Genomic DNA, 57111 nt, shown 5'->3' on the forward strand with positions numbered 1-57111 from the left:
CGGGCATCCCGATGCTGGAACCGGTGTCGCGGGCCTGTGTCGGCGCCGCCAGGGTGCTGTACGCCGGGATCCTCGACGAGATCGCCGACGCGGGCTACGACGTGCTGACCCGCCGGGTCGCGGTGCCGAACCGGCGCCGGGCCGCCGTCGCGCTCCCCCGGCTCGGCCGGGCGCTCGCCGCCCGCGGGACCCAGCTGGCCCGCGACCGCGTCCGCCCCTCCCGGGGCTGACCGGCCCGGCCCCGCACGCCACACCGCGCCCACACCGCGCCCACGCCGCGCCACGCCTCGCGACTCCGCACACGGCGCCCGCGCCACGCGACTCCGCACACGGCGCCCACGCCCCGCACGAGCGGGCTGCTCGTACGAAAGGTTCGTACGAAGGGCCCGCTCGTGTGGCCCAGGGTCGGGCACCCCGACCCCGGGCCGGGCGGCGTGGGCGGCGGGCCGGGCATCACGGCGACGAGCCGGGCATCACTGCGACAGGCAGGGCGGCGTGGGCACCGCGCCCGCGCCCCCGCACGAACGGGCCGCTCGTACGAAAGGTTCGTACGGAAGGCCCGCTCGTGCAGCCCGGGCGGGGCACGACGGGCCCGGGCGGGGCACGACGGGGACGCGGGGCGTGACGGAGCCGGGCGAGGGCGCGACGGACGCGGGCCGGGGGTGATGGATCCGGGCGGAGCCGGGGGGTGTCTCTATGGGTTCGTCAAGCGGCGGCGAGTTCTGGATCGGGGTTGTTGACCGTGGGCGGGTTGTAGGGGCGGCGGTCGCGGAGCATGGCGTAGATGACGTCGGTGCGGCGTCGGGCGAGGCAGATCAGGGCGGCGTTGTGTCGTTTGCCGGCGGCTCGTTTGCGGTCGTAGTAGGCGCGGCTGGCGGGGTCGGCCAGGGCGGCGAATGCGGACAGGAACAGCGCGGATTTCAGGGCGTGGTTGCCGCGCTGGGATCGGGTTTCGCCTTTGATCGAGGTGCCGGAGCGGCGGGTGACTGGGGCGAGGCCGGCGTAAGCGGCGAGGTGCCCGGCGGTGGGGAACCCGGAGCCGTCGCCGACGATGGTGAGGATCTTGATGGCGGTCCTGACCCCGAGTCCGGGCATCGAGGTCAGGACCGGTCCAAGAGGGTGGGCCTCCAGGCGGGCTTCGAGCTCGTCGGCGAGCTGGTCGCGTTCGGTGTGGACCTGGCGCAGCTGCCCGGCGACGCCGGTGATGACACGGGCGAACGCGGCCGTGCCGGGAACGGTCAGGCTCTGGGCGTCGAGCGAGGTCAGGATCTGGGCGGGAAGGGTGCGGGCCAGTCGAGGCGACCGGGCCCGCATCGTCTCGGCGATCCCGTCAGCGCCGAGCTCTCGCAGGGCTTGCGGGGTGGGCGCGGCCGCGAGCAGGTCGAGCACGCCACCGCGGTCCAGGCGTGGCCCGAGCAGGCGTTCCAGGGCGGGATGAACATGCAGCAGGGCGTCGCGCAGCCGGTTCGTCAGCCGGGTGCTCTGCCCAGCCAGGTCATCGTCGTAACCGGCGAGCACAGTGAGTTCGGCGAGGGTCTCGTCGTCGGTGCCGACCCGGCGCAGGGTGTGCGGCATCGTCCGGGCGGCCTCGGCGATCACGTGGGCGTCGCGGGCGTCGGTCTTGGCCTGCCCGGGATGCAGGTCGGCGATGCGGCGCATCGCCAGCCCGGGCAGGTAGGCCACCGTGATCCCCAGATCACGAGCGACGGCGATGGCCAGCGCTCCGATCGAGGCGGGCTGGTCGATGACCATCAGCACCGCGCCGTGCTCGGCCAGCCCGGACAGCACGGTGCGCAGCGCCGATTCGTCGTTGGGCAGGGCCTTGTCGTGCACCCGCTTCCCGTTGGTGTCGACCGCGCAGGCGTGGTGTTCGGACTTGCCCACGTCCGGGCCGCAGAACACCGCGAACCCGGTCGGGTGCTGGTCAGGATCGGGCAACCGCCGCTCCCTTCTCGTCGCGGCAGGCCGACCACGAGCACCCGCGCCGGCAGCCACGTTACGAGCAGACCACACGGGTCAGGTCTCTATCAGCGGTCGTTGGCGCCCTCCGGCCACGGCGACAACACCCCCCAGATCATCGGGCGACAGGGGCAGTCAGTCATACCGCGGCCGGCGGCCTGCAAGCCCTCAGCGGGCTTGATCAAGAAGGTAACGGGGCGCGGGTCGGTGGGTCAGAAGGCCATGGCCTGGGCGCGGCGCTTGATCTCCTTGTGCCGGCCCGCCCGCAGCGCGGCGATCGGGGCGCCGGGCAGCGACTCCTCCTCGGTGAACAGCCAGGTCAGGATGGCGTCGTCGTCGTAGCCCCCGTCGCGGAGGACGACGATGGTGCCGGGCAGTCCGCGCACGACGCCGCCCTGGTCGAGCAGGGCGGTCGGGACGACCACGTCGTGCCCGTTCTTGAACGACAGGAGCTGCCCGTCGCGGACGAGCTGGTGCACCCGGGAGACGGGGATCGACAGGCGGTCGGCCACCTCGGCGACGCTCAGCGTCTCGTCGGTGACAGCGGCGGGGAGGGACTCGTTCACAGCCGGACACTGTCCCACACCGCGCCGGTCGGTGCCGACGCCCGCCGGACCGCGCCGCCCGGCGGGCTCCGACGCCGACCACCTGCGCGGGCACCGGGATCCGCACCGGTAATCTGGCCCGCGATGAGCTCACCGTCCGGTCCGGCCGATCCCGGCGCCCCGGGTGGGGCCGGGCGGCTCGCCGCCGACGGCCCCGCCGAGGTGCTGCTCGACGGCCGCTACCGGGTCGGCCCGGTGCTGGCCCGCGGCGGCATGTCGACGGTGCACCACGGCACCGACACCCGTCTCGAGCGCGCCGTCGCGATCAAGGTGATGGACCCGAGGATGGCCGGGGACCAGGCGTTCCGGACCCGGTTCGACCGCGAGGCGCGGCTGGCGGCCCGGATCGACCACCCGTCGGTCGTCGCGGTCTACGACCGGGGCACCGTCCCGGCGGGCCGGCTGGGCGAGGCCAGTCTGTTCGTGGTCATGGAGCTGGTCGACGGCGGCACCCTGCGTGACGTGCTGCGCGCCCGTGGCGCCCTCGGGCTGCCCGCGGCGGTGCGGGTGCTGGAGCCGGTCCTCGCCGGTCTGGCCCGCGCGCACCGGCTCGGCATGGTGCACCGCGACGTGAAGCCGGAGAACGTCCTGATCTCCTCCGGCGGCGAGGTGAAGGTGGCCGACTTCGGTCTGCTCACCGCGGCCGCCGAGGCCGGCGTCAGCCACGCCGGGATGATCCTGGGGACGATGGCCTACCTCTCCCCCGAGCAGGTCGTGTCCGGGCGGGCCGACGGCCGCAGCGACGTCTACGCCGCCGGGGTCGTGCTCTACGAGATGCTGACCGGGCAGCCGCCCTACACCGCCGACAACCCGCTCTCGGTGGCCTACCGGCACGTGAACGAGGACGTGCCGCCGCCCTCGGCCCTGGTCCCCGGTCTGCCGCCTGCCGTGGACGCGCTCGTCGCCCGGGCGACCTCGCGGGACCCGGAGCTGCGCCCGGTCGACGCCGAGCACTTCCGGCGCGAGCTGCTGGACATGGCCGACCGGCTGGGACTGCCCCGGACGGCGACACCGCGCCCGCCGGGCCCCCCGCCGCCCGACGACGGCGCCACCCTCCCCGCGGGCCCGCTGCGCCACCGGCCGCTCGACGCCGCCGTCCCCGGCCCCGGCGGGACCCGGGTGCAGGCCCGCGGTCGTGGCGCGCACGGCACCGCCGTCACCCCGGCCGGCCAGCCGGAACCGATGACCCGTGAGGAGCTCGCCGGGCGCCGCCGACGTGGCCGCCGGGTGTTCGCGCTCTGGATGGTGCTGCTCCTGCTGCTGGCCGCGCTGGCCGGGACGGGCGCCTGGTGGCTCGGCTCGGGCCGCTGGACCACGATGCCCGCGGTCACCGGCCTGGACCGCGAGCAGGCGACCGTGCTGGTCGCCGACTCCGATCTCACGCCCACGGTCACCGAACGCGCCGACGACGACGTGGCGCCCGACCTCGTCGCGCAGGTGGACCCGGCACCGCAGACCCGGGTGCTGCGCGGGACCACGGTCACCCTGGTGGTGTCCACCGGACGTCCCGCGGTGCCCGACGTGCCCGCCGGCAGCGCCGTGGACACCGCGGAGGACGCGGTGCGCCGCGCCGGGCTGACCCCGGTGCAGTCCACGACCGCGTCGGAGTACAGCACCGAGGTGCCTGCCGGTGCGGTCGTCAGGACCGACCCGCCCGCCGGGACGCGGCTGGCGGGCGGTGCCCCGGTCACCCTGGTGACCAGCCGCGGCACCGAGCCCGCCCCGCCACCGCCCCCACCGCCTGCGGAGTCTTCGGCCCCCGTGTCGGTGCCGTTCGTGATCGGCATGCGCGCGGACGAGGCGTCGGAGCTGCTGCGGCAGGAGGGTTTCGACGTCGACGTGGAGCGCAGCTTCCCGTTCGGCCGTCGCGACGGGCACGTCGTCGGCCAGGACCCGGGCGCGGGCGGCGACGCCGAGCCGGGCGACACGATCACCCTCACCGTCCTCTGAGCCCCGCATCCGCTCCCCGGGGACGCCCGGGGAGGACGGGACGGTACCGGCGTCCGGGCGCCTACAGCCCGAAGCGCAGGCGCTCGTCCTCACCGACGACCGGCAGCTGCGCCCCGGCGACGGTCACCGCGAGGGCACCGGCGCGCACGGCGTAGCGGGCCGCGTCGGCCAGGTCGTCCCCGGCGGCGAGACGCACGGCGACGGCGGCCAGGAACGCGTCGCCCGACCCGGTGGTGTCCACCGGGTCGACCCGCATCGCCTCGACCGTGGTGACGGTGTCGGGTCCGGGGTCGTGGACCTCGCAGCCCGCGGCCCCACGGGTCACGACCGACCGGGCCACCGGGTGGTCCCCCAGCAGCGCGGCCTCGTGCTCGTTGACCACGAGCACGTCGGTCGCGTCGAGCAGCTCCGGCGGCACCGCGGCGGAGGGCGAGAGGTTGAGCAGCACGGTGGTCCCCGCCGCACGGGCGGCCCGGGCGGCGGCGAGCACCGTCGGCGTCGGGATCTCCAGCGACAGGGTGAGCACCGCGACGTCGTCGAAGGAGGGCAGGTCGGCGGCGGCCAGTCCGGCGTTCGCGCCGGGCGAGACGACGATGGTGTTGTCGCCCGTGGCGTCGACGGTGATGACCGCGGTGCCGGTGGCCGTGCCGGGGCGCACCACCACCGCGGCGACGTCGGCCCCGGCCGCGGCGACGGCGTCGCGCACCGTGCGGCCGTGGTCGTCGTCGCCGATCGCGCCGACCATCGCAACCGCGACGCCGGCGCGCGCGCCGAGCCGGGCGGCGGCGACGGCCTGGTTGGCCCCCTTGCCGCCGGGACCGGTGGTGAGGTCGGCCCCGGCGACGGTCTCCCCCGGCCCGGGGAAGCGCTCGGTGCGCACCACCAGGTCGGCGTTGAGCGAGCCGACCACCAGCACGCGGCTCATCGGGCGTCCGCCAGGTCCGACGCGCCGGCCGTCTCGGCGGCGGCGGGGCGCGGGATGAGCAGCGACAGCGCGAGCGCGGGCGCGGTGCAGGCGGCACCGGTGAGCATCCCCGCGGTGTAACCGCCGACCCCGGCCTGCTCCGCCCCGCCGACGGCGACCTGCACCGCGGGCAGCACCACGAAGCTGATCCCGGCGCCGAGGTTGAACGCGCCCGCGTTGAGCCCCGGCAGTGTCCCGGGCCGGTCGGCGGGCGAGAGCAGCACGCCCAGCCCGTTCAGCATGATGTTGGCGATGCCGGCGTAGGTGATGCCGAGCAGCAGCGTCGCGACCACCAGCACGGTGAACGAGTGCACCCCCACCAGCGCCAGGACGACGGTGGCGACGACGCTGCCGCCCAGCCCGACCCGCAGCACCGTGCGGTAGCCGAGCACCGGGGCCAGGCGCCCGGCGAACGGCCCGACCAGCCAGCCGATCAGCGCGTACGGGGCGAGCAGCGCCAGCGCGGTGACGTCGGCCGCCAGCCCGAACCCGGCCGTCGCGTTCTGCGCGATCGAGGCGACCAGGCCGTTCACCACGGCGAACACCCCGGTCATGGTCAGCAGCGTGGTGCCCAGCGTCGCCCAGGTGGCGCGCCGGCGCAGGTCGGCGGGGGCGACCAGGGGCTCGGCGGTGCGGCCCTGCAGCCACCAGAACGCGACCGCGGCGACCGCGGCGAGCAGCACGTAGGCGCCCACCAGCGCCCAGCGCGCGTCGGCCAGCGCACCGGCCTCGTCGAAGGCCAGCAGCAGCGCCCCGACGGCGACGACCAGCGGCACCACCCCGCGCCAGTCCATCCGGGTGCCCGCCGAGGGCCGGGACTCCACGCCCCACACCGCGACGAGCACCAGCGCGACCACCGTGACCCCGGCGATGACCCAGAAGATGGACCGGAAGCCGTGGTGGGTGGCCAGCCACCCACCGAGCAGCGCGTCGAGGCCCGCGACGCCGCCGTTGACCGCGGTGATCAGGCCGAGCACGACGCCGTAGCGGCGCGGGTCGGCGATCTCGCTGCGCAGCACCAGCAGGCAGATCGGCACGACCGGGCCGGTGACGCCCTGCAGCATCCGGCCCGCGAGCAGCATCCCGACGTCCACCGCGAGCGCGGCGACGACGCTGCCGACCAGCATGACGGCCAGCATCGCCAGCAGCACCCGCCGGCGGCCCACGATGTCGGACAGACGCGGCAGGAACAGCGAGAACATCGCCGCGAGGGTGAAGAACATCGTCTGGGACAGACCGACGGTCGCGTCGTCGGTGCCCAGCTCGCGCGCCATCGTGACCAGGGCGGGGCTCAGCATCGAGGCGTTGAGCTGGAACGCCACGCAGGCGGCCAGCACGGCCACGACGAGCGTGAGGACCGGGCGGCGGTCGGGGTGGTCATGCGGTGCGCCCCGCCGCCGCGGCGAGGGTGGCCCCGGCGGGGTCGCCGATGGTCCGCAGCGCCTGCACGACGAGCTCCCAGAAGCGGCCGTGGTCGAGCTCCAGCGCGGCGTGGGTGCGGCAGCCCTCCGGTGCCGGGCCGCGCCGGTCGGCGACCGTCATGCCGGTGGTGTGCCGGCCCGCGGTCTCGACGACGATCGGCATCGGGAACGCCCGCACGATCGTCGGGTCGATGACGTGGGCGACGGCGCACGGGTCGTGCACCGGCGGGGCGTCGAAGCCCTGCACGTCACGGTAGGTGGCGGCGAAGAAGTCCAGCAGCTCGTCGACGAAGCGCGCCGGACCGGTCCCGACGGCGCGGATCGCGCGGCGCACCTCGGGACCGGCCAGCGCCTGGTGGGTCAGGTCGAGCCCGACCATGACCACCTCCCAGCCCGCCTCGAACACGATCGCGGCGGCCTCGGGGTCGATGGCGATGTTGAACTCGGCCACCGGGGTCCGGTTGCCGACGGCGACGCCACCGCCCATGAGCACCACCCGCTTGACCCGCGCGACGATCTCCGGGGCGCGCCGGGCGGCGAGGGCGATGTTGGTGAGCCCGCCGGTGGGGACCAGGGTGACGGTGCCCGGCTCGTGGGCGAGCACGGTCTCCACGATGAGGTCGACGGCGTGCGTGTCGACGGCGGCGAACGTCGGCTCGGGCAGCTCGGGGCCGTCCAGCCCGGTCTCGCCGTGGATGTCGGCGGCGACGGCGATCTCGCGCAGCAGCGGGCGGTCGGCCCCGGCCGCGAACGGCACTCCGGTGATCCCGGCCAGGGTCGCCACCGAGAGCGCGTTGCGGGTGACCTTGTCCAGCGTCTGGTTCCCGACGACCGTGGTGACGGCGAGCAGCTCGATCCGCGGGTCGCCGTGGGCGAGCAGCAGCGCGATGGCGTCGTCGTGCCCCGGATCGCAGTCCAGGACGATCTTCTCGGTCATCTCCGGTGTCCCACTTCGTCGTCGCGGTGGCCCGGGTGCTCCGGGACGTGTCGACTGTGACCTGTCAAGCGTATGACGTCAAGCGCTTGATGTGTGGCGCGTCCGGGTACGCTCTGCCGATGGCAGGACCGGTGGGCCGGCGGGTGACCGCGGCGATGGTGGCCCGGCGGGCAGGGACGAGCGTGTCCACCGTGTCGCTGGTGGTGAACGGCAAGTCGCGCGGGCGGGTGTCCGCGGTGATCACCGAGCGGGTCCGGGCGGCGGTGGACGAGCTGGGCTACGTGGTCGACCACGCGGCGAGCTCGCTCGCCCGCGGCACCACCGATCTCGTCGTCCTGCTCGCCCCCGACCTCCCCAACCCCTACTTCGGGCGGGTCACCACCGGGATCCGGGAGGCGCTGGGCAGCAGGCACCAGCTGATGCTGTCGGTGATCGAGGGCGGCGAGCAACCCGGCGCCGACGACGTCCGCCGGGTCGCGGCCTTCCGCCCGGCCGGGCTGCTGGTGCACGCACCGTCCCCGACGTTCCTCGACGACCTGGAGGCGGGCGGCCCGCCGCTGGTCCTGATGGACGCCCCGGGGTTCGAGGGGCGCGCGGCCACCGTGACGTTCGACCTGGAGCCGGGCGTGCGCGCGCTCGTCGCGCACCTCGCCGCGGCGGGTCACACGGTGCTCGCCTACCTGGAGGGGTCGACCCCCTCGGCCACCTTCACCGTGCGCCGCGAGCTGCTGGGCCGGGTCGCCGCCGAGCACGGCCTGCGGGTCCTCGACGACGGCACCCGGGCCGGGCTGACCCTCGACGCCGCCGCCGACGTCGGCGCCGAGGCGCTGCCCCGCTGGCGGGCGGCCGGGGCGACCGCGGTCGTCGCGGCGGCGGACACGATGGCCTACGGCGTCCTGACCGCCGCGCACCGGCTCGGGCTGGCCGTGCCGGACGACATCGCCGTCGCCGGGTTCGACGACCTGCCCTACTCGCAGGTCACGGCGCCGCCGCTGACCAGCGTCGCGCTGCCCGCCGAGGAGCTGGGCCGGGCCGCGGCGCAGCGGCTGACCGGGGTGCTCGCCGGGGACGGCGACGGCGCCGGGACCCCCCGGCTGCCGTCGCGCCTCGCGGTCCGGGCCAGCACCGGCGGCTGAGCCGGCCGGGCCGCTCAGCCGAGCGACCAGGTCCAGATCTCCCCGCTCGACCCCGACACCGCGTGCCGCCCGTCCGGGGTGACGGCGACGTCGAAGCCGGCACCCCGGTTCTGCATCCGCTCGACCACCCCGCCGGTCGTGGTGTCCCACACCCACAGCCCGCCCTGGTTGCCGGTGGCGACCACCCGGGACCCGTCCGGGGTGAAGGTGACGGCCTGCAGGTAGTTGACCGGCCCGGTGAGCACGCGCACCGGTGCGCCGTCGGAGGTCCGCCACAGGTGGACCCGTTCGCCGTCGGTGGCGGCGGCGACCAGCTCGCCGTCCGGGGCGAACGCGACGCCGTTGACCGCCGACCCGTCACCGGTGTCCAGGGTCGCGCCCGGGGTGCCGTCGGCGCCGACGAGCACGACGGCGCCGTCGGTCCCGACCGCGACCGTCCCGCCGTCCGGGGACCAGGCCAGCGCGCGGGCGGTGTCCGGGACGGCGACGACCGGGCCGGGGTCCCCGCCGGGCAGCGCGTGGAAGCGGACCGTGTCGTCGTCGGCGCCGGTCACCAGGGTCGCACCGTCCGGGGCGAACGCGACCGCCTCGACGTCGCCGTCGTGGCCGGGGAGCTCCACCGGGGCTCCGCCACCCAGGTCGTGGAGCCGCACCGCGCCGCGGTCGGATCCCGACGCCACCGTGCGCCCGTCCGGGCTCAGGGCGACGTCGTTGACCGCGGTGCCGGGCTCCCCGGGGAGCTCGCAGACCGCGGCCCCGGCGGCGCGGTCCCACAGCGTGACCCGGCCGGAGCGGTCTCCGGCGACGAGCAGGTTCCCGTCGGCGGACAGCGCGAGTGCCAGCACCGTGCGGGCATCCCGGCCCAGGGTGAGCCGCTGCCCGACCGCGCCCGGCGCCGCCGCCGTCGGCGGGACCGGGGCGGGAGCATCGGCCGGCGCCGCGCACCGGGGCGCCGAGGACGCCCCGCCCGACGCCGCCGTCGTCGTACCGCTACCGCAGCCTGCCACCGGCAGTACCGCCAGCAGCAGCGCCGGCAGCATCGCGCCGGCTCCTCCCAGCCGTCGTCGTCGCACGGGACTCCCCCTCCGTCGGAACCGGTCGAGAGGGATTCAACCGGACGAGGAGGGGGATACCGACCGTAGGACTACCGGCTCAGCCGCGCAGCATCTCCGCGACGAGGAACGCCAGCTCCAGGCTCTGCTGGGTGTTGAGCCGCGGGTCGCAGGCGGTCTCGTACCGGCCGGCCAGGTCGGTGTCGGAGATCCGCTGCGCGCCGCCGAGGCACTCGGTGACGTCCTCGCCGGTGACCTCGACGTGGATGCCGCCGGGATGGGTGCCCAACGAGCGGTGCACCTCGAAGAAGCCCTGCACCTCGTCGACGATCCGGTCGAAGTGACGGGTCTTGTAGCCGGTCGAGGCCTCGTGGGTGTTGCCGTGCATCGGGTCGCACTGCCAGATGACCTTGTGCCCGGAGGCGGTCACCTTCTCGACGATCGCCGGGAGCACGTCGCGGACCTTGTCGTTGCCCATCCGGGAGATCAGCGACAGCCGGCCGGGGCGGTTGTGCGGGTCGAGCCGCTCGACGTACTCGACGGCCTGGTCGGGCGTCGTCGTCGGGCCGATCTTCATCCCGATCGGGTTGGCCAGCAGCTCCGCGAACGCGACGTGCGCGCCGTCGAGCTGCCGGGTGCGCTCACCGATCCAGAGGAAGTGCGTGGACAGGTCGTAGAGCTTCGGCGACTCGCCGCCGGTGGGGTCGCGCTCCAGGTCCAGGCGCAGCATGGCGCGCTCGTAGTCGAGCAGCAGCGCCTCGTGGCTGGCGTAGAACTCGACCTGGTGCAGGTTGTGGTCGCGCACCCCGCAGGCGTCCATGAAGCGGACCGCGCGGTCGATCTCGGCGGCCACGGCCTCGTAGCGCACGCCCGCCGCGGAGGTGCGGACGAAGTCCTTGTTCCAGTCGTGCACCTTGGACAGGTCGGCCAGCCCGGTCGCGGTCAGGCCGCGGACCAGGTTCATCGCCGCCGAGGCGTTCGCGTAGGCACGCACCATCCGCGACGGGTCCGGGATCCGGCCCGCGGGGTCCGGGGCGAGCCCGTTGACGATGTCGCCCCGGTAGGACGGCAGCCCGGCCGCGTCGACCGGGGAGCTGCGCGGCTTGGCGTACTGCCCGGCGATGCGCCCGACCTTCACCACCGGCATCGAGGCGCCGTAGGTCAGCACGACGGCCATCTGCAGCAGGGTGCGGATCGTCGCCCGGATGTGCGGCTCGGTGTTGTCGACGAAGGTCTCGGCGCAGTCGCCGCCCTGCAGCAGGAACGCCTCGCCGTTCGCGACGTCGGCGAGGCGGGACTGCAGCCGGTCCACCTCCGGCGGCAGCACCACCGGCGGGACGGATTCCAGCACCTTCCGCACGCCGCCCACCTGGGACGGGTCGGGCCACTCGGGCTGCTGGGCGGCGGGGCGGGAGAGCGCGTCGTCCAGCGCGGAGCGCAGGTCCGCGGGCAGCGGCGGCAGCTCCGGGAGGACGTCGATCGGCGCGTCGACGGACCAGTTCACGCGACCCAGACTAGGCCGCGGTCCTCGGTCACCGGGGCGCGGCCCCCGTGGCGAGGGTCTCGGCGATGACTTCCCAGCGACGCAGGTTGTGCCGGGCGTCGGCGAGCGCGTCGTGCGCCTCGGCGGGCGGTGGCGGGAGCGCCGGGCGGCCCGCGTCCTCCCACCGCTGGCGCAGCTCGCGGGTGAAGCGCGGGATCGGCCGGGGCAGCGCGGGCATCGCGCCCCACAGCTGGCACAGCGCCACGTGGTCGTAGGCGGCGATCCAGGCCCACAGCTCGACGTCGCCGGGTGCACCGGTGCAGAAGTCGAGGATCTCCTCCCGCATCCGGGCGCGTGACATCCAGGCGCGGTCGCTGGGCGGGGGCAGCTTGGGCAGCACGTTGGCCCGCACCCACTTGCCGGCCCGGTCCGGGTCGAACTCGGTGGACACGGCGTAGAACTCGCGTCCGTCCTCGCCGACGATGCCGATCGACACCAGGTCGATCGTCGTGCCGTCCTCGATGAACTCGGTGTCGTAGAAGAAGCGCATTGCCGTCCTGGATTCGGGTTCGGTCGCGGATCTGTGCCACCCGGCGACGAGCGTACGTGCCGCCCTCGACGTGACCGGCACGGCTCCGGGTCAGCAGCCCTCGGGGTCCCGTATCGCGCGCAGCCGGACGGCCAGTGCAGGGACCTCTCGGGACACGGCGGACCAGAGGATCTCGAGATCGATCTCGAAGTACTCGTGCACGACGCGGTTCCGCATCCCGGCCAGAGCCCGCCACGGCACCTCCGGATTCGCCAGGGTCGTCTGCTCGCTGACCCGCGCCGCGGCCTCGCCGAGAACCTGCACCAGGTGTGTGAGAACGATCTGCAGATCCTCGTCGGCGTCGAACCGTTCCCGACCACGGGCGACCCGTACAGCTATCTTCTCCGTCGCCTCCACCATGTCGGCGATCCGCTCGCGGTCACGCCGAGGCACGCGGGCCCCCACCGTCGCAGGCTACGACACCCCGTGTCGTCACACCGGCACCGCCTCCGCGAGCACACGATCGCGGAGGCGCTGCTTGATCCCGTTGACGGTCACGACCTGGGTGAGGACCCCCAACGTGTCCTCGACGCCGAGTGCGAACGCCGTGAGGTCCAGGTATCCCCGCCCGGGCTCCACGTCGACCAGCAGGTCGAGATCACTGTTCGGGGTGGACTCGCCGCGGGCGACGGAGCCGAAGACGCGGATGTCACGCACTCCGCTCGCACGACCGAGCTCCCGGATGTGCTCACCGTGCTCCCGTACCTCGGAGAGGGTCAGCCCCTGGCGCATCCGAGTGGTCATGACGTCTCCCTGTCCCTGTCGGCTCGGTCATCGTACCGAGCGCGCCCCGGTCGGCCCGCTGCCGACGGAGCGGCTGAGCCGATCGATGAGGAGCCACGACGTCATGCGACCCCGGCGATCCGGTCGTGCCATCTCGGCGGCCGGTCCCCGACGGTGAACGGTCGCTCACTCGTCGACAGATGTCGGCAGTCGTTCGGCGGCCGAGCGGAAGAACCGCCGTCTGCTCCAGTCCTCACGATCACCGATCACGTAGAACCGCTCCTGCGCCCGGGACACCGCGACGTTCAACAGGTTCGGTCTCCCGGCCGCCCACGCCCGCGCGCCGGCAGATCCGCCCAGCACGAGGATGACGACCGGCGCTTCTTTGCCCTGGACGGTGTGCACCGTCCCCACCTGGCTCTCGACATCCTCCACGCGTCCCGCCAGCCGCCGCCGCGCCCCGGCGACCACAGCGCGGAACGGCGCGATGACGAGCATCTCCGCAGGGCTGCATCCGGCGTCGAGCATCTCGTCGACGAGAGTGGACAACCGATCCAGCTCCGGACGGACGACATTATCGGTGACCGGGCCGCAGACATCGATCCACTGGCTCGGTCGCCACGGCCGCGGCTCTCGTTCCCGGGTCGCGAAGATCATCGGCGAGGAGGGGTAGGCGACGGCGTTGGCGATGTCGAACATGGGACGGTCGCTCCGCCGGTGCACCCGCAGTGGAGCTCCCACCCAGATCTTCTCCTCGTCGGAGGCGGCCACGGTGGTCCCGAAGCGGGTGAGGCGGTCGGCCGCGAGCTGCGCCGACCGCCGCTCGGGGAGCCACTGATGGTCGACCCCGTGCCGGTCCGCGATTGCGATCTGAGCAGGCTCGGGGAGGGGAACGATCGGTTCGAGCTGCTTCGGGTCACCGACCAGCACCGCCCGCCTCGCTCGCCACAGCCCCCCGACGACGGACTGTGCCGTGGCCTGACCCGCTTCGTCCACCAGCAGCCAGCCGAGGTCCTCCCGGCCGAGGTGGGCGAAAAGGCGTGGTAACGAGGCGAAGGTCGTCGACACCACCGGCACGACGAGGAAGAACGACTGCCAGGCAGCACGCGCGACCGGCCGGTCAGGCGACAGGTTGCCCCCCATCATCTTGTTGGCTGCGATGAGCGAGGGGCGGATGCGACGGGCCGACGCGAGGACGAACGCATGGTGCAACCGCAGGGCCGACTCGCACAGCTCGGCGCGGGCGTTCTCGATCTCGACATCTGCCCAGGGGGCGCCACGCTGGAACTCCTCATCGTCGGGACGTCCCGCGGGCACGTTCTGCGGCCAACGCCCTCGGGCCTCGACGACGGCAGCGGCGTCCTGCGCCGCCTCCCGGTCTGCGGCCGCCACGGCCTGGCGGGCGGTGTCCAGCTCCGCGCGGGCACGGTCGGCGGCGGTGCTCGCCTGTTCGTGGTGCCGCCCAGCCCCCTTCACCAGCTCCAGTACCTCGACGCGCCGAGCGAGGAGTTCAGCATTGGTCCGACGCCACGCGCGATGATCGGCTCCGAATGTCCGCAGCCGATCCCACCAGCCGGGGCTGCAGGCCAGATGGGATGCGATTTCGGCCTCCAGCCGGGCATGACGGAGGTCGACATCGTTCTTCTCCCAGGTGGCCTCCTGCTGCCTCCGGTCGGCGGCGGAGGAGGCCACCTGCGCTTGCACCTCATCTTCGACCAGCCCAACCCGTCGCGCCGGATAGGCAGCGTCGCGACGGAGCGCGTCGGCTGCTAGCTGACGCGCCGCGCTGAGCCGCTCGACACGGGCACGCAGCTCCCGGAACTCCTCGACGGCAGCCCTCCACTCCGCCACGTGCACCGCCGGGTCATCGGCTGCAGCGCGGAGTCGGGCGAGCAGACCCGGTACCGCGTCGGTCTCGTCCGACCACCACACGAGATCGCTGAAGCGGTGGCGGTTCCCTCGATTGCCCAGGGCCGCCGCTACGAGGGCCCAGGCGGGGCGGTCCAGGAGCCGAGAAGCGAGTTCCGGAAAGTGACCGATGGCCCGGAGCCGGTCGATCTCGTCATCCGGTGCGACCGGAAGCTCGTGGGTGACGTTCTCCGCCGCAGCGTTCGAGTTCGTGGCCACCACGATCTCGTCGCCGCTCAGGTCCGGATTCAGCGTCGGCACCGGGATCCGTCGACCGTTCTCGACGTAGGAGACCTCACCGGTGAACGCCGCCTCCGGTGAGGGCAGAGCGGCGATGACCTCGGCACGACGGACCAGGACCGCGGCAGCGACGTCACGGAGCAGCGTGGTCTTGCCCGTTCCGGGTGGTCCGTTGACGGTCGTCAGCCCCGCGTCGTCGGACAGCTCGTCCGCGATCCGATTGACCGCGAGTTGCTGGCCGACCGTCAACGGGTTCTGCCGGCCCACCGGCCAGCGCCCGGGTGGGCGCCTCGACGGTTCGACCGCTTCGAGCACCGCAGCACCATCGCTTGCAGTGTCGATACGCCTGTCGGCCTCGATGCCGCCGTCCGGAATGAGGTACCGGCGAAGCGCCTCTCCGGCATCACCGCGCCGCAGTGCCACCGCGACCCGGGAGAGGTCGGTTCGGATGAAGCTGTTCAACATCGGTGCGACATCGTCGTCGGGCCTGCGGCGCACCGGTACCGAATGGATCGCCACGCGCACCCCGGAGGGTTTCAGGCTGTCGTCGACGTGCAGAGCCCGCGCGAGCTCTGCCACGAACGTCGTCAGATAGGTAGCGGTCATCGTCGTGGCCGGGGGCCTGGGTGCGGTGTTCGACGGAGCCCCCGTGTCAGGGGGTTGCCCGCCCGAGCCGGCCGTTCGCATCGTCAGGAGCTTCTCGGCGAACGTGCCGGCAACCGCGCCCGCATAACCACCGACCAACGGTCCGGCCACCCCGGTGACCGCCACGGATGCGGCTCCCGTGACGATCCCGCCGACGACCTTCGCCCCTTCGTTGAACGCGTCGGTCGCCGCACCGCCGACATGCCGCCCAGCTGCACGCGCCACCCGGGCGGCGGGCGGGTCTGCCGCCTTCGGGGTGTCGGAGGGCGCGCCGGTCAACCTGTTGAGGGCGGTCGCGAAGGCGCCGTCCTCGTGCTCGAAGCCCTCGAGCCACTTCTTCGCGCGTGGTCCCGGTACCCGTAGCCGTCCGACGGCCCACGCGCACGACGACAGCACGGCCGAGTTCTCGACGAGGAACCCGTCGGCGCCGATCGCGAAAGCGAACAAGGCGCCCTGTCCGTCCGATCGATTCTCCGCGCCCGGCCGGTCGCCGCCCAGAACTCGACCGATCTCGCGCTCGACGCACAGCCCCGCATGGACGACGTAGCGCCACTCCCGGCCTGGGCCGGGATCACGCCGCGCTGCGTCGTGGCCGTTCTGCCAGGGCAGGGGTCCGGATCCCGCGATGTCGAAGGTCGTCGGCGGCTCTGCCCTCCCGACCCTTGCCGGTTTCGGGGCCTTCTGGAGGGCGAACAACTCCACCGAACGCCAGAACTCCACGACGTCCGCCGCCTGCTCGTCCGGCACGTATCCCCCACGAGTCGTCGAACCCCGATCCTAGAACAGGTCGATCACCTGCCGGAACGGTTCGACCACTCTCGGCGATGAGAGCAGCGTCCAACTACTAGCTCGCGCGGGAGTCGGGCACGTTCGCGTCCGGTCGCGCCCGCCCCTGCTGCGACGGTGCGGGCGGGGGTGCACCGGCGGCGGCCTTCTCCTTGACCGAGGCCGCGTAGAGGTCGACGTAGGTCTGGCCGGACAGCTCCATCAGCGAGTACATGATCTCGTCGGTCATCGAGCGCTCGATGAACCGGTCACCGGCCATGCCCTCGTAGCGGGAGAAGTCCAGCGGCTCGCCGATCACGATCCGCACCTTGCGCGGGCGCCACATCTTCGAGCCGATCGGGTTGACCCTGTCGGTCCCCACCATCGCGACCGGGATCACCGGCACGCCGGCCTCCAGGGCCATCCGGGCGACGCCGGTCTTGCCCTTGTAGAGCCGCCCGTCGGGCGAGCGGGTGCCCTCCGGGTAGATCCCCAGCAGCTTGCCCTCGTTCAGCAGCCGGACCGCGGTGTCCATCGCGGCGCGCGCCGCGGACCCGCCGGAGCGGTCCACCGGGACCTGTCCGACACCGGTGAAGAACTGCTTCTTGAACCAGCCGCGGATCCCGGGCTCGGTGAAGTACTCGCGCTTGGCGAGGAAGGTCACCCGACGCGGCAGCATCAGCGGGAGGAAGAAGGAGTCGGCCACCGCGAGGTGGTTGCTGGCGAGGATGGCGCCGGCGGTGGCGGGAACGTTCTCCGCACCGCGCACCTCCGGCCGGCAGAACAGCCTCATCAACGGGCCGAGCAGCACGAACTTGGACCACCAGTACAGCACCCTGCGCTGCCTCCCTACCGACTTCGGCGACAGCCTACGGAGCGTCGACACCTCCTCACAACGGGGCGGTGGTCACCGCACCCGGGGCGGGTCCCGCACCGCGCCGTGGGCGGTGTCGGGCGGACCACGGGCCGTGACAGGATGGACCCGCCGCGAGCGGGGAGGGACGGACCGGTATGAGCTCCGCAGACCCCGCGCGTGGGGGCGAGGACCGTCCCGACGACGACTTCGACGCGATCGTCGCCGCCTGGCGTGACGAGGGGTCGGTCCCGGACTGGCCCGCCGAGCACGTCGAGCGCACGGACCGGGCCGACCCCGGGGACGCCGCGGGCGCGGCGGGCGCCGCCGCGGACCGCCCCGTGCACCGGCCGGGTCCCGCTGCCCCGCAGCCGGGCACCGGCGCCGACCCGGACGACCACTACCACCCGCCGGAGCCACCGCCGCTGCCCCGGCCGGGGCCGCCGGCCGTCGTGGGTGGCGGGCTGATCGCGGTGGGCCTGCTGCTGTGCATCGCGCCGGGGCTGGTCGGCGTCGGCGGGACCTGGCCGCTGCCGCTGGGGCTGGTGCTCATCGCGTCCGGGCTGGGCTGGCTGCTGCTGCGGCTGTGGAGCTCCGACACCGACGAGGGGCCCGACCCCTGGGACGACGGCTCGCGGCTGTAGCGCTCAGCGGCCGTCGTCGGTCCGCAGACTCTCCCGGGCCAGCGTCGCCGCGCCCACGACGGCGGCGGCCGCGCCGAGCTGCGCGGTCCGGATCCGGGCCAGCGGCCGGTTGCCCGCCCCGGTGAGGATGCGGGCGTAGTGCTCGCGGGCGGCGTCGAGGAACAGCGGCGCCGACGCCGACACCCCGCCCGCGATGACCACGAGGTCCGGGTCGAACACGTCCGCGACCAGTGAGAGCCCCTCCCCCAGCCAGCGTCCCATCTCGTCGACGGCGGCCCGGGCGACCGGGTCGCCCTCGCGGGCGGCGGCGGCGACCCGCTTGCCGGTGACCCGTCCCGGGTCGCGGGCGGCCTCCCGGGCCAGCCCGGACGGCCCGGGCACGTCACCGCCCGAGAGCATCTCCAGGGCGGTGGCGCCGAGTGCGGTCCCGCTGCAGTAGCGCTCCCAGCAGCCGCGCTTGCCGCACGGGCAGGCCCGCCCGTCCGGCACCACCCGCAGGTGCCCCAGCTCGGGTGCGACACCGTGTGCGCCCCGGTAGAGCAGGCCGTCGACGAGCAGGGCGCCGCCGATGCCGGTGCCCAGCGCGATCACCAGCGCCACCGAGGCCCCGGCCGCGGCACCGTAGCGGCGCTCGGCGAGCGCGGCGGAGTTCGCGTCGTGCTCCACGACGACCGGGATCCCGCCGAGCCGGGCACCGATCCGCGCGGCGACCGGCGCGTCGCGCCAGGACAGGTGCGGGGCGTAGCGGACCAGGCCGCGCGGGGCGTCGACGAACCCGGCGAGCGCGAGCCCGACCGCGGCGACGGGGTGCCGGCGTCGCAGCTCGTCGACGGCGCCGGCGATGGCCGCCTCCAGCGCGTCGTCGGTGCGCGGGGTCGGCGCGGAGGCGGTGTCGAGGATCTCCCCCTCGGCGTCGACGACGCCCGCGCGCACGCTGGTGCCCCCGACGTCCACCCCGATGGTGCGGACGTCGGACATCCGCGGGCTCACGTCCGGTGCACCACGATCCGCTGCACGGAGCGACCGCCGCCGTGCGGGCGGCGGGGCTCCTGGCGGGCGGGCGGGGCGGCCTCCTCCAGCACCGCGACGAGCACGGCGAGCAGCCCGGTGGCGTGGTCGGCGAGCCGGGTGACCAGCTCCGACCGCTCTCCCCGCACGACGGCGATCAGCGCGCACACCGGGCAGGCGGTGCAGGAGCCCGCGTCACCGGGGCCGGGGTCGCTCCCGGCTGCCTGCAGGGAGTCCGACATGGTCTCGGTGGCCGCACGCAGCCGGTCGAGCAGCGCCACCGCGGTGACCCGCAGGTCCTCCGGGATGCCCCCGTGGCTGCCGCAGTGGGTGCCGCAGTGGGTGCCGCCCCGCGTGTCACGGCCGCTCACGAGGTCATCCAGGTGCCCGGGTCGGGCACGAAGGAGATCACCAGGCGGGCGTCGGCGCCGCGCCCCTCCAGCCGGGCTCCGGTGGCCTCGCACCGGCGCAGCACCGACGGCAGCGACACCACGCGCCGGGAGAACCCGATGCCGACGACCATGTCGTCACCGACCCGGGCGAGGTCCAGCGGGGCGTCCTGGGCGCCGGGCAACGCCACGTCGAGCTCGAAGGCGGTGTCGGCGGAGACGCCGTGGCCCGCCGTGCGGCGCAGCTCCATCAGCGGTCGCGGCGGCGCGTCGTCGGCCGTGCCGGCGGGGTCGTCGTCGCCGTAGACCGACAGCGCCAGCTCGCGCAGGGGGCCCACACCGGTCGGCTCGGCCGCGGTGTAGCGGACCGCGGTCACCGGGACGTCCGCGCCGAGCTCGCCCAGCTCGGCCAGCACGGACTGCTGCTCGGTCGCCCGCTCGCGCAGCCAGCGCGCGGCGGGACCGCGCAGCGACGGCGGCGGACCGGGCATCACCCGGTTGGCCAGCAGCCCGTCGACCCGCAGCTCGTGCAGGGCGAGCGCGGTCAGGGTCCGGCGGGTCTCGGCCGCGACGACCCGCTCCGGGGTCAGCACCAGCCGGATCGAGGTGCGGGAGCGGTCGGCGAGCAGGCCGCGCAGGCCGCGCAGCTGCTCGGCCAGGACGCCGAGCGCGTCGACGGTGCGTTCCCAGCCCGCGCCGTCGGCCTTCGCGCCGGCGAGTCCGGCGACCAGGCCGCGCACGGCACGCCGGTGCGCGGGGAACAGCCGCTCCAGGTAGCCCGACAGCGCCTCGGGCAGGGTGAGCAGCCGCAGCGTCTCCGCGGTCGGCCCGCAGTCGACGACGACGACGTCGAAGCGGCCGGAGTCGGCGTAGCGCTGCACCTCGACCAGCGCGAGGAGGTCCTCGACGCCGGGCAGCACGGTCAGCTCGTCGGCGACGAGCTCGTCCACCCCGGCGCCGGCGAGCATCGTGCGCAGGTGCCCCTGCAGGTCGCCCCAGGCCCCCTCGAGCAGGTGGCGGGCCTCGATGTGGGCGCCCCACAGGTTCTCGGTGACCTCGGTGGGCTCGGCGCCCAGCTCGGTGTCCAGCGCGTCACCGAGGGAGTGCGCCGGGTCGGTGGACACGACCAGCGCGGACCGCCCGGTTCCGGCGACGTGCGCGGCCGTCGCGGCGGCCAGGGTCGTCTTGCCGACCCCGCCCTTGCCGGTGAAGAGCACGACGCGCACAGGGCGGAGCCTAACGATCGGGTCCGGGTCGCCGCCGACCGGCTCAGCCCTTCTCGACGCGGCGCTTGAGACCCTTCAGCGCGGCATCGATGATCACTTTCTCCGCCTTGCGACGGAGCATCCCGATCATCGGGAAGTTGACCTCGACGCTGAGCTCGTAGGTGACGGTGGTGCCGCCGGCGTCGCCCACCAGCCGGTAGGCCCCGTCCTGAGCACGCTGGATCCCGCCCTTGACCAGGGTCCAGGACACCGAGCGGTCGTCGGCGGCCCAGTCGTAGTCGAGGGTGTAGGTGTCCTTGATCGCCCCGGCGTCCATCGCGAAGCGGACCCGGCGCGCGCGGCCACCGGTGCCGGGGTCGAGGATCTCGACGCTGGTGATCTGGTCGGTCCAGCCGGGGTACGACGCGAAGTCCGCGACCACCGCCATGACCTGCTCGGGCGGGGCGTCGATGTGGATCGAGGACGAGGTCGCGTCGGCCATGGCGGGAGGCTATCCGGTGGTCAGAGGTGGAGCACGTAGGGCGTGCCGTGCGCACGGAAGTGTCCGGCGTTGACGCACTCGGTGCGGCCGAGCCGTGCGCGGCGGTGCAGCGGCTGGTGCACGTGCCCGAACAGGGCGTGCGAGGGCTGCTCGGCCCGGATCCGCGCGGCCAGCGGGGCGCTGGCGATCTCGGCGCGACGGGTGACGATGTCGTAGGTCAGACCGGGGTGGGCGGGCGGGACGTGGGTGCACAGCACGTCGGCCGGGCCGAGCGCCGTCAGCCGCGCGGTCCAGGTCCCGTGGGTGAGGAAGTGCGGCTGCCAGGGGCCGGACCGGCGGGGGTCGACCCCGGGCGGCAGCGGTACCCCGCCCAGGAAGCCGAACCGGAGCCCGCCGATCTCGACCACCCGCCCGTCGGCGCGGGTCACGCCGTCGGTGTCGGGCCAGGCCTCGGGCACGTCGACGTTGCCGGGGATCGCCCACACCGGCACCCCGAGCCCGCCGAGCACGCCGAACACCTCGGCGTACTGCTCGGCGACCGCCTCGGCGACGGCGGCGGCCGGGTCGTCGAACCGGGCCCAGGAGCGTTCCAGCAGACCCAGCATCCGGGCGCGGGGCGCCCCGACCCGGCGCATCCGGCCGAACTCCGCGGCCACCTCCGGCCCGAGCAGCCGGGAGATGATCCCGTTCGACGGGTCGCGGTAGTCGATGAACTCCAGCAGGTCGCCGAGCACGAGCACGCCGTCGGCGCCCTCGGCGGCGCGGGCGAGCGGCGTGGTGGCGCCGTGGACGTCGGTGACGACGTGCAGCCGCACGCTCAGGCCGTCCCGTCCGGCCGGTACGCCGACGGCGCGACGCCGGCCGGGCGTCCGTCCTCCAGCCGGCGCTTGAGCGCGAAGGCGTGCGCCTTGAACGCGCGGTGCCGCCGGTCGGACTCGGCGCGCAGCCACCGGCGGCGGCGCAGCCGCCCGCCGGACGGCGCACCGTCCGGGTCCGCGCGCAGGAAGAAGTGCAGGACGGTGCCGTCGCCCTCCGGCTCGCACCAGATCTCCATGGTCCCCACCAGCGCGCCGGTCACGGTCCACCGCGGCCCGGCCGGGCCACGGTCGTGCGCCACCTCGGGCCGCAGGTCCGGCCAGTACGACGGCCACCGGGAGGGGTCGGCGAACTCCGCCGCGACCCGCTCACGGGGCACGGCCAGGAAGGTCTCGTCGATCACGTCGATCGCGGGCACGCCGCCAGCGTGCCACCCCGGGCGACGGTGCCGGTCGGGGGTACCGTCGCGGCCCGGACCGGACCGGCGACCCCGCTCGTCGACCCGTTATGTCCGATTCGATGTACGTGGACCCTACTTAGAGGTCATTTCAGAACGAGGTCGACGTGTCTGTTGTAGACGACAAGCGGCTATCTGACCTGCCGTTTGATCTGTCGTCGAGGGGTCAATGGAAACTCGACAAGTCGTTCTGAAACGACCTCTTAGACGTCGTTTCAGAAGTGGTGGGCCCGGTTCTGCCGGTGACGGCGGGGCTGGCAGCATCGGCTGATGGTCGCGCCTCGTGTGTCTGAGAAGACGAAGATTTTCGAGTTGGAGATCGTCCTGACCGAGGTGGTGCCGGCGGTCCGGCGTCGGGTGCAGGTGCCGGGCGAGGTCGACTTGGCGGTGTTGCACGAGGTGGTGCAGTCAGTGATGGGCTGGACGAACTCTCATCTGCACGAGTTCGAGATCGTCGGGCGCCGCTACGGGATCCCAGACCCGGACTGGCCCGGACAGGATGTCGCCGACGAGACGAAAGAGAAGCTGTTTCGGCTGGTCAAGGCTGGTGACCGGTTCGGTTACGTCTACGACTTCGGTGACAACTGGGCCCACGAGATCACCGTCGAGGCGGTCGCGGCCGTCGAGCCGGGAGTGTGCTATCCGCGATGCGTCGCCGGGCAGGGGGCGTGCCCGCCCGAGGACGTCGGCGGGATCGGGGGGTATGAGGACTTCCAGGCCGTGCTCGCCGACCCTGACCATCCCGACCGCGCCGAGCGCCTGGAGTGGGCGGGCGGGCCGTTCGACCCGCACCGCTTCGACCCTGACGAGGCCGACCGGGCCTTGGAGTGGCTGGCCTGGCGGCCGCTGGCCCCGACCTCGTAGGCGAGTGCCTCAGCGAGGGCTGGGTCGACCATCACTTCGGCTTCGGCTTGGTGAGGCGGCGGTGGCAGATCAGGGCGCAGGCCAGCGATAACAGCGCGGTGATCGTGGATTCGGCGCGGTCGTAGCGCAGCGCGAGGCGGCGGAAGTCCAGCAGCCAGGACATGGTGCGCTCGACGACCCAGCGGACCCGCCCGAGCCGGGTGGAGTCCTCGATCCCGCGCCGGGCGATCCGCACCCCGATCCCACGCCCACTCAGGTAGCGGCGGCAGCGGGGATAGTCGTAGCCCTTGTCGGCGTGCACCTTGTCCGGCCGACGTCGCGGACGCCCCGGCTGTCCCGCCCGTTCGCGGACGCCGGGGTTGGTGTCCAGCAGCGGGGCGAGCATCCGACTGTCGTGGGTGTTCGCCCCGGTGACCAGCGCATGCAGCGGGAGCCCGCCTCGGTCGCAGAGCACGTGGTACTTGCTGCCCGCCTTCCCGCGATCGGTCGGCGAGGGCCCGGTGGCCTCGCCGCGGCGCTTGGCCCGCACGCTCACGCTGTCCACCGCCGCCCGCGACCAGTCCAGCAGGCCCTGCTGGGCGAGGCGGTCGAGCATCACCCGGTGCAGCTGGGCCCAGACCCCGGCCTGCTGCCACTGCCGTAGCCGCCGCCAGCAGGTCACTCCGGACCCACAGCCGAGCTCGGCGGGCAGCGCGTTCCAGCTGATCCCGGTCTTGAGCACGAACACGATCCCGGCCAGAGCGGCCCGATCCGGCACCCGCGGACGGCCTGTCCGTCCCCGCTTGTGCTTGCGCGGCTTGGGCAGCAGCGGCTCCACCAGCGCCCACAGCTCGTCGCTCACCAATCGCTCGACACAAGATCGCCGCGCCACGACCGGACATGATCAGCTACCAGCGCCGATCCACACAGGACCGACACGCCGACTTCTGAAACGACCTCTAAGCTTGATCTTTAACCTTCCGGAGCTGCTGCTGGGAGGTTGATGTAGTTCGGGCGGCGTGTCGGCGGGACATGGGTACGGCCACCGCTTGATCATCTTCGGGTTCCTTCCACAGAACATCGAAGACGAAAGCGGTGGCCGTGGTGGTCAGTGTGGCTTCTGCCGGGCCAGTGGTGCTCGGTGACACTCCGGTCGGGCGGGGTGATCTTGCCGGGTTTCGGCAGGAGTTCTACGCGTCGTTGACTGCGCGAGCGGATGCGCTGTTCGAGCTCACCGACGCCGTGTTGTGCGCGGACGGCCCGGTTCGCTCGCTACCGGAGCTGACCTTGGTGGCTGAGCACCGTCGCGGGCACGGCGCGATGTACGACGCGTTGGCCTGTGGCAGGATCTCCGCCCGGAGGCTGCGCCGGGTGCTGGCCGGTCTCCCGTTGCCCCGTGCCGTCGACGGTCGGATCGTGCTCGCCGTGGATGTCAGCCCGTGGCTGCGCCCGGACGCTACGACCAGCGATCAGCGGCTGTTCTGCCATGTCTACGGACGCGGAAAGGGCAACGCGCAGCTGATCCCGGGCTGGCCATACTCGTTCGTCGCCGCCCTGGAGACGGGCCGGACGTCGTGGACGGCGGTCCTGGACGCGGTTCGACTCGGCCCGGCCGACGACGCCACCGCGGTGACCGCCACCCAGCTACGCGCGGTCATCGAGCGACTGACCAGCGCCGGGCACTGGCGCCCCGGGGACCCGGACATCGTGATCGTCACCGACACCGGATACGACATCACCCGCCTCGCCTACGTACTGGCCGATCTGCCCGTCGAGCTGGTCGGACGACTGCGCTCGGACCGGGTCCTGCGCCTGCCCAAGCCGCCACGGCTGCCCGGCACGACCGGGCGCCCACCCAAGCACGGCCCGGAGATCGCCTTGAACCGGCCCGCCACCTGGATCGAACCGGTGCACACCACGACGACCAAGACCACCCGCTACGGCACTGCCGTCGCGACCAGCTGGGACCGGGTCCACCCCCGGCTGACCCGGCGCACGTGCTGGATCGACCACGCCGGCGAACTGCCGATCATCGAGGGCACCCTGCTCCGGCTGCAGGTCGACCACCTACCCGGCGACCGCGACCCGAAGCCCGTGTGGCTATGGAGCTCCGCCACCGACGCGAGCGCCGCCGACGTGGACCGCTGGTGGCAGGCGTTCCTCCGCAGATTCGATCTCGAGCACACATTCCGCCTGCTCAAGCAGACCCTCGGCTGGACAACCCCGAAGCTGCGCACCCCCGAAGCCGCCGACCGCTGGACCTGGCTGATCATCGCCTCCCACACCCAACTCCGCCTGGCCCGACCACTGGCCGCCGACCTACGCCGCCCCTGGGAACGACCCGCCGCCCCCACCCGGCTCACCCCGGCCCGGGTTCGCCGCGCCTTTCGGAACATCCGCGCGCGGACCGTCCTCCCGGCCAGTGCACCGAAACCCAGCCGACCCGGTCCCGGCCGCCCACCCGGCTCCCGCAACCGGCACACCCCGACCAGCCACGACGTCGGGAAAACGGTCAAACGCGACCGCACCATCACCGCGCGACGACAACACACAGGTTAAAAACCAAGCTAAGAGGTCGTTTCAGAACGACTTGTCGAGTTTCCATTGACCCCTCGACGACAGATCAAACGGCAGGTCAGATAGCCGCTTGTCGTCTACAACAGACACGTCGACCTCGTTCTGAAATGACCTCTAAGAGGTCGTTTCAGAACGACTTGTCGAGTTTCCATTGACCCCTCGACGACAGATCAAACGGCAGGTCAGATAGCCGCTTGTCGTCTACAACAGACACGTCGACCTCGTTCTGAAATGACCTCTAAGAGGTCGCGCGGATTGGTCACAGCTTGGCCGCGGTCGAGTGTCTGGGGGCGAGGGCGGGTACGGGCCTGCCGATCATGAAGTTATCTACGCTTCGTGATCGTCTGGAGGCCGCGTGCCCACCCTGCCATCATGGCTGACCGAGCCGTTGTGGGACCAGTTCACCGCGCTGCTGCCTCATCGAGACGAGTTCGATCCCACCCATCCGCTGGGCTGCCATCGCCGCCGGATCGCGGATCGGATCGTGTTCGACAAGCTCCTGCAGGTACTGCGGTTCGGCTGCTCGTATGAGGGCATCGCTGACAGCACCTGCTCGGCGACCACCATCCGCGATCGTCGTGACGAGTGGATCAGGCTCGGGGTCTTCGCCCAGCTGCGTCGGATCGTCCTGGACGCCTACGACCGCATCGTCGGTCTGCTGCTGCACGACATCGCCGTCGATGGCGCCATCACCAAGGCCCCCGGCGGCGGCGAGGTCGCCGGTCCGTCGCCGGTGGACCGGCGCAAACAGGGTATGAAACGTTCGGTGCTCGTCGAGGGATACGGCATCCCGCTGGGCCGAGTCCTGGCCGGAGCCAACCGGCACGACTCCCCGCTACTGGGCCCCACCCTCGACCGCCTCGATGCTCTCGGCCCGCTGCCCGACGACATCACCGTGCACCTCGACGCCGGCTATGACTCCGGCAAGACCCGCGACACGCTGGCCGAACGAGGCCTGCACGGCGAGATCGCGCACAAGGGTGAGAAAGCGCCGATCCAGGCCACCCGCCGCTGGCACGTCGAGCGGACCAACGCTTGGCACAACAGCTTCAACCGGCTGCAGCGCTGCTACGAACGACGAGAAATCGTCGTCGACGCGTTCTTCGACCTCGCCGACACGATCGTCACACTCCGTAGCTTGATTCGGCAGGCCTGGACCACACACCGCTGGAACGCCCGACCTGCACGACGTCCATGATCACCAACCAATCCGCGCGACCTCTAAGAGGTCATTTCAGAACGAGGTCGACGTGTCTGTTGTAGACGACAAGCGGCTATCTGACCTGCCGTTTGATCTGTCGTCGAGGGGTCAATGGAAACTCGACAAGTCGTTCTGAAACGACCTCTAAGAGGTCGTTTCAGAAGTCGGCGTGTCGGTCCTGTGTGGATCGGCGCTGGTAGCTGATCATGTCCGGTCGTGGCGCGGCGATCTTGTGTCGAGCGATTGGTGAGCGACGAGCTGTGGGCGCTGGTGGAGCCGCTGCTGCCCAAGCCGCGCAAGCACAAGCGGGGACGGACAGGCCGTCCGCGGGTGCCGGATCGGGCCGCTCTGGCCGGGATCGTGTTCGTGCTCAAGACCGGGATCAGCTGGAACGCGCTGCCCGCCGAGCTCGGCTGTGGGTCCGGAGTGACCTGCTGGCGGCGGCTACGGCAGTGGCAGCAGGCCGGGGTCTGGGCCCAGCTGCACCGGGTGATGCTCGACCGCCTCGCCCAGCAGGGCCTGCTGGACTGGTCGCGGGCGGCGGTGGACAGCGTGAGCGTGCGGGCCAAGCGCCGCGGCGAGGCCACCGGGCCCTCGCCGACCGATCGCGGGAAGGCGGGCAGCAAGTACCACGTGCTCTGCGACCGAGGCGGGCTCCCGCTGCATGCGCTGGTCACCGGGGCGAACACCCACGACAGTCGGATGCTCGCCCCGCTGCTGGACACCAACCCCGGCGTCCGCGAACGGGCGGGACAGCCGGGGCGTCCGCGACGTCGGCCGGACAAGGTGCACGCCGACAAGGGCTACGACTATCCCCGCTGCCGCCGCTACCTGAGTGGGCGTGGGATCGGGGTGCGGATCGCCCGGCGCGGGATCGAGGACTCCACCCGGCTCGGGCGGGTCCGCTGGGTCGTCGAGCGCACCATGTCCTGGCTGCTGGACTTCCGCCGCCTCGCGCTGCGCTACGACCGCGCCGAATCCACGATCACCGCGCTGTTATCGCTGGCCTGCGCCCTGATCTGCCACCGCCGCCTCACCAAGCCGAAGCCGAAGCCGAAGTGATGGTCGACCCAGCCCTCGCTGAGGCACTCGCCTACGAGGTCGGGGCCAGCGGCCGCCAGGCCAGCCACTCCAAGGCCCGGTCGGCCTCGTCAGGGTCGAAGCGGTGCGGGTCGAACGGCCCGCCCGCCCACTCCAGGCGCTCGGCGCGGTCGGGATGGTCAGGGTCGGCGAGCACGGCCTGGAAGTCCTCATACCCCCCGATCCCGCCGACGTCCTCGGGCGGGCACGCCCCCTGCCCGGCGACGCATCGCGGATAGCACACTCCCGGCTCGACGGCCGCGACCGCCTCGACGGTGATCTCGTGGGCCCAGTTGTCACCGAAGTCGTAGACGTAACCGAACCGGTCACCAGCCTTGACCAGCCGAAACAGCTTCTCTTTCGTCTCGTCGGCGACATCCTGTCCGGGCCAGTCCGGGTCTGGGATCCCGTAGCGGCGCCCGACGATCTCGAACTCGTGCAGATGAGAGTTCGTCCAGCCCATCACTGACTGCACCACCTCGTGTAACACCGCCAAGTCGACCTCGCCCGGCACCTGCACCCGACGCCGGACCGCCGGCACCACCTCGGTCAGGACGATCTCCAACTCGAAAATCTTCGTCTTCTCAGACACACGAGGCGCGACCATCAGCCGATGCTGCCAGCCCCGCCGTCACCGGCAGAACCGGGCCCACCACTTCTGAAACGACGTCTTAGAGGTCGCGCGGATTGGTTGGTGATCATGGACGTCGTGCAGGTCGGGCGTTCCAGCGGTGTGTGGTCCAGGCCTGCCGAATCAAGCTACGGAGTGTGACGATCGTGTCGGCGAGGTCGAAGAACGCGTCGACGACGATTTCTCGTCGTTCGTAGCAGCGCTGCAGCCGGTTGAAGCTGTTGTGCCAAGCGTTGGTCCGCTCGACGTGCCAGCGGCGGGTGGCCTGGATCGGCGCTTTCTCACCCTTGTGCGCGATCTCGCCGTGCAGGCCTCGTTCGGCCAGCGTGTCGCGGGTCTTGCCGGAGTCATAGCCGGCGTCGAGGTGCACGGTGATGTCGTCGGGCAGCGGGCCGAGAGCATCGAGGCGGTCGAGGGTGGGGCCCAGTAGCGGGGAGTCGTGCCGGTTGGCTCCGGCCAGGACTCGGCCCAGCGGGATGCCGTATCCCTCGACGAGCACCGAACGTTTCATACCCTGTTTGCGCCGGTCCACCGGCGACGGACCGGCGACCTCGCCGCCGCCGGGGGCCTTGGTGATGGCGCCATCGACGGCGATGTCGTGCAGCAGCAGACCGACGATGCGGTCGTAGGCGTCCAGGACGATCCGACGCAGCTGGGCGAAGACCCCGAGCCTGATCCACTCGTCACGACGATCGCGGATGGTGGTCGCCGAGCAGGTGCTGTCAGCGATGCCCTCATACGAGCAGCCGAACCGCAGTACCTGCAGGAGCTTGTCGAACACGATCCGATCCGCGATCCGGCGGCGATGGCAGCCCAGCGGATGGGTGGGATCGAACTCGTCTCGATGAGGCAGCAGCGCGGTGAACTGGTCCCACAACGGCTCGGTCAGCCATGATGGCAGGGTGGGCACGCGGCCTCCAGACGATCACGAAGCGTAGATAACTTCATGATCGGCAGGCCCGTACCCGCCCTCGCCCCCAGACACTCGACCGCGGCCAAGCTGTGACCAATCCGCGCGACCTCTTAGCTTGATCTTTAACCTTCCGGAGCTGCTGCTGGGAGGTTGATGTAGTTCGGGCGGCGTGTCGGCGGGACATGGGTACGGCCACCGCTTGATCATCTTCGGGTTCCTTCCACAGAACATCGAAGACGAAAGCGGTGGCCGTGGTGGTCAGTGTGGCTTCTGCCGGGCCAGTGGTGCTCGGTGACACTCCGGTCGGGCGGGGTGATCTTGCCGGGTTTCGGCAGGAGTTCTACGCGTCGTTGACTGCGCGAGCGGATGCGCTGTTCGAGCTCACCGACGCCGTGTTGTGCGCGGACGGCCCGGTTCGCTCGCTACCGGAGCTGACCTTGGTGGCTGAGCACCGTCGCGGGCACGGCGCGATGTACGACGCGTTGGCCTGTGGCAGGATCTCCGCCCGGAGGCTGCGCCGGGTGCTGGCCGGTCTCCCGTTGCCCCGTGCCGTCGACGGTCGGATCGTGCTCGCCGTGGATGTCAGCCCGTGGCTGCGCCCGGACGCTACGACCAGCGATCAGCGGCTGTTCTGCCATGTCTACGGACGCGGAAAGGGCAACGCGCAGCTGATCCCGGGCTGGCCATACTCGTTCGTCGCCGCCCTGGAGACGGGCCGGACGTCGTGGACGGCGGTCCTGGACGCGGTTCGACTCGGCCCGGCCGACGACGCCACCGCGGTGACCGCCACCCAGCTACGCGCGGTCATCGAGCGACTGACCAGCGCCGGGCACTGGCGCCCCGGGGACCCGGACATCGTGATCGTCACCGACACCGGATACGACATCACCCGCCTCGCCTACGTACTGGCCGATCTGCCCGTCGAGCTGGTCGGACGACTGCGCTCGGACCGGGTCCTGCGCCTGCCCAAGCCGCCACGGCTGCCCGGCACGACCGGGCGCCCACCCAAGCACGGCCCGGAGATCGCCTTGAACCGGCCCGCCACCTGGATCGAACCGGTGCACACCACGACGACCAAGACCACCCGCTACGGCACTGCCGTCGCGACCAGCTGGGACCGGGTCCACCCCCGGCTGACCCGGCGCACGTGCTGGATCGACCACGCCGGCGAACTGCCGATCATCGAGGGCACCCTGCTCCGGCTGCAGGTCGACCACCTACCCGGCGACCGCGACCCGAAGCCCGTGTGGCTATGGAGCTCCGCCACCGACGCGAGCGCCGCCGACGTGGACCGCTGGTGGCAGGCGTTCCTCCGCAGATTCGATCTCGAGCACACATTCCGCCTGCTCAAGCAGACCCTCGGCTGGACAACCCCGAAGCTGCGCACCCCCGAAGCCGCCGACCGCTGGACCTGGCTGATCATCGCCTCCCACACCCAACTCCGCCTGGCCCGACCACTGGCCGCCGACCTACGCCGCCCCTGGGAACGACCCGCCGCCCCCACCCGGCTCACCCCGGCCCGGGTTCGCCGCGCCTTTCGGAACATCCGCGCGCGGACCGTCCTCCCGGCCAGTGCACCGAAACCCAGCCGACCCGGTCCCGGCCGCCCACCCGGCTCCCGCAACCGGCACACCCCGACCAGCCACGACGTCGGGAAAACGGTCAAACGCGACCGCACCATCACCGCGCGACGACAACACACAGGTTAAAAACCAAGCTTAGAACGCCCGGCAATTGATCGTTACCGCAGCCGGCGGGTGGTGGGCCTATCCGGCCAGCGGTAGCGGTTGCGGGCCGCGTTGATCAGTCTGCGGATCACGGTGAGTGCGGCGGCGAGGTCGAGGTAGAACTCGACGATGATCTTCCGGCGATCGGTGAACCGGCGCAGCTTGCCGTAGCCGTTCATCCAGGAATGGGTGCGCTCGACCGGCCACCGCATACCGACCTGGATCGGGGCGGGCCGGCCCTTGGTGGCGATCTGTGCGTCGAACCCGAGTCGTTCGAGCAGATCGCGGGTCTTGCCTGAGTCATAGCCCCGGTCCAGGTGCAGGCACGGTCGCTCGGGCAGCGGCCCGATCATGTCGTAGATCCCGATCAGGGTCGGTTTCAGCAACGGCGAGTCGTGGTCATTGGCGCGGGCGCTGATCAGGTGCAGCGGGATCCCCGCACCGTCGCAGACCACGGAGCGTTTGGTGCCCTGTTTGCCCCGGTCGACCGGGTTACAGCCGGCGACCTCGCCACCGCAGGGAGCCTTGGTGATCGCTCCGTCGGCAGACAGATCGTCGAGGTCGAGACCGATCATCTGGCCATAGCCGGCCAGCGCGGCCCGAAGGACCTGCTCCCCGACGCCGGCGGCGGCCCACTGGGCGAGACGGCGGCGGATCGTGCGGTCCGAGCAGCCGGGGGTGGCAATGCGTTCGTAGCCGCTGCCGTGCACCAACGCCGCGAGCACGTGCTCGAACACCAGGCGGTCGGGGATACGGCGGCGGTGACATCCCCACGGATGGGCCGGGTCGAACTCCGGGCGCCGCTCTGCCTCGATCAGGGCAGCGAACTCGACCCAGAGGGGGTCGATCAGCGATTCTGGCAATAGAGGCACGGACCCTCCAGGCGACCATCAGGACATCAGCAATCCCATGATCACCCGAGGTCCGTGCCTCTACCTGCAACGACACCCCCACGACCTCATTTGCCGGGCGCTCTTAGAGGTCATTTCAGAACGAGGTCGACGTGTCTGTTGTAGACGACAAGCGGCTATCTGACCTGCCGTTTGATCTGTCGTCGAGGGGTCAATGGAAACTCGACAAGTCGTTCTGAAACGACCTCTTAGAGCGTCCGGCAGTAGAGGTGGCCGTGTGTCGGTGTTGGTAGAGACACGGACCTGCAAGTGATCATGGGATTGCTGATGTCCTGATGATCGTGTGGAGAGTCCGTGCCTCTGCTGCCAGCATCTCTGATCGAGCCCTTGTGGGGCGAGTTCGCCGCTCTGATCGGGTCTGACCGGCCCGAGTTCGACCCGACCCATCCGTGGGGCTGTCACCGTCGCCGGATCTCTGATCGGGTCGTGTTCGACCACGTCGTTGCCGCTCTGGTGCACGGTAGTGGCTACGAACGCATCGCCACGCCGGGTTGCTCGGACCGCACCATCCGCCGCCGTCTCGATGACTGGGCCACCGCGGGAGTCAGCGAGGAACTGCTCCGCACCGCGCTGGCCGGTTACGACCAGATACTCGGCCTGGATCTTGACGATCTGGCGGTCGACGGATCGATCACCAAGGCACCAGGCGGAGGCGAGGTGGCCGGCCGCAGCCCTGTCGGCCGCGGCAAGCAGGGCACGAAACGGTCCGTGGCCTGCGATGACCAGGGCATCCCGCTGCACCTGGTCGCGGCGCGAGCCAACGACCATGACTCGCCCCTGCTGGAACCGACCTTGACCGGCATCGTGACGATGATCGGCCCGCTGCCCCGCCACCGCGACGCCCACGGTGGTGATCTGTTCCCGACCGTGCACCTGGACCGCGGCTATGACTCCGGCAAGACCCGTACTCTGCTGCACACCCTGGGCTTCACCGGCGAGATCGCGACCACGGGGGTCCCAGCTCCGATCCAGGCAGGACGACGGTGGCCCATCGAGCGCACGCACTCCTGGATGAACGGCTACGGCAAGCTGCGCCGGTTCACCGATCGCCGGAAGATCATCGTCGAGTTCTACCTCAACCTCGCCGCCGCGCTCACCGTGATCCGCCGGCTGATCAACCGTGCCCGCAGCCGCTACCGCTGGACAACCCGACCCACGACCCGTCGACTCCAATAACCATCAATCGCCGGACGCTCTTACCGGTAGGTTCTGCGGGAGGTGTCGCCGCAGCCGTCGCGGTGACCGTGTTCGGAGCCTGTCGAGGCCGCCAGGAGGTCGATCCCCGTGCGTGAGTTCAGCGTTCCCGCCACGGTGTCCGTGGGAGACGAGGAGTCGCTCTCGGACGCCGTGTTCGACAACGCCGCGCAGCACCCGTCGGACGTGCTCTACCGCCGCAAGTCCGAGGGCGGGAGCTGGTCGGAGGTGACCGCGGCCGAGTTCGGCGAGCAGGTCACCCGGATCGCGGCCGGGCTGCTCGCGGCGGGGGTGCAGGCCGGGGACCGGGTCGCCCTGCTGTCGCGGACCCGCTACGAGTGGACCCTGTTCGACTACGCGATCCTCGCCGCGGGCGGCGTGACCGTGCCGATCTACGAGACGTCCTCGCCGGACCAGATCTCGTGGATCCTCTCCGACTCCGGCGCCGTCGGGATCGTCGTCGAGACCGCCGAGCACGCCGCGTCGGTGGAGACGGTCCGCGGCGACCTGGCCGAGCTCCGCACCGTCTGGCAGATCGAGCCCGCGGCCTCGGCCCCGGACGCCCCGTCGGCGGTCGAGCAGCTGCGCGGGCTCGGCGCGGACACCCCCGACGACGTGGTGCACGAGCGTCGGGGCGGGGTGCGCGCCGACGACCTCTGCACCCTGATCTACACCTCCGGCACGACCGGGCGCCCCAAGGGCTGTGAGCTGACCCACCGCAACCTGCTCACCGAGATCCGCACGATCGCCGCGACGATCCCGCACCTGTTCGAGCCGGGCGACTCGGTGCTGCTGTTCCTGCCGCTGGCGCACGTGTTCGGCAAGGCCATCCAGTGCGGCTGCCTGGCCACCCGCACGATCGTCGGTCACTCCCCCGACGTGAAGACGCTGCTGCCCGACCTCGCGGACTTCCGGCCGACCTTCCTGCTCGCGGTGCCGCGGGTGTTCGAGAAGGTCTACAACGGCGCCCGGCTCAAGGCCCACAACGACGGCAAGGGCAAGATCTTCGACGCGGCCGCCGACACCGCGATCGCCTACTCCGAGGCGCTCGACGCCGGCGGGCCCGGCCTGCTGCTGAAGGCCCGGCACGCGCTGTTCGACAAGCTCGTCTACGGCAAGCTGCGGTCCGCGGTCGGCGGCCGGGTCAAGGCCGCGGTGTCGGGCTCGGCCCCGCTCGGCGGCAGGCTCGGCCACTTCTTCCGCGACATCGGCCTGCCGGTACTGGAGGGCTACGACCTGACCGAGACCTCCGCCGGCATCACCCTGAACACGATCGAGGCCCAGCGCGTCGGCTCGGTCGGGCGCCCGGCACCGGGCTGCGCGGTCCGGATCGCGTCCGACGGCGAGATCATGCTGCGCGGCGACATCGTCTTCCGCGGCTACTGGAAGAACGAGGAGGCGTCGAAGGAGGCGCTGGAGGCCGACGGCTGGTTCCACTCCGGCGACATCGGCGAGCTCGACGACGGCGGCTTCCTCACCATCACCGGCCGCAAGAAGGAGATCATCGTCACCGCGGGCGGCAAGAACGTCGCCCCGGCGGTGCTCGAGGACCGGCTGCGGGCGCACCCGCTGGTCGGCCAGTGCATCGTGATCGGCGACCAGAAGCCGTTCATCTCCGCGCTGGTCACCATCGACCCGGACGCCCTGCCGGGCTGGCGCGAGCGCAACGGCAAGCCCGCGGGCGACGGCAGCTCGGCCGCCGACCTCGTCGACGACCCGGAGCTGCGCGGGGAGATCGCCGCCGCCGTGGAGGACGCCAACCAGGCCGTCTCCCGGGCGGAGCAGATCCGCAAGTTCACGATCCTGCCGCAGGACTTCAGCGAGGCCGGTGGCGAGCTGACACCGACCATGAAGGTCAAGCGCAAGGTCGTCGTGGAGTCCTACGCCGGGGAGATCGAGGCGCTGTACGCAGGGACCACCGCCGACAAGGGCTGACCGCGCCGCGTCGGGCCCCGGCCACCGCGGCCGGGCCCGACGCGGGTCACAGCGGTGCCGGGGTCCCGGTCAGGAAGCCGTGCAGCCGCGCCGCCGAGGACGGCCCGCCCCGGGCCCGCCGGACACGGGCCCGCCCGGCACGGCCCATCGCCGTGGCCCGGACGGGGTCGCCGAGCAGGTCGGCGACCCGGTCGGCGACCGCGGCGACGTCGCGCCCGGGCACGACGTGGCCGGTCACCCCGTCCTCGACCGTCTCCGGCGCCCCACCGGAGTCCCCCGCGACGACGGGCAGCCCCGACGCCGCGGCCTCCAGCAGGACGATCCCCAGCCCCTCGACGTCGAGCCCGCCCAGGTGGGTGCGGCACGGCAGGGCGAACACGTCCCCGGCGGCGTGGTGCGCGGCGAGCTCGGCGGCCGGGACCGCGCCGGTGGACACCACGGCGTCGGCGACCCCGGCGCGCGCCGCCAGGGTGCGCAACCGGTCCCGGTAGGGCCCGCCGCCGACGAGCAGCAGCCGGGCCCCCGGTACCCGGCGCCGGATCCGCGGCAGCGCCGCGACCAGTACGTCCTGCCCCTTGCGCGGCACCAGGCGGGACACGCACGTCACCACCGGTGCGTCCCCGAGCCGGTACCGGGCCCGGATCGCGGCGCGGGCGACCGGGTCCGGCGCGAACCGGACGGTGTCCACCGGGGGCGGCAGGACCTCGAGCGCGGCGTCCGGGCCGAGCGCCCCGGCGAGCCGGTCGCGGGTCCAGTACGAGACCGCGGTGACGACGTCGGCGTCGTCGCCGATCCGGCGCAGCGCCCCACGCCCGCCGGGCAGCATCGACCAGCCGACCTCGTGGCCGTGCGTGGTGGCCACCACCCGCGCCACCCCGGCCCGGCGGCGCAGGTGTGGCCCCAGCAGCCCCAGCGGCGCGGCCGCGCCGAACCAGACCGTCCTCGCGCCGTGCTCACGGGCGAGCGCGGCGGCGCGGCGGGCGACGTCGGGCACCGGCAGCATCAGCGACGACGAGTGCCGGTGCACCGGATAGGGCAGGGCCGTGTCGTGCTCGGTCGCGCCGCGCCAGGCGGGGGCGTAGACGGCGAGGGCGTCCGGCGGCAGCGCGCGGGCGAGGTCGGACAGGTAGGACTGGATGCCACCCGGCCGGGGCGGGAAGTCGTTGGTCACCAGCAGCGTGCGCGCCACGGTCGGCGACGCTAGTCCCCGGTCGGCCGCCTGCCCCCGGCGACCGGCCACGGCGCGGGGGTGAGCGGCGCCGAGGGATCTGCCGGATCGGGGACCGCGGGGTCGGGGACCGCGGGGTCGGGACGGCGGCTCCGCACGCGCGGTGCGCGTCGGGGATGCGGGCCGCCGTCCGACACTCCGGGGAGCGGACGAGTTCCGCGTCCTCACCGTTGCGTGACCGGGACACCCGGTCTCCGCGCGGGGCACTGCTCCGTACGAGTGGTGGTGGTCGCTCGACGGCACAGCTGGTGAGGATGTCGTGCTGTTCAGGTGAACGAGCCGCGGCGCCCGCGGTGACGGACGCGGCCGGGATTTCTCTCGCGCGAACCATTTCTGTCGGACCCCTCCCCTAGCGTCCGCGGTACTCGACCACCTCGGGTCCGACGAAGGAGGAGCCATGCTCGTCGACTGCGATCGCTGCGAGGTCCGCGGTGCCGCATGCGGTGCCTGCGTCATCGGCGTGCTGCTGGAGGTCCCGGAGGACGACCGGCCGATCCCCTACCTGCTCGTCGACCGGCCGGACGGCGCGGCGGGTGCGGCCGCGGCGCCGGTGGAGTTCGCCGAGCCGGAGCGCCGCGCACTGCAGGTGCTGGCCGAGGGCGGCCTCATCCCGCACCTGCGTCTGGTCGAGCCGGGCGCACCGGCGCCCTCGGCACCCACGGCGCTGCCGATGCCGGTGGTCCCGCCTGCCGGGCGCACCGCCCGGCACCGTGACGTGGGGTGAGTGCTCAGCCGCCGAGGCGGCGCAGCAGGACCGCGGACGCCACCGTGTGCGCACCGCGACGGCGGACCGAGCGCACGATCTCCTGGTCCGAGGTCGCGACCAGCAGCGGTCGGCCCGCCGGCTCGGCGGCGACGAGGTCGCGGACGACGTCGTCGGCGATCACCCCGGCGTCGCTGAACAGCACCCGCACCCCGCGGCTGCCCCGTACCGGCGCGGCGACCACGGCGGCCCCGTCGAACACCACGGTGATCTCGGCCCCGGTGCGGGCGCCCAGCGCGCCGAGCTGGGCCACCAGCCGGGACCGTTGGTCGGCCAGGGGCAGATCCGGGTAACCGGTCTTGCTGACGTTGTACCCGTCGACGATCAGGTGCACCGACGGCACGGTCAGCAGCGCGTCCAGCGCGGCCAGCCCGTCGACGGGCGCCGCGCCGTGGGCGCCGGTCGTCCCCTGGTCGCCGGTACCGGCGACCAGGTCCGCGGGGCGGGGCCCGCCCGCGCCGACGTCGAGCTCGCGGCGCAGGCCCGAGATCGCGCCGCTGACGGTGTCGAGCAGCAGCTCGAGGCGCACCTCGTCGCCGCGACGCGCCTCGCGGGCGGCCTGGCGAGCGGCGGCGACCTGACCCGCCGCGGCGTCGGCCCGGCGACGTTCGCGGTCGGCCCGCTCGCGCTCGGCGGCCGTCTCGGCGCGGGCGCGGGCGAGCTCGTCGTCGACGCCGCCGCGCAGCCGGGCGATCTCCTGCTCCATCTCGCCGCGGGCGTCGAGCGCGGCACGCAGCCGGGCACCCTGGTCACTGACCCGGCGGCGCATCTGGTGGTACTCGGCCTCGCGCTCGCCGACGAGCGCCCGGGCCCGCTCCCGTTCCTCGACGAGCTCGGCCCGGGCCCGTTCGAGCTCGGCCGTGAGCTTGTCGACCTTGGCCAGGGCCTCGTCACGCTCGGCGCGCAGGTTCGCCAGGTCGGCGGTCTGCCCGACCTCCGCGACCCGCCGGTGGGCGAGCGGATCGGCGGTCAGCAGGGCGACGGCCGCCACATCGAGCTTGTCGACCGGCGCGGGCAGGCGGGCGGCCCCCGGGGTGGCGCCGGTAGCGGCCGGGGTCGGCGCGGTTCCGTCCCGGGTGGGCCCGGCTCCGTCCGGGGTGGGCCCGGCTCCGTCCGGGGTGGGCCCGGCTCCGTCCGGGGTGGGCCCGGTTCCGTCCGGGGTGGGGCCGGTGGCGTCCGGGGTGGGCGCGGTTCCGTCCGGGGTGGGGCCGGTCCCGTCCGGGGCGGCCCCGGCGGGGCCGGTGGGCACGTCCTGGCCCGGGTGGGGCCGGTCGGACGGGCCGGTGGCGGGCCGCGCGGAGGGGGCCTCGGGCAGCTCCAGCTCACCGGGCCGGTTCTCCGACCACCAGGCCACGACCGTGGCCCGGAACGCCGGGTCCTGCTGCAGGCGGGCCACCAGTACGTGCCCGCCGAGCCGGGCCCGCTTGGCCGGGGTGAACCGGGTGAAGCGGCGCAGCGGGGTGGGCACGTCACCGGGTGGCAGGCCACCGAGCGCGGTGCCCGCGATGTCGGCGAGCCGGGCGCGCAGCGGGGCGGGCAGCTCCGACCAGTCCTCCGGGGCCTGCTCATCGGGGCTCCCGGCGGGGTGCGCGCCCTCCACCGGGCGGCCGGCGTCGACGGGACGGGTGCCGTCCGCGGGGCGGGCGCCGTCCGTGCCCGGGCCGGGGGTGTCGGCCCGGGACGGCCCGTCGGCCTGCGGTGCCCCGCCGGCGGCGCACGGTGCGACCCCGGGGCCCGTGGGCTCCGGTCGCTCCGTGTCGTCGTGCGCCATCGGTCCAGGTTATCCCCGCCTGCCGGAGAACGCCGTCGGCGCGGCGGTCGGCGTCGGTGACGTCACCGATCGGTGGGGGACGCCCCGCGATCCGGGGCCGGGCGGGTGTTCGAACATACTGTCGGTCCCCACCGCTACGGTGCGGGCGTGACCTCCTGCTCCCCGCAGCTCACCTTCGACGAGCTGGGCACGCCGCTGCGCGACGTCACGTTCTGCGTGGTGGACCTGGAGACGACCGGCGGCAGCCACCGGACCGACGCGATCACCGAGGTCGGGGCGGTCGCCGTCCGCGGCGGCAGCCGGATCTCCGAGCTCGGCACGCTGGTCGACCCCGGCGTCCGGGTCCCGGCCGACATCACCCGGCTGACCGGCATCACGAACGCGATGCTGCACGACGCCCCGCCGCTGGGCGCGGTCCTGCCCTCGGTGCTCGACATGCTCCGCGGCTCGGTGCTGGTGGCACACAACGCCCCGTTCGACACGGGATTCCTCAAGGCCGCCTGCGAGCGCCTCGACCGCCCCTGGCCCGGCCCACCGGTCCTGTGTACCGCTCGGCTCGCCCGGGCCGTGCTCCCGCACGCCGAGTGCCCCAGCGTGAAGCTGGGCACGCTGGCGCGACACTTCGGCTGCGCCACCACCCCGGACCACCGGGCACTGACCGACGCCCGGGCGACCGTCGAGGTGCTGCACCACCTGCTGGAGCGGATCGGCAATCTCGGCGTGCAGAGTCCTGCAGCTCGTCCGTGACCGGGCACCGCACCGGCCCACCACCACCCAGCGCCGCCGCAGGCACCTGGCGAACGACGTCCCGTCCGAGCCCGGGGTGTACCTGTTCCGCGGCGGCGACGGCCAGGTGCTCTACGTCGGCACCAGCGGCGACCTGCACCGCCGGGTGCGGTCCTACTTCACGGCCGGGGAGAAGCGCCGCCGGGTCCGCGACATGCTCGCCCGCGCCGAGAAGGTCGACACCGTCGTCTGCGCGCACGCCCTGGAGGCCTCGGTCCGCGAGCTGGCGCTCATCGCCGCGCACCGCCCGCCCTACAACCGGCGCTCCCGCAACCCGGGCCGGGCCTACTGGGTCGTGCCGACCGCCGAGACGTTCCCGCGGCTGTCGGTCGTCGCCACCCCCCGGGCGGACGCGCTCGGCCCGTTCCCGTCGCAGCGGGCCGCGACCGACGTCCTGGACGCGGCACTCGACGCGCTGCCGCTGCGCCGGTGCACGATCCGCATCCCGGCCCGGAACCCGTCCGCGACCCCGTGCGCCCTGCACGAGCTGGGCCGCTGTGCCGCCCCGTGCGCGGGCCTGCAGCCCGCCGAGGACTACGCACCGGCGGTCCATGCCTGGGGTGACCTCGTCGCCGGCCGCGACGACGGCCCGCTGCGGGTGCTGGCCGCCGAGGTCGACGACCGGTCCGCCGGCGGGCGCTACGAGGCGGCGGCGCGGGCCCGGGACCGGCTGGCCACCCTGGCGGCCGGGGTCGACCGGGGCGGCACCCTGGCCGCGCTCGCGGGGATCGACGAGCTGGTGGGCGCCCGCCCCGACGGCCGGGGCGGCTGGGAGCTCGCCGTCCTGCGCCACGGGCGGCTCGCCGCGGCGGGCAACGCGTCGCGCGGGGTGCGGCCGATGCCGGTCGTCGAGGCGCTGCGGACCGGGGCGCAGACGATCCTGCCGGGCGACGGGCCGCTGCGCGGTGCGCCGTCGGAGGAGGTCCGCATCCTGCACCGCTGGCTCAGCACCGGCGGGACCCGGCTGGTCTACAGCGACCCGCCCTGGTCGGAGCCGGCGCGCGGCGGGGGCGCCTGGCGGGACTGGGCCGACCGGGCGCGGGAGGCGTCGCACCGTACCGGTGACCGCTCCCCCGACGAGCCCGCCGGGGTCTGAGGCCGCGGCGGCCCCGCGGGAGGGGACGCCGCGACGGTCCCGGGCGACACGGCGTCGGTACGGCCACGGGTGCCGCCACGAGTGCGACCACGGGTGCGGCCACGGGTGCACCGACACACCCGCACACGACGGCGGCCCCGCCGGAGAGCGTGTCTCCGACGGGGCCGCCGTGGCGTGCGTCCGGGCCGGGGCCCGGGGTGGTGCTCAGTCGCGCGGCTGCTGCGGACGGCCTCCGTCGTCCGGACGGCCCGCGAGCTCGTCGCGCCGGGACTCGAGCTCCGCCTGCGCCTCGTGACGCCGACGGGACTCCTCCAGCTCCCGCTCGTGGGCCTCGTGCCGGGCCGCGGCCAGCGCACGGGACTCCTCGACCGGGTCCGGGGTCAGCAGCGAACCGGAGACCGGCTCGCCCGCCGAACCCAGCTGGTTCATCCGCTTGGGCACCGAGGCGCCCTGGTACTCCAGCGGGATGGCGTGGCCGTGCGCGTCGACACCGCCCAGCGGCTGGTGCACCTCGATGAACTCGCCGTGCGGGAGCCGCTTGATGATGCCGGTCTCGATGCCGTGCTCCAGCACCGCGCGGTCCGACCGCTGCAGACCGATGCACCAGCGGTACGCCACCCAGTACACGATCGGCGGGACGACGAGCAGACCGATGCGGCCGGCCCACGTCGTCGCGTTCAGCGAGATGTGGAAGAAGTACGAGATCCAGTCGTTGAACCCGCACATCACGAGCCACAGGTAGAACGAGATCGCCATGGCGCCGAGCGCGGTGCGGACCGGCACGTCGCACGGACGCTGCAGCAGGTTGTGGATCGCCTCGTCCCCGGTGAAGCGCCGCTCGATCGCCGGGTAGGCCCCCGCGAGCACGAACAGCACCGGGAGGAAGCCCGCCGTCGGGATGAACGCGGCCGGGATCGTGTACGTCCCGAACAGGTAGAACTCCCACGGCGGGAAGATCCGGCCCATACCCTCGGACCACAGCATGTAGAAGTCCGGCTGGGACCCGGCGGAGATGTGCGAGGCGTCGTACGGACCGAGGTGCCAGATGGGGTTCATCTGGAACAGCCCGGAGATCAGCGCGAGCACACCGGCGACGACGAAGAAGAACGCTCCGCCCTTGGCCGCGAACTGCGGCATGATCCGCACGCCGACGACGTTGTTCTCGGTCCGGCCGGGGCCGGGGAACTGGGTGTGCTTCTGGTACCACACCAGGCCGAGGTGCACCGCGATCAGCGCGAGGATGATCCCGGGCAGGACCAGCACGTGGATGATGTAGAGCCGCGGGATGATCTCGGTGCCCGGGAACTCGCCGCCGAACAGCGCCCAGTGCACCCAGGTGCCCATGATCGGCACGGTCAGCGTGATGCCCGAGGCGATCCGCAGACCCACACCGGAGAGCAGGTCGTCCGGCAGGGAGTAGCCGGTGAAGCCGGCGAAGGTGCCCAGCAGGATCAGGACGACGCCGATGGTCCAGTTGGCCTCACGCGGCTTGCGGAACGCGCCGGTGAAGAACACCCGGAACATGTGGATGATCATCGCGGCGACGAACAGCAGCGCCGCCCAGTGGTGCAGCTGGCGCATGAACAGCCCGCCCCGGACCTCGAGCGAGATCTCGAGCGCGGACTCGTAGGCACGCGACATGTGCACGCCGCGCAGCGGGTCGTACGGGCCGTTGTAGACGACCTCCTGCATGGAGGGGTCGAAGAACAGCGCCAGGTAGGTGCCCGACAGCAGCACGATGATGAAGCTGTACAGGGCGATCTCGCCCAGCATGAACGACCAGTGGGTCGGGAAGACCTTGTTGAACTGCTTCCGCAGACCCGCGGCCGCGTGGTAGCGCTGGTCCGCCTGGTCGAGAGCCGCGCCGCCCTTCGCCGCGAAGCCCCCCGAGGAGGTGGTGGGTGTCGTGATCGAGCTCATGTCGTCTTCGGCCTCTCCCAGAACGCGGGTCCGACGGGCTCCACGAAGTCGCTACGGGCGACGAAGAAGCCCTCCTCGTTCACCGTGATCGGCAGCTGAGGCAACGGCCGGGCGGCCGGCCCGAAGACGGGCTCGGCATCCTGGGTGGCCAGGAACTGCGACTGGTGGCACGGGCAGAGAATGCGGTTGTCCTGCGCCTGGTACAGCGAGGTCGGGCACCCGAGGTGGGTACAGACCTTCGACCAGGCGTAGAAGTCACCATAGTTGAAGTTCTCCTGACCGGGGCGCTTCGTGACCTCGGTCCCGGGCCGGAGACGGATCAGCATGACCGGCGCGTCCGAGGCGCGCTGCGCGTGCAGCAGCTCCTCCTCGTTGCCCCGCTCGCTCTCGCGGTAGGGGAAGACGGTCATCATCGAACCCGGCTCCATGTCCTCGGGTCGCACGCGGGCGATCTCGGAGAGGATACCCGTGTCGGTGCGCAGGTACACCGTCTCGCCGTTCTCCGGGCGCCAGCCCGTGTGCCACAGCGGGGCGTCGTCGCCCTCGGCCCACGGGTTGCGGATGATGCCGCCGAGCGCCACGACACCGGTGCCGATGCCGGCCACGGCCGCGGCGAGACCCGCGCTGCGGATGATCAGCTTGCGGCGCCCGATCGTGGTGCCCTTGCCCGCGTCGGCGACCTGGGCCAGGAAGGTGGCGCGGTCGACGTCGGTGGACGGGCCGTCGTGGCGCTGCTGCACCGAGGTCTCGTCCGGGAAGAGCTTCTTGACCATCTGGATGACCGCGATGCCGATGGCCAGCACCGAGAACCCGAAGGTGAAGCCGATGACCGGCGTGTAGAGGTTGTAGAGCGCGTGGCCGGGCTCGCCGACGTTGACGTACTCCCACGGCCACGCGATGAACGCGACCACGAAGGCGATCATCGAGACCGCCGAGATGACGAACCAGAGCGCGACCGACCGCTCGGCGCGCTTCTCCGCACGGGTCCCCGGGATGGGGAATGCGGGCGTGTTGTGCACGACCTCGACCTCGTCGAGCTCACCGGCCAGACGGGCCAGCTGCTCGGGCGACATCGCGTCGAGCTCCTCCTTGGTCGGACGACGGTCCGACCCGGTGCTGACTTCGCTGCTCAACTCTTCGCCCCCAACCAGATGGCGAACCCGACCAGACCGGACATCACGACGGCGAAGATGAAGACACCCTCGGCCGCCGGACCGAGACCCAGCAGCGAGTAGCCGCCCGGGTCGTTGGCGTGGTTCACCGACTTGATGTACGCGATGATGTCCTGCTTCTCCTGCGGCGTGAGCTGCTGGTCGGAGAAGCGCGGCATGTTCTGCGGACCGGTCTGCATCGCGGTGTAGATCTGCTCCTCGCTGGCCGGCTCGAGCGCGGGAGCGTACTTGCCGGACGACAGCGCGCCGCCGACACCGGTGAAGTTGTGGCACGAGGCGCAGTTCAGGCGGTACAGCACGCCACCGCGGCCCGGGTCGTCGCCGCGCAGGGCCTCGCCGGTCGCGGCCGGGGTGACCGGCCCACCGCCGTTGGCCTGCACGAACGCGCCCAGCGCCTCGAGGTTCGCCCGGCCCTCCTGGGTCTCCGGGTCGAAGATCGGCAACGGGTGCTTGCGGGCGGCCTGGGCCTCCTGGCGCGCCATCGGCATGCGCCCCGAGGACACCTGGAAGTAGACCGCGGCGTCACCGACACCGATCAGGCTCGGCCCGCGGTTCTCGACACCCTGCAGGTTCGCCCCGTGGCAGGTGATGCAGGTGTTGTTGTAGAGCTGCTCGCCCTTGGCGATCAGCGCGGTGTCCTGCTGCGCCTGGGCGACCTGCGGCTGCGGCGCGAAGGCGGCGTAGAGGAATCCGACGGACAGCAGGCCCAGCCCGATGGCGAGGGCGCCGGCGATCCGGCGCTTCAACTTGCCGTGCGGACGGGAGCGGCCCCCGGCCTTCTCGTCCGGCCGGGCGGCCGGTGGTGGGTTCTGGTTCTCGGTCATCGCTGGGGGTCTTCCAACCTCGACGTCGTGGCGGGTGCTGTCAGGGAACGGGCGGCGCGATCGGTCAGCGGATGAAGTAGATCGTGGCGAACAGCCCGATCCACACCACGTCGACGAAGTGCCAGTAGTACGACACCACGATCGCCGCGGTGGCCTGGGCGGGCGTGAACTTGCTGAGCTTCGTGCGGATGATCAGGTACACGAACGCGACCAGGCCGCCGACCACGTGCAGCCCGTGGAAGCCGGTCGCCAGGTAGAAGACCGACCCGTAGGCGCTGGAGGCGATCGTCGTCTCGTGCGCGGTCACCAGCGTGTAGTACTCGAACGCCTGACCGAGGACGAAGATCGTGCCCATCACGAGCGTCACCGCGTACCAGCGGCGCAGCCCGAACACGTCACCGCGCTCGGCCGCGAACACGCCGAACTGGCAGGTGAACGAGGACGCGACCAGGATGATCGTGATCGTGAGCGCGTAGGGGACGTCGAGCTCGGTGGGCGGCGGCGGCCAGGGGCCGTCGTTCTGCGCCCGCGCGGTGAAGTACATCGCGAACAGCCCGGCGAAGAACATCAGCTCGCTGGAGAGCCAGACGATGGTGCCGATGCTGACCAGGTTGGGTCGGTTCAGCGAATGGATCCGCGCGCTGATGTTGGGTGCCGCTGTCGTCACGTCGGGCATTATGACCCGAGCCGAACTTCTACGGCTTGTCGGGATACCCCTCGGGACATCACGATCGGCGAACGGACCCCATGATCGGGAACTCATCGCCTGGTCGGGACGTCCGGGCGGCCACCGGAGGACTCCGGGCGGTACCGCCGGCGCGACAACGTTCGGGGGCGTCGGGGGGTTCCCCTAGTATCGCCGACGTGAGCGGACGAGCGGCAGAGATCGGCAGCGCGGCCGGATCGGTGACGGGGACCAGCACGGTGCTGGTCTACAGCCACCGCCCCGAGGTCCGCGAGAGCATCATCGAGGCGGTCGGGCGGCGCCCCGCCCCGGACGTGGGCCGGGTGCGCTGGGTCGAGGCGGCCGGTATCGCCGAGGTCCTCGCGGCCTGCGACGCGGGCGAGGCCGACCTGCTGATCCTCGACGGCGAGGCGCAGCCGACCGGCGGGATGGGCGTGGCCAAGCAGCTGCGTCACGAGATCGTGGGCTGTCCCCCGATCGTGCTGACCGTCCGCCGCCGGGACGACCGCTGGCTCGCCACCTGGTCGGAGGCGGACGCCGTGCTCGTGCACCCGCTCGACCCGATCGAGGCGGCCGAGGTCGTGGCGCAGGTCCTGCGCGACCATCGGCCCGGCACCCTGACCGCGCAGTAGCGAGACCGAAGGAACCCCACCGCGTGAGCGCACCCACCTGGCCCTCCGTGATCGGCCGCCTGATGCGCGGCGAGGACGTCACCGCCGACGAGGCGACCTGGGCGATGGGACGGGTCTTCGCCGGGGAGGCGACCCCGGCGCAGCTCGCCGGGTTCCTGGTCGCGCTGCGCGCGAAGGGCGAGACGCCCGCGGAGATCTCGGGGATGGCCGACGCGATGCTCGCGCACGCGCTGCGGGTGCAGGTGCCCGGTCGGGCGGTCGACGTCGTCGGCACCGGCGGGGACCAGGCGCACACGGTGAACATCTCCACGATGGCCGCGATCGTCGTCGCGGCGGCGGGGGCGCCGGTGGTCAAGCACGGCGGACGAGCGGCGTCGTCGCAGTGCGGGACGGCCGACGTGCTGGAGGAGCTGGGCGTCGCGATCGAGCTGACCCCGGCCGCCGTCGAGCGGTGCGTCGCGGAACTGGGGATCGCGTTCTGCTTCGCCCAGTCCTTCCACCCCGCCATGCGCTACGCCGGCGGGGTCCGGCGCGAGCTCGGCGTGCCGACCGCGATGAACCTGCTCGGGCCGCTGTCCAACCCCGCCCAGCCCGACACCGGCCTGATCGGCTGCGCCGACCCCCGGCACGCCGCGACGATGGCCGAGGTCTTCGCCCGGCGTGGCAAGTCGGTACTGGTGGTACGCGGCGACGACGGCCTCGACGAGCTCACCACCACCGGTTCGAGCACCGTGTGGATCGCCGACGGCGGCACCGTCCGCCAGGAGCGCCTCGACCCGGCGCGACTCGGGGTCGGCGTCGCCACCGCCGAGGACCTGCGCGGGGGCACCCGGCAGGTCAACGCCGCCGTGGTCCGCGACCTGGTGGCCGGCAAGACCGGGCCGGTGCGCGACGCCGTGCTGCTCAACGCCGCCGGCGCGCTCGCCGCACACCGCGGGGTCGGCGACGACCTGACGGCAGCGATCGGGGACGCGCTCGGCACCGTCGCCGACGCCGTGGACTCCGGGGCCGCGGGCGAGCTGCTCACCCGCTGGGCGGCCCTGTCCACCGAGCTGGCCGCCTGAGGCCGGTCGGGTCGTCCCGGGCCCGGCCGTCGCCCGCGACGGGGCGGGCCGGGTCTCAGTCCAGGCCGATGGCGAACGCGGCGTCGGTGTCGGCCCGGGAGTAGGACCGGAACGCGATGTGGGTGTCGGTGCCGACCACCCCGTCGACCTTGCTGAGCCTGCTGGCGATCACGTCGGCCAGCTGCTCGTGCTCACGCACCTTGACGACCGCGATCAGATCCACGTCACCGGCGCAGGAGTAGACCTCCGCCACGCCGTCGAGGTCCGCGATGGCCTGCGCGGTCTCGGGGATCCGGTCGGCGGCGGTGTGCACCAGGACGATCGCGGTGATCACGGTGGGGCTCCCCCTCGGGTCAGGGCGTGGCGGACGCCGCTCAGGCTAGTGGGGGCATCCCGTGTGGCGCAGGCCGCATCCGGTTGCTAGTGTGATCGTCATGCGCACCGTCGAGCACACCCTTGCTCCGGCCGCAGCGCTGGCCGCACTCATTCTCGCGGTAGTAGCACTGCGCGTCGGCTGATCCAGGCCGCCGACGCGCCCGCGCCGCAATCCCGGCGCCTCCCTCCCGCACACCGCGGTGAGGATCTTCGAGACCTGGCTCGCGTTCCCGCTTCTCTCTCGCGCAACGCACGGAGCCATACGATCATGAGCATCACCGCCGACCGTCCGACCACCTTCTCCTTCCCCACCGGTTCCGGTGGCGCCGCGGACATCGCGTCCCGGATGCCGCGCCGGCACACCGTCGTCACCGGCGACGGGATGGCCGGGGTCATGCAGATCGCCTCGGTCCTGCAGAGCTGCGGCCGCACGTTGCGCGAGTTCTGCGTCGACGTCCGCGAGGGCGTCGCCTACAGCTCGGTCACCTGCACGATGTCGATGACGCCCGACGAGGCCGACGACTTCTCCCGCGGCATGGGTGCGATGTCCTGCGTCATGGCCGTCGACCCGTACTGATCGGGCCGTTCCTTCCCGCCCGCTACGACCGTGTGCTGCGGCTGCGGGCGGCGTCGAGCAACTCGGCCCGGTCGGCGATCTTGACCCGCTCGGTGCCGCCGCGCCGCTCCCCCAGGGCGAGTTCGGCGGCGTCGATCCGCAGCCAGTCCTCCCAGAGCACGGGGTCCACGCCGAAGGAGCGCAGGCGCTCGACGACGGCGGCGCCACCCGGACGCGGCGGGGTCGACAGGCCCGGCAGGTCGGCCAGGACCGACTCCGCGGTCTCGGCACCGTCGCCCTTGTTGGTGCCGATCACCCCGGTCGGGCCGCGCTTGATCCACCCGGCCACGTAGCTGCCGCGGACCGGCTCCCCACCCAGCAGCACCCGTCCGGCCTCGTGCGGGACGGTTCCGGTGGCCGCGTCGAAGGGCAGTCCCTCGATGGGCTCGCCCGCGTAGCCGATGGCCCGCACGACCAGCCCCGCCTCCAGGGTCTCGCGCTCCCCCGTGCCGCGCACCCGGCCGTCGGCGTCGGGCGCGTTGCGTTCGACCTCGACGCCCCCGACCCGGCCGGTGCCGTCGTCGACGAGCCGGACCGGGGAGCGCAGGAACCGCAGGTGGATCCGCCGTCGCGCCCCGGTGGACCGGCGCCGGGCCCACTCGGTGAGCATCTCGATGTTCTGCCGCATCCGGCGTTCCCCGGGCTCCGCGACGCCCGCCGCGAGCAGGCCGTCGTCGTGCACCACCAGGTCGACCTCGTCGAGGCCGCCGAGACCGCGCAGCTCGGCGGGGGTGAACTTCACGTGCAGCGGGTCACGCCGGACCAGTACGTGTACGTCGGTGACCGCGCTCGCCCGGAGCGCGTCGACCACGGCGTCGTGGGCGTCGGTGGCGGCGAGGTCGTCGGCCGGCCGGGCGAGGACCCGCGCGACGTCGACGGCGACGTTCCCGGCGCCGACCACGACCACGCCGGGGCGGTCGAGCAGCGGGCCGGGACCGACGGCGTCGGGATGGCCGCAGTACCAGGACACGAACGCACCGCTCCCGACCGAGCCCGCGAGGTCCTCCCCCGGGACGCCGAGGTCGCGGTCGACCGCGCTGCCGGTCGCGTGCACGACGGCGTGGTAGTGCTCCCGCAGCGCCTCACCGGGGATGCCGCCGGTCCCGACGTGGACGTTGCCGAGGAAGCGGACACGGTCGCTGTCGTCGAAGGTCCGCACCAGCGCCCGGATGACCGACTTCATCTTCACGTGGTCGGGGGCGACGCCGTAGCGGACCAGGCCGTAGGGGGCGGGCAGCCGGTCGATCACGTCGACGTGCACCGACGGGTCCCCCGCCAGCAACGCCTCGGCCGTGTAGAGGCCGGACGGTCCGGACCCGATGACGGCGATCCGGTGGGGTCGTGGGGCGGGGACCTGCGGGGTCGACACGTGCGCACCTCCGAGCCGGGGACGGTGACGACGCTAACAGCGATCCCCGGTCCGGGCGATCAACGGCGCATGGCCGACCGCGGCGCGGGGTCAGCGGCGCAGGGGTCAGCGGCGCAGGGCGGTGCCGACCGCGCGGACCGCGGCCCGCCCGTCGGGTAGCAGCAGCTCGGTGCCCAGGGTGCGGAAGCGGCGGCCGTCGCGGATCGCGACGGTGCGGGCCCGCAGCCGGTCGGTGACCTGCACCGGCCGGAGGAACTCGACGGTGACCGACAGCGGGCGGGCGCCCTCGGCGCCGGGGTGGGCGGCCTGGGCCGCGGCCGCGAGCCCGGACAGCACGGAGCCGTGGGTGGTGCCGTTGAGGTTCGTCGTCGACGGGCCGGGGAGGAACACGACGTCGCCGTCGGCGTCGCGCTCGAGGTGCTCCGGCCGCAGCCGGGCGGGGTCGAACGGCGGGAGCCCGGCTCGGAGGTCGGTGTCCGGGGTGGGTGTGCCCGGAGTGGGTGTCCCCGGGGCGGGCGCGGGGGCACCGGCACCGGTGGCGAGCCCGCCGGGCCGGGCCGGGGCGCCGAGGAGCGCGAAGGTCGCGACGACGTGCGCGACCGCGGCGCCGGTGTCGTCGTGCATGTCGGCCCGCCCGACCGCGACCTCGTCGTCGAGGTGCAGCAGGGTCAGCTCCGCGCGCAGCCACCGGGCGTGCGCAGCGGGGGCGCCTGCCTGGTCGAGGCGCAGGTCGACAGTGGGCGCCCCGGCGGTCAGCCGCGCGGTGGAGAACACGAGGTAGCCGAGGCCGGAGTCGGCCAGCAGCGCCGGCAGCACCGGCAGGACGCCCCCGTCCGCGGTGCGGACGCCGTCGTGCAGCGGGGCGCGCAGCACGATCCGCTCCCGCGTCGACGACGGGTCGGGCACCATCCCCAGCCCCGTCTCGACCGGGGCCCGCCGCATCCGCTCCCGGGTGCCCGGTCCGGGCCTGGTCTGCTGCGGCGGTGTCGTCCCGGTCATGATCCCATCGTGCGTCACGCCGGGGGCGCGTCCGGGCCCGGGTCCCGGAGCCAGTCGGCGAGGCGGTCCGCCTCGTCGTCGACGGCGCGCCGGTCGGCGTCCGCGAGCGGGGCGAAGGGGGCGGTGACGACCCGGCCGTCCCGGTGCTCCCAGGTGCCCGCCACCCGGCCGTGCAGCAGGAAGGTCGGTGCCGACCGCGGCCGGTTCGTCGCGAAGACGTGGTGGCGGTGGGCGGCCGGCACGATCGCGGCGCCGGCGGCGTGCCCGAGCAGCAGCACCGCGTCGAACGGGCCGAGCAGCCGCACCGGCAGCGGGGTGTCCGGGCCGGGCAGCGGACCGCGCGGGACGTCGAGCAGCTCGGTCCCGTCGACGGCGGCGAACCGGCGCAGGGGCGTCCCGGCCAGCGCGGCGCGTGCGACGCCGACCGGCCACCCGGCGAACCGGGCCACGTCCGGGGCGGAGGCGGGTCCGAACGCCCGCAGGTAGCGGCGGGCCAGCTCGGTCCGCGCGGCCGCGGGCTCCGGGCCGGGTCCGGTGGCCGGGGCGGGCCCGTACACGTGGGCGCGCGGGGTGGCCCAGGTGCCCGCCGGCGGGACCCGCACCAGCCCGACCCAGTGCTGCACGCCCGGGAACACCCCTGCGGGCAGACCGGCGTCGGCGAGTGCGGCGGTGATCTCGGCGTGCCGGCGCGGCCCGCCGGCGAGCAGCCCGCCGACGACGCGGGCCGCGGCGACCATGTCGGCCTCGGTGACGTCACGACGCAGCCGCAGCCAGTCGGCCCGCTGCTCGGCCCGGACCGCGGCGGTGAACACCGGGTGGTCGCGGCGGCCGAGCATGTGGATGGTCGACCGCATCGCCCACGCCTGCACCACGCGCCCGTCGTGCAGCATCGCGGTCAGCGTCGCGCGGTCGAAGCGGGCCAGCCGCGACCACAGCCCGAGGTAGCCCGACGGCGCGTGCTGGGTCTGCAGCCCCCCGATCCGTTCCAGCGCGCGCGGCACCGTCAGGTCCGCGCGCCCGGTCAGGAGCTGGCGGGCGAGCAGGGCCCGCAGCCGGTCGTCGGCGGTGAGGACGCGCACCCGGCGAGTGTGCCGGTCAGCCCGCCGTGCGGGCGTAGCGGTCCACCGGGCGGGCCAGCCCGAACCGGTCGCGCAGCGTGCCGTCGTAGGGAGCGGGCGTCCAGACGTCGCCGAGGGCGGGCAGCAGGCCGTCGACGATCTCGCCGACCCCGGACGGCAGCGCCAGCGGGACCAGGACGAACCCGTCGGCGGCACGCTCCTCGGCGGCGTCACGGAGCAGGGCGGCGAGCTCGGCCGGGGCACCGACGTGGCGCAGGGTCGCCGGGGCCGGATCGGCCCCCGCGGGGGCGAGCGCGTCGAGCTCGCGCAGCCGGGCGGCGGCGTCGTCGCCCAGCAGCGTCTCGACGTCGAGCAGCACGGTCACCTGCTCGGGGTCGCGCCCGGCCTCGGCGACGGCACCGCGGACCCGGTCGCGGGCCTCGGCGGCAGCGGCGACGCTGTCGGCCGCGACCCGGACGACGTCGGCGTAGCGGCCGACGGTCGCCAGCGCCTCCGCCTCGTCGCCGCGCAGCACGGTCAGGGGCTGCCCCTGCGGCGGGCGCGGCGTGATCGACGGACCGGTCACGGAGAAGAACTCACCGGTGAAGTCGATGTGGTGGAGCCGGTCGCGGTCGACGAAGCGGCCGGTGGCGGCGGCGCGGATCTCGGCGTCGTCCTCCCAGGAGTCCCAGAGCCGCGCGGCGACCTCGATCACCTCGCCGGCCTCCCGCCACAGCGAGGCGGCGTCGCGGTCGGCGCGTGCCCGGCCGAACAGGTCGGCCTCGGCCTGCGTACGCGACACCTCGGGGTGCCAGCCGGCCCGCCCGGTGGACACGAAGTCCAGCGTGGCGACGGCCTTGGACAGGTGGAAGGGCTCGGTGTGGGTGACCGTCACGGCCGGCACGACCCCGATGCCGGGGACGGCGGGCGCGACCCGTGCGGCGACGGCGACCGCGTCCAGCGTGCCCGGCGAGGAGGCCGGGTCGGCGCCGGGCGGCTGCAGGGAGTCGGGCAGTGCGACGAGGTCGAGACCGCCGCGCGCCGCGGTCCGGACCAGGTCCAGGTGGTACGCGGCGGTGAACAGCCGGGCCGGGTCGGCGCCGCCGAGCCGCCACGCACCGGGGTGGCGCCCCGCCGCTCCGAGTTCGACCGCCAGGTGCAGACGTCCGCTCACCGTGCCTCCGCCTCTCGCCGTGTCGTCGCCCGCCGCGACGACTCGCGTGTGTCGACGCGCGTCGTGTCGCCGGGCCTCCTCTGGGCCAACCGGGCGCCGGGCGGAGGTGTTCCCGATCGCCGCTGCGGGTCAGCCCGTCGCGCGCAGGTCGGTCTCGATCGCGGTGGCGCAGGCGCGCAGCTCGGGCAGGATGTCCGCCCGCAGACCGTCGGCGTCGTTGCGGGACGCGTGGGTGGAGACGTTCGCGGCCGCGACGACCCGGCCGCTGCGGTCGTGCACGGGCACCGCGACCGAACGCAGCCCCGCCTCCAGCTCCTGGTCGACGACGCAGTGCCCGTCGGCGCGAACCCGGTCCAGCTCGGTGCGCAGCCGTTCCGGGGTCGGGACGGTGTGCGCGGTCAGCGCCGAGGGCTCCAGCGTGGCGAGGTACGTGTCGAGGGTGGCGGGCGGGAGCGCGGCGAGCAGGACGCGGCCCATCGACGTGGCCCAGGCCGGGAAGCGGGTCCCGAGGGTGATCGTCACGCTCATGATCCGCGTCGTGGGGACGCGGGCGACGTAGACCACGTCGTAGCCGGTCCGCGGGTCGCCGTCGAGCACCGACACCGACGCGGACTCGCGCACCGTCGCGACCAGGCGTTCCAGGTGCGGGGCGGCGATCTCGGGCAGGCCCATCGCGGACAGGTAGGACCAGCCCAGTTCCAGGACCCGCGGGGTGAGGGCGAACAGCCTGCCGTCGGTGCGGACGTAGCCCTCCTCGACGAGGGTGAGCAGGAACCGGCGCGCCGCGGCGCGGGTCAGCCCGGTGGCACGGGCGACGTCGGCGAGGGTCTGCTGCGGCCGTTGCGCGTCGAAGGACCGGATGACGGCCAGCCCGCGGGCCAGCGAGCGGACCTGCTCGGTGCGCGGTGCGCTCATCCGGGCCGCCCGGCGAGCGCGGTGTCGACCAGGTCGGCGGCGTGCCCGGTGCCCTGGCCCTGGGCGCCCGCGGCGAGGGCCAGATTGCGCGCCATCGCGTCGGGGTGCACCTGCAGTCCCTCCAGGCTCACCCGGAGCCGGGCCGCGGCCCCCGCGGTGACCCGCAGCAGCGCGACGAGGGTCTCCCACTCGGCGTGCCAGGCCCCGGCCGCGCGCTGGAACTCCTGTTCCGCGCCGGCCAGCAGCGTCGCGACCAGTCCGGGCGCGCGCTTCGCCGCGCCACGGGCGGTGACGGCGGCGGCGGGGTTGCGTTTGTGCGGCATCGACGACGAGTCCCCCGGCGCCGACTCCGACACCTCGCCGAGCTCGGTGGCCGAGAGCAGCACGACGTCGCCCGCGGGTTTCGCGCAGGCCCCGGCGGCGACCCCGAGTGCTCCGGCGAGCTCGCCGACCCGGCTGCGTTCGGTGTGCCACGGCACGCCCTGCGGGGCGAGCCCGAGCCGCGCGGCCAGCGCGTCGGCGACCGCCGGGCCGTGCGGGTGGAGCGCCGCGAGGGTGCCCGCGGCGCCGCCGTAGGAGACCGGCAGGGCGTCGAGGACCCGGTCGAGGCCGGTGCGGGCCCGGTCCAGCCCGGTGCACCAGGTGACGGCGACCAGGCCGAAGGTGGTGGGCAGCGCCTGCTGGCCGAGGGTGCGGGCGGCACACGGGGTGTCGCGGTGCGCCGCGCCGAGCGCGGCCGCGGCGTCGGCGCAGGCGGTGAGCTCGCCGACGATGCGGTGCCCGGCCCGGCGGGTGAGCAGCATCAGCGCGGTGTCCATGACGTCCTGGCTGGTGGCACCCGGGTGCACCGCCCGCTCGGCGCCCGGCTGGATCCGGGCGGCGGCCGCCTTGAGCCGCCGGACCAGCGGGATCACCGGGTTGCCACCCTCGACCGACTCGGTGGCCAGCGTGTGCGGGTCGACCCCGGCGACCGCGGCGACGGCCCGCTCGACGGCGTCGGCGTCGTGCCCGGTGACCGCACCCGCCTCGGCGGCGACGGCCGACAGGGCCAGCTCGACCTCCAGCAGTGCGGCGATCCACGCACCGTCGTCGAGCAGACCGTCGACCCGGTCGGTGCCGGACAGCGGCCCGAAGAGTGTGTTCGCCATGCGTACAAGCGTACGGCCTGCGACCGCCGGGGAGAAGGACGGTGCGCGAGCCCCGGCAGGCAGAATGACCCGACGTGCTGACCCACATCCTGCTCGACCTCGACGGCACCCTCGTCGACTCCGCCTCCGGGATCCTCGGCTCCCTGCGCCGCGCGATCGACGAGGTGGGCCTGGACGTCCCCGACTCCGCGCTCGGCACACACCTGCTCGGCCCGCCGATGTACCGCAGCCTGCCCCCGATCCTCGGCGAGGACGGCACCGCCGCGGGGCTGCCGGTCTACCGCCGGATCTACGGCGACGAGAACGGCTGCCTGGACGGCACGCCCTACCCGGGCGTCGAGACGCTGCTGCGCGGGCTGTCGTCGGCCGGCGTCACGATGGCCCTGGCCACCAGCAAGGGCGAGGTGTCGGCGCACAAGATCCTCGCCCACCACGGCTGGACCGACCTGTTCACCGAGATCGTCGGCGACACCCGCGAGGCGGCCCGGCCGACCAAGGGGGCCGTCGTCGCCGAGGCGCTGCGCCGGCTCGGGCACCCCTCCGGGCCCGACGAGCCGCTGATGGTCGGTGACCGGCTGCACAACGTCGAGGGCGCCGCCGAGCACGGTCTGCGCTGCGTCGGGGCGGGCTGGGGCTACGCCGAGCCCGGCGAGCTGGTCGCGGCCGGCGCGACCGCCGTGTACGGCTCCGCGGACGAGCTCCGGGTCGCACTGCTGGGCTGACCGGGTGATCCGGTCCGGCGCGACGGCGCATCCGCGGCGGCCCGGAGCGCGCGGCTCCTCAGCTGAGACCCGGCCGGCCGGACCCGTCCGTCCGGCCCGTGCCGGGGAGGCGGACGGGCCGATATACACCGGACATGACGGTCGTCGCGCTGTACCGGTATCCGGTCAAGTCGATGCTCGGGGAGTCCCTGACCCGGGCCACCATCACCGAACGGGGCCTGCTGGGCGACCGCGCCTACGCGGTGCTCGACACCGCGACCGGGATCATCGCCAGCGCGAAGGTGCCCAAGCGCTGGCTCGGGCTGCTCAGCTTCTCGGCCCGGTTCGTCGCCGAGCCGGTGCCCGGGGAGCCGCTGCCGCCGGTCGAGATCACCTTCCCGGACGGCTCGGTCCTGCGCAGCGACGACGAGGGACTCGACACCGCGCTGTCCGCCGCGCTCGGCCGTGACGTGTCGCTGATCTCGGTGCCGCCCGAGGGCAGCTACTTCGAGGAGCTGTGGCCCGACATCGAGGGGCTGACCCCGCAGCAGCTCGCACCCCGCAAGCTGATCGAGGACACCACGACCCGGCACGAGGACTCCGGCGAGGTGATCAGCCGGTTCGACATCTCCGCGTTCGGCGCCCCGGGCACGTTCTTCGACCTGTCCTCGCTGCACGTGCTCACCGAGTCCACCCTGGACAGGCTGCGCGAGCTGAACCCGGACGCGACCTTCGACCCACTGCGCTACCGCCCCAACATCGTGCTGCGCGACGACGACGCCGGGTTCGTCGAGAACGACTGGCCCGGCAGCACCTCGGCGATCGGTGACGAAGCCCGCGTCACCTTCTCCTTCGCCACCATGCGCTGCGTCATGACGACGCTCCCCCAGGGCGACCTGCCCGACGATCCGGACACCCTGCGCACGGTCGCGAAGCACAACCGCATCGAGATCCCCCAGGTCGGCGGGGTCTGGGCGTGCGCGGGGGTGTACGCCGAGGTCGCCGCGGCCGGTGAGGTCGCCGTCGGCGACCCGCACACCGCACCCGCACCGGCCTGACCACCGCCCGCACGGCCCGGCCGCGGTGCGAGCCGGGCCGAGCCGGCGGCGGTCGCCGAGATGCAGCTCAGCGGGGATGTGGGGCACTCCCGGCCCCGCTGATCTGCATCTCGGTGGTTCGACGCGGGCGGCGGCGACGGGACGGTCGCCGCAGGCCCCTGCTCCGGGGACTCCGTCTCGGGAGCTCCCTCGCACAGCCCTGAACCGCATCGCGGCGTGGACGCCACCCATAGGTGTTCGCACAGCGAACGCTTGTGCGTCTGACGTACCCCGCGTAGCGTCCTCGTCGACGGAGGTGCGTGATGGACAAGGTGGTGGCATCCGCCGCGGACGCGGTCGCCGACATCGGCGACGGGTCGTCGCTCGCGGTCGGCGGGTTCGGCATGTCCGGGGTCCCGACGGTGCTGATCGCGGCGCTGCTGGACCGGGGCGCGACGGACCTGGAGACGATCTCGAACAACCTGGGCGTCGACGGCTTCGGCCTCGGCACCCTG

At 73.4% G+C, this 57111-nt stretch carries 55 protein-coding genes (2 of these 55 running past the window's edge); 20 read left to right on the top strand and 35 right to left on the bottom strand.

The features are described from left to right. Nucleotides 1-230, top strand: the final stretch of a protein-coding gene (locus KPF47_RS22150) for a phytoene/squalene synthase family protein (RefSeq protein ID WP_224390773.1). 763 nt of this gene lie to the left of the window's left edge; 230 of the gene's 993 nt are visible here — the last part of the coding sequence; its start codon lies beyond the left edge, outside the window; the stop codon is at nt 228-230. A 475-nt stretch (nt 231-705) separates the two neighbouring features. On the opposite strand, the gene KPF47_RS22155 is transcribed toward KPF47_RS22150, so the two are convergent. Together KPF47_RS22155 and KPF47_RS22160 are read right to left on the bottom strand one after the other, a co-directional pair. Beyond that, a complete protein-coding gene (locus KPF47_RS22155; protein ID WP_224389991.1) occupies nt 706-1938 on the bottom strand; it encodes an IS110 family transposase in 1233 nt (410 codons plus the stop codon). Between the two features lie 233 nt (nt 1939-2171). Continuing rightward, nucleotides 2172-2525: an Rv2175c family DNA-binding protein gene (locus tag KPF47_RS22160; protein ID WP_224390775.1), complete on the bottom strand. Its 354-nt coding sequence runs from the start codon at nt 2523-2525 to the stop codon at nt 2172-2174. A 123-nt stretch (nt 2526-2648) separates the two neighbouring features. Between KPF47_RS22160 and pknB the strand changes: the two genes are divergently transcribed. Beyond that, entirely contained in the window at nt 2649-4514 is a 1866-nt protein-coding gene (gene pknB / locus KPF47_RS22165; protein ID WP_224390780.1) for a Stk1 family PASTA domain-containing Ser/Thr kinase, read from the top strand. Between the two features lie 61 nt (nt 4515-4575). Here the strand turns inward: pknB and KPF47_RS22170 are convergent, their stop codons facing one another. The 3 genes from KPF47_RS22170 to KPF47_RS22180 are packed head-to-tail and all read right to left on the bottom strand — an operon-like array spanning nt 4576 to nt 7836. Beyond that, nucleotides 4576-5439, bottom strand: coding sequence for a ribokinase (locus tag KPF47_RS22170; RefSeq protein ID WP_224390781.1), 864 nt, complete (start codon nt 5437-5439; stop codon nt 4576-4578). Further along, nucleotides 5436-6821 (bottom strand): MFS transporter, encoded by a 1386-nt coding sequence (locus KPF47_RS22175; protein WP_224390782.1) that lies wholly within the window; start codon nt 6819-6821, stop codon nt 5436-5438. The genes KPF47_RS22170 and KPF47_RS22175 overlap by 4 nt, the downstream gene beginning before the upstream one ends. A 34-nt stretch (nt 6822-6855) precedes the next feature. Continuing rightward, entirely contained in the window at nt 6856-7836 is a 981-nt protein-coding gene (locus KPF47_RS22180) for a nucleoside hydrolase (RefSeq protein WP_224390783.1), read from the bottom strand. Between the two features lie 119 nt (nt 7837-7955). On the opposite strand from KPF47_RS22180, the gene KPF47_RS22185 reads away from it, so the two are divergent. Beyond that, the gene (locus KPF47_RS22185) at nt 7956-8972 is read left to right on the top strand and encodes a LacI family DNA-binding transcriptional regulator (protein WP_224390784.1); all 1017 of its coding nucleotides are present in this window, start codon (nt 7956-7958) and stop codon (nt 8970-8972) included. A 14-nt stretch (nt 8973-8986) separates the two neighbouring features. Here KPF47_RS22185 and KPF47_RS22190 read toward each other — a convergent pair whose 3' ends face one another. The 7 genes from KPF47_RS22190 to KPF47_RS22220 all read right to left on the bottom strand — a co-directional run bounded on the left by KPF47_RS22190 (nt 8987) and on the right by KPF47_RS22220 (nt 17212). Then, nucleotides 8987-10012, bottom strand: coding sequence for a WD40 repeat domain-containing protein (locus tag KPF47_RS22190; protein ID WP_224390785.1), 1026 nt, complete (start codon nt 10010-10012; stop codon nt 8987-8989). Between the two features lie 112 nt (nt 10013-10124). Beyond that, the gene (locus KPF47_RS22195) at nt 10125-11528 is read right to left on the bottom strand and encodes a class II 3-deoxy-7-phosphoheptulonate synthase (RefSeq protein ID WP_224390786.1); all 1404 of its coding nucleotides are present in this window, start codon (nt 11526-11528) and stop codon (nt 10125-10127) included. Nucleotides 11529-11556: 28 nt separating this feature from the next. Then, nucleotides 11557-12057 (bottom strand): polyadenylate-specific 3'-exoribonuclease AS, encoded by a 501-nt coding sequence (locus KPF47_RS22200; protein ID WP_020626438.1) that lies wholly within the window; start codon nt 12055-12057, stop codon nt 11557-11559. Nucleotides 12058-12147: 90 nt separating this feature from the next. Further along, nucleotides 12148-12489 carry a HepT-like ribonuclease domain-containing protein gene (locus KPF47_RS22205; protein ID WP_224390787.1) on the bottom strand — a complete coding sequence of 114 codons (342 nt, stop codon included), beginning with the start codon at nt 12487-12489 and terminating at the stop codon, nt 12148-12150. A gap of 39 nt (nt 12490-12528) precedes the next feature. Continuing rightward, complete coding sequence (locus KPF47_RS22210; protein WP_224390788.1) at nt 12529-12840, bottom strand: nucleotidyltransferase family protein; 312 nt, start codon at nt 12838-12840, stop codon at nt 12529-12531. A gap of 165 nt (nt 12841-13005) precedes the next feature. Then, a complete protein-coding gene (locus tag KPF47_RS22215) occupies nt 13006-16359 on the bottom strand; it encodes a DEAD/DEAH box helicase (RefSeq protein WP_224390789.1) in 3354 nt (1117 codons plus the stop codon). Between the two features lie 97 nt (nt 16360-16456). Continuing rightward, complete coding sequence (locus KPF47_RS22220) at nt 16457-17212, bottom strand: 1-acyl-sn-glycerol-3-phosphate acyltransferase (RefSeq protein ID WP_224390790.1); 756 nt, start codon at nt 17210-17212, stop codon at nt 16457-16459. Nucleotides 17213-17388: 176 nt separating this feature from the next. Between KPF47_RS22220 and KPF47_RS22225 the strand changes: the two genes are divergently transcribed. Further along, the gene (locus KPF47_RS22225) at nt 17389-17874 is read left to right on the top strand and encodes a hypothetical protein (protein WP_224390791.1); all 486 of its coding nucleotides are present in this window, start codon (nt 17389-17391) and stop codon (nt 17872-17874) included. Nucleotides 17875-17877: 3 nt separating this feature from the next. Here the strand turns inward: KPF47_RS22225 and KPF47_RS22230 are convergent, their stop codons facing one another. Genes KPF47_RS22230 through KPF47_RS22255 form a run of 6 tightly spaced genes read right to left on the bottom strand, consistent with a single transcriptional unit; the run spans nt 17878 to nt 22212 of the window. Next, nucleotides 17878-18852, bottom strand: a complete 975-nt coding sequence (locus KPF47_RS22230; RefSeq protein WP_224390920.1) for an ROK family protein — start codon at nt 18850-18852, stop codon at nt 17878-17880. Between the two features lie 8 nt (nt 18853-18860). Continuing rightward, on the bottom strand, nt 18861-19253 hold the full coding sequence (locus tag KPF47_RS22235; protein ID WP_224390792.1) for a hypothetical protein: 393 nt from the start codon (nt 19251-19253) through the stop codon (nt 18861-18863). Next, the gene (locus KPF47_RS22240) at nt 19250-20497 is read right to left on the bottom strand and encodes an ArsA family ATPase (RefSeq protein WP_224390793.1); all 1248 of its coding nucleotides are present in this window, start codon (nt 20495-20497) and stop codon (nt 19250-19252) included. The genes KPF47_RS22235 and KPF47_RS22240 overlap by 4 nt, the downstream gene beginning before the upstream one ends. 43 nt (nt 20498-20540) lie before the next feature. Further along, the gene (locus KPF47_RS22245) at nt 20541-20978 is read right to left on the bottom strand and encodes an SRPBCC family protein (protein ID WP_224390794.1); all 438 of its coding nucleotides are present in this window, start codon (nt 20976-20978) and stop codon (nt 20541-20543) included. A gap of 20 nt (nt 20979-20998) precedes the next feature. After that, nucleotides 20999-21793, bottom strand: a complete 795-nt coding sequence (locus tag KPF47_RS22250) for a metallophosphoesterase (protein WP_224390795.1) — start codon at nt 21791-21793, stop codon at nt 20999-21001. Nucleotides 21794-21795: 2 nt separating this feature from the next. Further along, nucleotides 21796-22212 carry a polyketide cyclase / dehydrase and lipid transport gene (locus KPF47_RS22255; protein ID WP_224390796.1) on the bottom strand — a complete coding sequence of 139 codons (417 nt, stop codon included), beginning with the start codon at nt 22210-22212 and terminating at the stop codon, nt 21796-21798. A 309-nt stretch (nt 22213-22521) separates the two neighbouring features. Between KPF47_RS22255 and KPF47_RS22260 the strand changes: the two genes are divergently transcribed. Continuing rightward, on the top strand, nt 22522-23115 hold the full coding sequence (locus KPF47_RS22260) for a plasmid pRiA4b ORF-3 family protein (protein ID WP_224386178.1): 594 nt from the start codon (nt 22522-22524) through the stop codon (nt 23113-23115). A gap of 31 nt (nt 23116-23146) precedes the next feature. Here the strand turns inward: KPF47_RS22260 and KPF47_RS22265 are convergent, their stop codons facing one another. Beyond that, nucleotides 23147-23986, bottom strand: a complete 840-nt coding sequence (locus KPF47_RS22265; protein ID WP_224386569.1) for an IS5 family transposase — start codon at nt 23984-23986, stop codon at nt 23147-23149. 242 nt (nt 23987-24228) lie between these two features. Here KPF47_RS22265 and KPF47_RS22270 point away from each other — a divergent pair, with 242 nt between their 5' ends. The 3 genes from KPF47_RS22270 (at nt 24229) to KPF47_RS22280 (ending at nt 27934) form a co-directional block, all read left to right on the top strand. Next, on the top strand, nt 24229-25653 hold the full coding sequence (locus tag KPF47_RS22270; RefSeq protein ID WP_224386384.1) for an NF041680 family putative transposase: 1425 nt from the start codon (nt 24229-24231) through the stop codon (nt 25651-25653). A 373-nt stretch (nt 25654-26026) separates the two neighbouring features. After that, nucleotides 26027-26869: an IS5 family transposase gene (locus KPF47_RS22275; RefSeq protein ID WP_224386276.1), complete on the top strand. Its 843-nt coding sequence runs from the start codon at nt 26027-26029 to the stop codon at nt 26867-26869. 219 nt (nt 26870-27088) lie between these two features. Next, on the top strand, nt 27089-27934 hold the full coding sequence (locus KPF47_RS22280; protein WP_224386179.1) for an IS5 family transposase: 846 nt from the start codon (nt 27089-27091) through the stop codon (nt 27932-27934). Nucleotides 27935-27965: 31 nt separating this feature from the next. Here KPF47_RS22280 and KPF47_RS22285 read toward each other — a convergent pair whose 3' ends face one another. Further along, entirely contained in the window at nt 27966-28559 is a 594-nt protein-coding gene (locus tag KPF47_RS22285; RefSeq protein ID WP_224386178.1) for a plasmid pRiA4b ORF-3 family protein, read from the bottom strand. Nucleotides 28560-28650: 91 nt separating this feature from the next. Then, a complete protein-coding gene (locus tag KPF47_RS22290; RefSeq protein ID WP_224386276.1) occupies nt 28651-29493 on the bottom strand; it encodes an IS5 family transposase in 843 nt (280 codons plus the stop codon). Nucleotides 29494-29780: 287 nt separating this feature from the next. On the opposite strand from KPF47_RS22290, the gene KPF47_RS22295 reads away from it, so the two are divergent. Beyond that, nucleotides 29781-31205 (top strand): NF041680 family putative transposase, encoded by a 1425-nt coding sequence (locus tag KPF47_RS22295; protein ID WP_224386384.1) that lies wholly within the window; start codon nt 29781-29783, stop codon nt 31203-31205. Between the two features lie 32 nt (nt 31206-31237). Here KPF47_RS22295 and KPF47_RS22300 read toward each other — a convergent pair whose 3' ends face one another. Beyond that, nucleotides 31238-32095: an IS5 family transposase gene (locus KPF47_RS22300; RefSeq protein WP_224390797.1), complete on the bottom strand. Its 858-nt coding sequence runs from the start codon at nt 32093-32095 to the stop codon at nt 31238-31240. 333 nt (nt 32096-32428) lie between these two features. Between KPF47_RS22300 and KPF47_RS22305 the strand changes: the two genes are divergently transcribed. Then, entirely contained in the window at nt 32429-33310 is an 882-nt protein-coding gene (locus tag KPF47_RS22305; protein ID WP_224390798.1) for an IS5 family transposase, read from the top strand. Between the two features lie 108 nt (nt 33311-33418). Beyond that, entirely contained in the window at nt 33419-35263 is a 1845-nt protein-coding gene (locus tag KPF47_RS22310) for a long-chain fatty acid--CoA ligase (RefSeq protein WP_224390799.1), read from the top strand. Between the two features lie 46 nt (nt 35264-35309). Here the strand turns inward: KPF47_RS22310 and KPF47_RS22315 are convergent, their stop codons facing one another. Further along, nucleotides 35310-36452, bottom strand: a complete 1143-nt coding sequence (locus KPF47_RS22315) for a glycosyltransferase family 4 protein (protein WP_224390800.1) — start codon at nt 36450-36452, stop codon at nt 35310-35312. A gap of 436 nt (nt 36453-36888) precedes the next feature. Here KPF47_RS22315 and KPF47_RS22320 point away from each other — a divergent pair, with 436 nt between their 5' ends. Continuing rightward, a complete protein-coding gene (locus KPF47_RS22320; protein ID WP_224390801.1) occupies nt 36889-37215 on the top strand; it encodes a hypothetical protein in 327 nt (108 codons plus the stop codon). A gap of 4 nt (nt 37216-37219) precedes the next feature. Here the strand turns inward: KPF47_RS22320 and KPF47_RS22325 are convergent, their stop codons facing one another. Continuing rightward, nucleotides 37220-39025: an NYN domain-containing protein gene (locus KPF47_RS22325; RefSeq protein WP_224390802.1), complete on the bottom strand. Its 1806-nt coding sequence runs from the start codon at nt 39023-39025 to the stop codon at nt 37220-37222. A gap of 147 nt (nt 39026-39172) precedes the next feature. On the opposite strand from KPF47_RS22325, the gene KPF47_RS40345 reads away from it, so the two are divergent. Both KPF47_RS40345 and KPF47_RS40350 read left to right on the top strand, forming a co-directional pair. Next, on the top strand, nt 39173-39772 hold the full coding sequence (locus tag KPF47_RS40345; protein WP_308015455.1) for an exonuclease domain-containing protein: 600 nt from the start codon (nt 39173-39175) through the stop codon (nt 39770-39772). Nucleotides 39773-39848: 76 nt separating this feature from the next. Continuing rightward, the gene (locus KPF47_RS40350) at nt 39849-40907 is read left to right on the top strand and encodes a hypothetical protein (protein ID WP_308015456.1); all 1059 of its coding nucleotides are present in this window, start codon (nt 39849-39851) and stop codon (nt 40905-40907) included. Nucleotides 40908-41111: 204 nt separating this feature from the next. Here KPF47_RS40350 and KPF47_RS22335 read toward each other — a convergent pair whose 3' ends face one another. The 4 genes from KPF47_RS22335 to KPF47_RS22350 form a co-directional block, all read right to left on the bottom strand. Continuing rightward, nucleotides 41112-42827 carry a ubiquinol-cytochrome c reductase cytochrome b subunit gene (locus KPF47_RS22335; RefSeq protein ID WP_224390803.1) on the bottom strand — a complete coding sequence of 572 codons (1716 nt, stop codon included), beginning with the start codon at nt 42825-42827 and terminating at the stop codon, nt 41112-41114. Further along, a complete protein-coding gene (locus KPF47_RS22340; protein WP_224390804.1) occupies nt 42824-43960 on the bottom strand; it encodes a ubiquinol-cytochrome c reductase iron-sulfur subunit in 1137 nt (378 codons plus the stop codon). The genes KPF47_RS22335 and KPF47_RS22340 overlap by 4 nt, the downstream gene beginning before the upstream one ends. Further along, nucleotides 43957-44823: a cytochrome c gene (locus tag KPF47_RS22345; RefSeq protein WP_224390805.1), complete on the bottom strand. Its 867-nt coding sequence runs from the start codon at nt 44821-44823 to the stop codon at nt 43957-43959. Before KPF47_RS22345 ends, KPF47_RS22340 begins: the two co-directional genes overlap by 4 nt. Before the next feature lie 64 nt (nt 44824-44887). Continuing rightward, the gene (locus KPF47_RS22350) at nt 44888-45499 is read right to left on the bottom strand and encodes a heme-copper oxidase subunit III (RefSeq protein ID WP_224390806.1); all 612 of its coding nucleotides are present in this window, start codon (nt 45497-45499) and stop codon (nt 44888-44890) included. 248 nt (nt 45500-45747) lie between these two features. On the opposite strand from KPF47_RS22350, the gene KPF47_RS22355 reads away from it, so the two are divergent. Continuing rightward, a complete protein-coding gene (locus KPF47_RS22355) occupies nt 45748-46140 on the top strand; it encodes a hypothetical protein (protein ID WP_374108884.1) in 393 nt (130 codons plus the stop codon). 23 nt (nt 46141-46163) lie between these two features. Then, nucleotides 46164-47204 carry an anthranilate phosphoribosyltransferase gene (gene trpD, locus KPF47_RS22360; RefSeq protein ID WP_224390808.1) on the top strand — a complete coding sequence of 347 codons (1041 nt, stop codon included), beginning with the start codon at nt 46164-46166 and terminating at the stop codon, nt 47202-47204. 55 nt (nt 47205-47259) lie between these two features. Here the strand turns inward: trpD and KPF47_RS22365 are convergent, their stop codons facing one another. Continuing rightward, complete coding sequence (locus KPF47_RS22365; RefSeq protein ID WP_224390809.1) at nt 47260-47538, bottom strand: Lrp/AsnC family transcriptional regulator; 279 nt, start codon at nt 47536-47538, stop codon at nt 47260-47262. Nucleotides 47539-47847: 309 nt separating this feature from the next. On the opposite strand from KPF47_RS22365, the gene KPF47_RS22370 reads away from it, so the two are divergent. Next, entirely contained in the window at nt 47848-48156 is a 309-nt protein-coding gene (locus KPF47_RS22370; protein ID WP_224390810.1) for a hypothetical protein, read from the top strand. A 22-nt stretch (nt 48157-48178) separates the two neighbouring features. On the opposite strand, the gene KPF47_RS22375 is transcribed toward KPF47_RS22370, so the two are convergent. The 6 genes from KPF47_RS22375 to KPF47_RS22400 all read right to left on the bottom strand — a co-directional run bounded on the left by KPF47_RS22375 (nt 48179) and on the right by KPF47_RS22400 (nt 54858). After that, on the bottom strand, nt 48179-49564 hold the full coding sequence (locus KPF47_RS22375; RefSeq protein WP_224390811.1) for an FAD-dependent oxidoreductase: 1386 nt from the start codon (nt 49562-49564) through the stop codon (nt 48179-48181). A 105-nt stretch (nt 49565-49669) separates the two neighbouring features. Beyond that, nucleotides 49670-50563 (bottom strand): PaaI family thioesterase, encoded by an 894-nt coding sequence (locus KPF47_RS22380; RefSeq protein ID WP_224390812.1) that lies wholly within the window; start codon nt 50561-50563, stop codon nt 49670-49672. Between the two features lie 14 nt (nt 50564-50577). After that, the gene (locus tag KPF47_RS22385) at nt 50578-51642 is read right to left on the bottom strand and encodes a winged helix DNA-binding domain-containing protein (RefSeq protein ID WP_224390813.1); all 1065 of its coding nucleotides are present in this window, start codon (nt 51640-51642) and stop codon (nt 50578-50580) included. A 16-nt stretch (nt 51643-51658) separates the two neighbouring features. Beyond that, on the bottom strand, nt 51659-52795 hold the full coding sequence (locus KPF47_RS22390; RefSeq protein ID WP_224390814.1) for an LLM class flavin-dependent oxidoreductase: 1137 nt from the start codon (nt 52793-52795) through the stop codon (nt 51659-51661). Between the two features lie 129 nt (nt 52796-52924). Next, nucleotides 52925-53710 (bottom strand): IclR family transcriptional regulator C-terminal domain-containing protein, encoded by a 786-nt coding sequence (locus KPF47_RS22395; protein ID WP_224390815.1) that lies wholly within the window; start codon nt 53708-53710, stop codon nt 52925-52927. Then, a complete protein-coding gene (locus KPF47_RS22400; RefSeq protein WP_224390816.1) occupies nt 53707-54858 on the bottom strand; it encodes a lyase family protein in 1152 nt (383 codons plus the stop codon). Before KPF47_RS22400 ends, KPF47_RS22395 begins: the two co-directional genes overlap by 4 nt. A 74-nt stretch (nt 54859-54932) precedes the next feature. On the opposite strand from KPF47_RS22400, the gene KPF47_RS22405 reads away from it, so the two are divergent. The 3 genes from KPF47_RS22405 to KPF47_RS22415 form a co-directional block, all read left to right on the top strand. Then, nucleotides 54933-55580, top strand: a complete 648-nt coding sequence (locus KPF47_RS22405) for an HAD hydrolase-like protein (RefSeq protein ID WP_224390817.1) — start codon at nt 54933-54935, stop codon at nt 55578-55580. A gap of 134 nt (nt 55581-55714) precedes the next feature. Beyond that, on the top strand, nt 55715-56617 hold the full coding sequence (locus KPF47_RS22410) for an MOSC domain-containing protein (RefSeq protein WP_224390818.1): 903 nt from the start codon (nt 55715-55717) through the stop codon (nt 56615-56617). 302 nt (nt 56618-56919) lie between these two features. Further along, nucleotides 56920-57111, top strand: the start of a protein-coding gene (locus tag KPF47_RS22415) for a CoA transferase subunit A (protein ID WP_224390819.1). 558 nt of this gene lie beyond the right edge of the window; 192 of the gene's 750 nt are visible here — the first part of the coding sequence; the start codon lies at nt 56920-56922; its stop codon lies off the right edge, out of view.

The organism is Pseudonocardia sp. ICBG1293 (genome assembly GCF_020131355.1).
In the GTDB taxonomy this organism is placed as follows: Bacteria; Actinomycetota; Actinomycetes; order Mycobacteriales; family Pseudonocardiaceae; genus Pseudonocardia.

Excerpts from the sequence above, each read along its gene's own strand:
- pknB (WP_224390780.1), top strand. The coding sequence starts at position 2,649 with ATGAGCTCACCGTCCGGTCCGGCCGATCCCGGCGCCCCGGGTGGGGCC.
- KPF47_RS22170 (WP_224390781.1), bottom strand. The coding sequence starts at position 5,439 with ATGAGCCGCGTGCTGGTGGTCGGCTCGCTCAACGCCGACCTGGTGGTG.
- KPF47_RS22180 (WP_224390783.1), bottom strand. The coding sequence starts at position 7,836 with ATGACCGAGAAGATCGTCCTGGACTGCGATCCGGGGCACGACGACGCC.
- KPF47_RS22185 (WP_224390784.1), top strand. The coding sequence starts at position 7,956 with ATGGCAGGACCGGTGGGCCGGCGGGTGACCGCGGCGATGGTGGCCCGG.
- KPF47_RS22190 (WP_224390785.1), bottom strand. The coding sequence starts at position 10,012 with ATGCTGCCGGCGCTGCTGCTGGCGGTACTGCCGGTGGCAGGCTGCGGT.
- KPF47_RS22200 (WP_020626438.1), bottom strand. The coding sequence starts at position 12,057 with ATGCGCTTCTTCTACGACACCGAGTTCATCGAGGACGGCACGACGATC.
- KPF47_RS22210 (WP_224390788.1), bottom strand. The coding sequence starts at position 12,840 with ATGACCACTCGGATGCGCCAGGGGCTGACCCTCTCCGAGGTACGGGAG.
- KPF47_RS22225 (WP_224390791.1), top strand. The coding sequence starts at position 17,389 with ATGAGCTCCGCAGACCCCGCGCGTGGGGGCGAGGACCGTCCCGACGAC.
- KPF47_RS22230 (WP_224390920.1), bottom strand. The coding sequence starts at position 18,852 with ATGTCCGACGTCCGCACCATCGGGGTGGACGTCGGGGGCACCAGCGTG.
- KPF47_RS22245 (WP_224390794.1), bottom strand. The coding sequence starts at position 20,978 with ATGGCCGACGCGACCTCGTCCTCGATCCACATCGACGCCCCGCCCGAG.
- KPF47_RS22260 (WP_224386178.1), top strand. The coding sequence starts at position 22,522 with ATGGTCGCGCCTCGTGTGTCTGAGAAGACGAAGATTTTCGAGTTGGAG.
- KPF47_RS22285 (WP_224386178.1), bottom strand. The coding sequence starts at position 28,559 with ATGGTCGCGCCTCGTGTGTCTGAGAAGACGAAGATTTTCGAGTTGGAG.
- KPF47_RS22320 (WP_224390801.1), top strand. The coding sequence starts at position 36,889 with ATGCTCGTCGACTGCGATCGCTGCGAGGTCCGCGGTGCCGCATGCGGT.
- KPF47_RS22325 (WP_224390802.1), bottom strand. The coding sequence starts at position 39,025 with ATGGCGCACGACGACACGGAGCGACCGGAGCCCACGGGCCCCGGGGTC.
- KPF47_RS22335 (WP_224390803.1), bottom strand. The coding sequence starts at position 42,827 with ATGAGCTCGATCACGACACCCACCACCTCCTCGGGGGGCTTCGCGGCG.
- KPF47_RS22345 (WP_224390805.1), bottom strand. The coding sequence starts at position 44,823 with ATGACCGAGAACCAGAACCCACCACCGGCCGCCCGGCCGGACGAGAAG.
- KPF47_RS22350 (WP_224390806.1), bottom strand. The coding sequence starts at position 45,499 with ATGCCCGACGTGACGACAGCGGCACCCAACATCAGCGCGCGGATCCAT.
- KPF47_RS22370 (WP_224390810.1), top strand. The coding sequence starts at position 47,848 with ATGAGCATCACCGCCGACCGTCCGACCACCTTCTCCTTCCCCACCGGT.
- KPF47_RS22380 (WP_224390812.1), bottom strand. The coding sequence starts at position 50,563 with ATGACCGGGACGACACCGCCGCAGCAGACCAGGCCCGGACCGGGCACC.
- KPF47_RS22395 (WP_224390815.1), bottom strand. The coding sequence starts at position 53,710 with ATGAGCGCACCGCGCACCGAGCAGGTCCGCTCGCTGGCCCGCGGGCTG.
- KPF47_RS22400 (WP_224390816.1), bottom strand. The coding sequence starts at position 54,858 with ATGGCGAACACACTCTTCGGGCCGCTGTCCGGCACCGACCGGGTCGAC.
- KPF47_RS22410 (WP_224390818.1), top strand. The coding sequence starts at position 55,715 with ATGACGGTCGTCGCGCTGTACCGGTATCCGGTCAAGTCGATGCTCGGG.